A 56,704-nucleotide genomic window follows, 5' to 3' on the forward strand; every position below is an offset into this window, starting at 1 on the left:
CGTACCGTTTTTTCGAAAAGCCGGTGCTGGATTGGGCCACGGCGTTTTGCAATCGCACCTTTGCGGTCAAACGCGCGGCTGGCCAACCCGACTCGGCCAAATGACAGGCGTACCTGGGCTGCGGGTCGACGTCATAGGGCAACGCTCCTAGAATGGCGGCCTATTTTTCAGGTCGTGAATTATGTCCCCCGAATGTGAACTGTTGGGCACCCTTGGCTGCCACCTGTGCGAAGTCGCAGAAGCTGTGCTAATGCCGCTTGTCGAAGAGGGCTTGTTGGTTGCGCTGGTCGATATCGCAGAGTGCGAGGGGCAAGTTCAAACCTATGGCCTGCGCATCCCGGTGTTGCGCCGGGTCGATACAGGCGCAGAGTTGGACTGGCCTTTTGAGACTGAACAGGTGGTGAGCTTCCTCATCTAGGCCACGGGCTGCTCCTGAGACGGTTTCGTGAACAGGCCCGGTGGGCGATAATCCCCGGCTGCTTTTTACTGCCCGAGTTTTTTATGTCGACCCAGCGCTTTAACGCCGCCGAGCACCAAGCCAGCACCCTCTACCTGCCGCCCGGTAAGTGGCTGACAGTGCTTGACTGCTTGTGTGAACACTTTCAGGCGATCAGCCGTGAGCAGTGGCTTGATCGCCTGGCGCGCGGTCGTGTGCTGGATGCGGAAGGCGCGCCGATCAGTGCGCAGTTGGCCTACAAGGAAGGCCTGCGTATTCACTATTTTCGTGAAGTGCCCAACGAAACGCCGATCCCGGTCCAAGAGACCATTCTCTATGCTGATGAACATTTGGTGGTGGCCGACAAACCCCACTTTCTGCCAGTGACCCCGGCCGGTGAATACGTGGAGCAAACCCTGTTGCGCCGTCTGATTCGCACGCTCGACAATCCGAATTTGGTGCCATTGCACCGCATTGATCGGCACACGGCGGGGTTGGTGTTGTTTTCCGCCAACCCGGCCACACGCTCCGCTTACCAGTTGCTGTTTCCGACACGCAAGATCGAAAAACGCTATGAAGCCATCGCGCCTGCCTTGCCTGAACTGGAGCTGCCGCGTGTACATAAAAGCCGTTTGGTAGACGGTGAACCGTTCTTTCGCATGCAGGAAGGGCCGGGCGACAGCAACACTGAAACCCTGGTCGATGTGAGTGAGAAAAACGGTGACCTGTGGCGTTATGCGCTGTACCCCGTCACCGGCAAAAAGCATCAGCTGCGCGTGCACATGGCGGCGTTGGGGGCGGGGATCTGCAACGACCCGTTTTATCCGCAGGTGATCAAGGATGCCGAGGATGACTACGCCAAGCCCTTGAAGCTGCTGGCCAAGGCGTTGCGTTTTATCGACCCGGTTAGCGGTGAAGAACGCTACTTTGAAAGCCGCATCCATCTGGCGTGGTAAGCGTGTGGCCCGCCAAAACAACAAAACCCGCACGGGGCGGGTTTTGTTTTAACGCATAAGCCTTACAGCTCTTTAACGGTGCGAATCTGGTCTTTGTTGATACGGGTTTCTTTGCCGTCCAATTGCTTGAACTGGTAGAAGCCCGAATCTTCATCGTACTTAGGCGTGTCAATTGCCTGGATTTCACGACCGTCGTTAAGAGTGATCACGGTTGGCGACGCACAGCCAGCAAGGGCGGCCAGGCCAGCAGTGAGCATGAGGGCGGCGAGAGTCCGATGAGTCATTGTGTTTCTCCAACAAATGAATGTACGTAATGGGTAGCTGTCCCTGAGACGTATACATCGTCTGCAAGTTCCCTGGCTAGTGGCGCAAGGATAGCTATTGGCTTTGTTCGAGTAAATCCGGGGTGTTGACGTTGAGCAGCCGGGGATCATTCTGCGCGCACGCGCAAGCCTGTGCATTGAGCTCAAGCATGATGTTGCGCGGGCTGCGCTGACCGTTTTGCCACGCGGTGTCAAATGCGCCTTTGAGTGCGACGGGGATCACGCACAGCAGCGGTTCCCAGTGTTCGTCGTGGCGCACCATCACCGGTTGCTCGAGGTTCAGGCGCGCCGTATCGAACAGGGCGCGGATCAGGTCGGTGTCGATGCGGGGCACATCGCACGGCAGCACCAGCAGGTGTGAGTGCCGAGCCACGGCCAGCCCTGCGCGGATACCGGCCAGCGGCCCGTCAAAATCATCGTTGCCATCATTGACCACCTGGTCCGCATAGGCGGCGTAGTGCGCGTGATTGCGGTTGCAAGAAATGATCAAGTCATCCGTCAATGGCCGCGCCACCCGCTGGGCATGGCTGATCAAGGGCTGGCCCTGCCAGCGCAATAACCCTTTGTCCTGCCCGCCCATACGCTGGCCCCGTCCGCCCGCCAGCAGCAAGATTGAACAGTGGAACTGGCTCATGAATTGACTCCGCGCAGTCAGGCAAAAGAAGGGCTGTGATATAACACCGGGCTGTTCTTCCTACAACTGGACCTCGTCTATGAAAGCCAAGGTTGATGCGCCTTTCGTCCCTTTAAACATCGCTGTGCTGACAGTGAGCGATACCCGCACACTTGAAACCGACACCTCGGGCCAAGTATTTGTCGACCGCCTGAGCGAAGCGGGCCATCAGTTGGCGGCACGGGTGTTGCTCAAAGATGACCTCTACAAAATCCGCGCCCAAGTCGCCCACTGGATTGCTGAGGATCAAGTGCAAGTGGTGTTGATCACCGGCGGCACCGGTTTTACCGGCCGCGACAGCACGCCTGAAGCCGTGGGTTGCCTGCTGGACAAACACGTTGATGGCTTTGGCGAATTGTTCCGTCATATCTCGCTCGCCGATATCGGCACCTCAACGGTTCAGTCGCGCGCGCTGGCCGGGTTGGCCAATGGCACCCTGGTGTGCTGCCTGCCGGGTTCGACCAATGCCGTGCGCACGGGTTGGGACGGGATTTTGGCTGAGCAACTGGACTCGCGCCATCGCCCGTGTAACTTTGTGGCCCATTTGAAACAGGCAGCGGCCTGCCCAACCCGTGGGTAAGCCGGGCCGCACGGGCGAGCTGATGCCCGTTGAAGTGGCGCTGGCAAGGTTGCTGGCGCTGGCCGAAGCGGCGCCGATTCGCGACACCGAGGTCCTGGCGTTGGCCTTGTGCGAGGGGCGTGTGCTGGCCCATGACTTGGTGTCGAGCCTTGACCTGCCGCCGTGGCCCAACAGTGCAATGGACGGGTATGCGCTGAACCTGGCCGACTGGAGCGGTGAGCCTTTGAGCGTCAGCCAGCGCATCTTTGCCGGCCAGGCGCCTGAGGCTTTGGCTTGCGGCACGTGCGCGCGGATCTTCACCGGGGCACCCGTGCCTGCGGGCGCCAATTGCGTCGAGATGCAAGAGAACGCTCAGGTGCAGGCCGACGGACGGGTGCTGTTCACACAGGCACTGCGCGAAGGGCAAAACATTCGGCCACAAGGCCAGGAGACCACGGTCGGTGAAGTGGTTTTACCGGCGGGCACGCGTTTGGGACCGATTGAGCAAGGCTTGGCTGCGTCATTGGGCTGCGCCACGCTTGAGGTGATTCGCCGGGTCAAGGTGGCCGTGTTGTCCACCGGGGATGAGTTGATCGAGCCGGGTCAGCCATTGGGGCCGGGGCAGATTTACAACAGCAACCGCGTGCTGCTGTGCAGTTGGTTGACCCGTCTGGGGTGCGAAGTGCTGGATGCAGGCATCTTGCCGGACGACTTGCCTGCGACCCGTCAGCGCCTGGCAGAACTGGGCGCGGTGGACCTGATTTTGTCTACCGGTGGGGTTTCGGTGGGTGAAGCCGACTTCCTGGGTATCGCCCTGCGCGAAGCGGGTGAGCTGGCGCTGTGGAAACTGGCAATCAAACCTGGCAAACCGCTGACCTGCGGGCATTTTCGCGGCGTGCCGGTGATTGGGTTACCGGGTAATCCGGCGTCGACGTTGGTCACCTTTGCGCTGCTGGCGCGCCCTTATTTATTGCGCCGTCAGGGTGTGCAGGCGGTGGAGCCACTCAAGTTTCAAGTGCCTGCCGGTTTTGTCTGGCCCAAACCCGGCAATCGCCGCGAATACCTGCGCGGGCGTCTGGAGCAAGGGCGGGCGGTGATCTACAAAAACCAGAGTTCGGGTGTACTGCGCAGTGCAGCATGGGCCGAAGGCCTGGTAGAGGTGCTGGAAGACAGCACGCTGGTGGAAGGCGATGGGGTCGCCTTTATCCCGCTGAGCGAAGTGCTGGGCTGACCTGCGCAGCAAACGCACGTAGGCGCTGGCGAAGGCTGCGGTCTTTTGAGCATTAAGACTCGCAGCCGAGAGCTCACGCAAATGGCCCGTCCCAATAGCGTGGGTTCATGCTGAGTTTTTTCTTCCAGTGATTGGGCAGGCGATGTTCCTGTTGCCCCAGTTTGTAAGCGCCCAGTTTGACGGCGTTGCGCACCAGTGAAGCCGGCCAGCTCAGCAGCCGTTGCGGCCCCAAAAACGTCAGTTCGGATTTCACATAGCGTAATCCCTCACCGCCGGCACCGCCGAATGCTTGCCGTATCCACGGCTCACGCGCCTGAAACACCCCAATGTCGAAGTAGCGCCGAAACTCTTCCTTGAGGGTGTAATTGTGCGAGTGGCGACAGCACGCCTGCCCCTCATACACCACGCTCCAGCCCGCCAGCAGCATTTTGGCGGTGACGTACATGTCTTCCGACAGGATTACGTGCTGCGCAAAGCCACCGACAGCCAGCAGTGCCTCGCGTCGATAGGCCGCAAACGAGTTGGACATGAACGCCGTTTTGAGCCCCAGTTGCGGCGCGTCGGCGAGGGTTTTGACCTGTGACGTGGGCGGGTAGTTGAACTGCCGCGCGTGTTGCGCCAAGGGTACGGCGTCCAGATGCGGCAGTTGCCGCCCGCAGACGGCCCCTACTTGAGGATCAGAAAACGGGCGCACAATCGCGGCCAGTGCATCCGGGTCTTCAAGGTAGGCGTCCTGGGTCATGAAGACGCACACATCGTAGCCGGGGTTGCGCTCAACCATCAGTTGCCGCGTGCCGCCGTGGTTGAAGTCTTTGCTGTCGATGCGCAACACGTTTTTGCAGCGCGACCCGGCCAGCTCGAACGTGCCATCACGCGAACTGGAATCGACGATAAAAGTGTCAAATTCAGCGCTCTGGCGCCCCAGCGAATCCAGCAGGCGCTCCAGTTCATGGCGCCCGTTATAGGTCGGGATGATGCAGGCCACCTTGAGGGGCGATGTCATTGAACCTCCGGTTTATCAGGGCGCCACGGGCGCAACCACATTGCCATCGCCAGCATCAGCAGCGCGCCGAAGGCCGTGCTCAGGCCCAATTGCAGCCAGATATTGTGCAGCGGGTGCAGCAGTAAGGCGGACAACAGCATCATGCCCAGCCCGAGTAACCAATGGCTGCGCCACGGCACGACCGAAAACAATTGTTGGCGACGCATCAGCAGCAAGCCCGTAAGGATCACCCCGCCAATAGCGGCAAGTGCGATGCCGATCAACCCCAAAAAGTACGGCAGCACGGCCAGCAATAGGGCATTGAGCAGGCTGCCGATCAGCTCGCAGTTGAGCGGCATGCGCGTGTCCCCGGCGGCATAGGCATAACGCGCGAGCAGGGCATTCCAGGCGCCAAACATTAACGGGACCGAGAACCACGCCAGCAACGTGGGCAAGGGGCTGTCCGCCGCCTGGTTGGGCAGCAGCAAATGCACCAATGCGCCTGCTGCGCCAATCAGCCCGGCGACGGCGGGCACGGTCAGCAAGGTGGCGCTGGCCAGTCCTTTGCGCAGCAGCCCCAAGCGCTGTTCGCCCGCGCTGCCACTCATCAAACCGAGCAACACTTGGTTGAGACTCATCAGGGCAATCAGCGGCAGGTTGATCAGCTTGCGCGCCAGGTTGATCCAGGTCACAGAACCTTCGCCCAACAGTGACGCGACCATACGCTCCAGCAACGCCAGGCCCTGGCTCGCCAGATTGCTACTTAATAAAGGACCGATGCGTTGCAACAGTTCGCGGCTGGCGCCGGGCGCGGACTGGATGTGCCAAGGCTTCCAGCCGTCGCGGTACAGCGGCAACAACAGCACCGAGGGCATGAGCAGGCTGCCGAGCACGCAGGCGCAGGCCAGACCATGGGCGCTGGCATCATGCTTGAGCAGTGCCAGGTACAGCACCGGTGGCAGGTTGAACAGCAGCGACCCCAACCCGGCCAGCACAAATCGTGACCGGGCCTGTAAAGGCACACAGAACAGCCCGTGCAGCACGAACCCCGGCGCGCACCACGCCAGAATCCGCAAGCTGTCACTCGCCAGCGCATAACCCTGGCTGTCGAGGCCGGGGCCGATCAGGCGTACCCACAGCAGTGAACCCAAACCCAAAATGCCACTGAGCAGCAACCCGCACAGCAATAAACGCGGGGCCAGCGCGCTGAGCCAGGCACTTTGCTCAGTGCGCGAACGTTGTTGATACAGCGGCAGGGCGGCGGCACTCAGCAAGCCTGCGGCCAACGCCATGCGCAGCGCCTCGGGCAAAAACATGGCCACCAGAAACCCGTCGCTGCGCCCACCTGCGCCCCAGGCCGCGACCAGCAGCCACTCGCGTGCGAACCCCGCGCCAAGGCCTGTCAACGTTGCCAGGGTGAGCCACAAGGTGGGGCCGAACATGGCCCGGGCCTAGTGGAACAAGGTGAACAGGCCTTTGCCGCCCACCTTGTAGTTGAGGTTGCGGCAGCGTTCGCCTTTGATCGTGGCGTCCGGGCCGCCGACGATGGCATAAGGTGGCACCGGTTTGGATACCACGCAATTGCCGCCCACCACCGCGCCTTCACCGATGTCGGCGCCGAACGAGAGCAGGGCGCGGCTGGCGATCCACGCGTAATCGCGAATATAAATCGGGCCGCCCACGGCCCAGAACTCGGGCGCCTGCACGTCATGCCCACCGGCAATGATCAGCACATGGGAGGCGATGGTGACGTGATTGCCAATTATCAGGCCGCCGCGTGCGTCCAGTTGGCAGTGCCAGCCCACGGTACTGTCCTCGCCGATGCGCAAGCCATCGACGCCAAGGATTTCGGTGTTGCGCCACACGGTCGAGCCTTTGCCAATTTTTGCCCCGCCTGCCCGCAGCCACAGCAGGCGCAAGGTGTGGCTGGGGATCTTGCAGATCAGGATGTTGTAGGCCAACTCCCACCAGCGCAGCATGCGGTCGCGCAACGTCGCCCAGTTTTTGCCGTAGAGTGGGATCAGCGCCCCTTTGACCTCTCGGCCCAGCAAGGCGTAAAAGCGCCGTGCCAGAGGGTGTTCGATGCGCGGCTCAATGTTCAAGTAGCTGATGAAACATAACGTGTCGCCCTTGAGCGGTTGTTCAAAACACACGTCGTTGGCCAGCATCCAGTCGTAGGCCTCGCTCAGCTCTTGAACGCTGACGCCCATTTTCTCGGCGTACTCGGGCAGGGCCAGGCGCAGGTTTCGCGAGTGAAAAAGACGGTGCTTCATGGGCGAACTCCTGAAAGGGGCGTCGAGGCGTTGTGTTTGAGGCGCTTGGCTTCGTGCAGGCTCAGGCCGAGCATCAACCAGAACAGCGCGATCAATACCTGAGTGAAACTGAAGTAGTGGTCGAACAGGCCGCTGACCAACGCTGCCAAAATACCCACTGTGGTGCCGAACCAGATTGCATTGTCTGCGCTCAGGACGAGGGTCCTTTGTTGAGGGCGCACGGCGCGCCACCAACTCACCACCACGCCAATGAACAGCAGCATGCCGGGCAGCCCGGTTTTGTACATGAAGTTGAGAAACAGGTTGGAGATACCCAGCAGCCCGGTGCCCGCAACGCCCGCTTCAACCTTGAAACCAATGCCCAGAGGAAAGGTGGAGATGGCTCTGGGGAAGGCGCGGTATTCGTCCAGGCGTACGCTGGTACTGCCGCTGTCGGAGGTTGAAAAAATCTCCGCCAGGCGGTCTTGTAGCGGTGGGTACACCAACAGCAGTACGAACATGGCAGCGACACCGGCAAACAGCATGCGCCCGGTGTAAGGCACCCGCTTGGCCGCGCACCAGACCAGCACCACCAGCATGCTGATCAAGGCGCCGCGTGAGCCGGTCATGGCCAGTGCAAGAATGCCCAAGACCCCGACGCTGATGCCCAGCGCTTTGGGCCAGCCACGGCGGGTCACACCGAAACACAGGGCCAGCGGCACCAGCAGCGCCATGGCGCCGCCTGTGACGTTGGGGTGCATCCACGGCGAACTCATGCGCGTGGTGAAGGACTGCAAGCGATCATCGAGCATGCTCACCCCGCCATACCCCAAGTGCCCGAGGATCGACGTAATACCGCTGGCTGAGCGGTCGCGCAGGTACACCGGGATCGACAGCAGCAGCAAGAACAGCGTGCCCAGCAGCAGCGCGATGACCATCTGCTCGCGGGCCTTGGGCGTGTCGAGCAGGCGCGGCACCAAAAACAGAACAGACAGGTTCAGCAACCAGCGCACCCAGTTCACCGGGCCGTTACCTTCGGCGGTCACCATCAACTGGCCGACGATAAACGGCAATGCACTGAACAGCATCAGCGCCAATACCCAGCGTTCGGTGCGCATCAGCTTGGGCGCAGGTCCCAGATTGTTGAGAATTTTTTGCACCAGCACGCTGCCCCACACCAGCAGGATCAGCAGCTCGGACACGGTGGTGCGAAAGCCGATATTGATCGTGGTGTACGGCAAAAACGTCGCCAGCACGCCAAACAGCAATAGCCCCCACAAAGGGTGGCGCAGCACCGTCACCACGCCCGCCACACCGACCATCAACACGATGACGCTGAGCGGCGGCAATACCCAGACCATCAGCCCGAACAGCAGGCTGAACAACACTGCAAGCGGGAGTGCCAAGGGCATTAGCGAAGCTCCTCCAGCAGCTCATTGAAGCGCTGGCGATAGGCATCCTCAGCGTAGCGGGTGGCCCAGGCTTTCATCTGTTCAGGGGCTTGTGGACCTTGGGTTGCCAGTGTCAGCATCAATTCGCTCAGGGCGTAGCTGTCGGTGGGCGAAAAGCGCGGGCTGTCAGGCGGGGTGATTTCATCCAGCGCCGAACCACTGGCCACGGCCACCGAAGTGCCCACGCTCAAGGCTTCGATCACCGGCAAGCCAAAGCCTTCGGCGAAGGAGGGTTGCCACAGGCGTTCGGCCTGCTGGTAAACGGCGTGTAATTGCGCGTCTGTCAGGTCGCTTAAAAAGTGCAGGCCGGGCAATTGTTGCAACGGCTGGGGCAGGTGTTCGCGCGCGCCCACCAGCACTAATTCCGGTACGTGTTCGCTGCGTTGGCGTGCGGCGTGCCAGGCGCTGACCAGCCACGGGATATTTTTGCGCGGCTCGCGGGTGCCCACCGCCAGCCAGTAACGCGGTGGCAGGTTGAGGTCTGTGATGTCGGCCGGCTCACCGACAAAGCCGCTCACCAGGTTGGGCAGCACGCGTACTTTGCCTTTGGCTTCGGGGAACAGCTTGACCACTTCGTCGGCGGTGTATTGCGAAGGGGTCCAGATCCGGTCGGCGACCTTGATCGAGTGGCCTATCGAGAGTTTGTCGCTGGTGCGGTACACCTTGGCCTTGAGGCGTGAGCCGTGGTGGTTGGTGTGCGTCAGTTGGAACAGGTCGTGCAGTTGCAGCACGTAGCGCATGCCGGGTGGCTTGGCCCCCATCGGCAAGCCCATGTTGAAATTGCAGATATGGATGTCGATCCCGGCTTCGCGCAGGGCACCCGGCAGGAAGCCGCCTTCGAAACGCAAACGGCTGGGCAGCCGATGCACCCCTTGCAAGGGTGAACCCCAGCGCGGGCAATGCACGCGACGGCGCAGCGGGTGATCTTCGGGCGCTACGCCAAACAACTGCAATTGCACCTCGGGGTGCGCGCGCAATGCGGCTTCCAGTGCCAGCGCCTGACGACCAATGCCGCTGTTGCCGTAGCCCGCTGCGGGGCGGTAATCCAGACCTATGCGCATACGCTGACTTCTTCTTTTAAGGAGGGAAGACGGGTGTAAACCTGTTCCAGCTGGGCCGCGGCCACCGACCAGTCGTGCTCGGCCCTGACGTAAGCACGCCCAGCCTCGCCGATGCGCTGCAAGAGCGCAGGATCGCTGAGTGCCACGTTCAACAATTGCGCCAGTTCCTGAGGGTTTTCGCTGCCCAGGTAGTGGTCGCCGTTGATGACCTTCAAACCTGACGTGCCCTGCCCGGTGGTGACCACCGGCAAACCGGCAGCCATCGCTTCGAGCACTTTGAGCTTGGAGCCGCCGCCCTGACGCAGCGGGGCAAAAAACACTGCGGCCTGGCGCTGCAGGTCGCGCAAATCGGGCACAAAGCCCTGCCATTCGATGCGTGGGTCAGGCCAGCGCTGGCGCCAATCGTGGGGCAAACCAAAGCCGCAAATAGCGAACCGCACGTTCGGGTTGAGAGCCCACAGCGCCGGCAAAATGGTGTCCAGCGCCCATTCCACGGCATCCACGTTGGGGTGGTATTCGTAATTGCCGACAAACAGCAGGCGCTGGCTGTGCACGTCTGGCTGAACCGCTGCGTAATGTGCGCTGTCGACGCCGTTGACCACCACCGACACCGGCGTGTGTGTGAGTTGACGCAGGGTGTGAGCGTCCTGTTCGGTGACGGCGATTAATTCCTTTGCCAGCCCGAACACGCGTTTTTCCCAGCGCCGGTAACGCCATTGGTCATAGGAGGTAAACGGCTTGAACCAACCGGGGAGCCGGTCGTAGCTGGCCGCGCCCAAGGCGGATTCGACGTTGTGTTCGGTGAGGATAAAATCGCGCCCGGTCGCGCTCAGCGCACGTTCGAACGGTTGAAAACTGTAGCTGTGCTCGATCTGGATCACGTCCCACGGTGCTTGCAGCAGTTCACGCCACTGCTGCTCAAGCGGTGCGCTGACGCCGTTGATCGCGGCCAGCATGGGGTAGGGCGCGAGCGCCACGGCCAGTAATGTTTTCAGGCTGCGTAAGGGGCGTCTGGGCATCACGATCAACCGCTCGACAAACGGCTCAAGCGCGGCACGGGTGTCAGCGTCGAGTACCGTTTTGGATTGCACCAATAAGGTGATGCGATGCCCGCGTGCCGCCAGGCTGCGCAGCAGATGGTATTGGCGGGTTTTGCCGCCGCTGGTGGTGGGCCACGGCAAGTAGGGCAGCGTCCAAAGTATGTTCATGGTGTCCATACCAACAGTTGCAGGCTGGTTTTAAGCGCCACCGTGATTGCCGATGCATCGCTCAACGGGGTTTCACTGCCATCGTGCGGGTTGTACAGCGTGGCCTGGGTGATGCCGGGCAAGTGCACCTGTTCACCGCTGGCGCTCCAGAACATCCACAGGCGTTTGCCGTCGCTGCGGGTCCAGCCAATGCTGTACAGATCGCTCGGCGCACCCTCGACGGTGGGCGCATCCGCCGGTTCGATACGTGGGCCTGTGACGTTGAAAAAGTGTTGCAGGGCCACATACACAGGCTTGGGGTTGCCTTGCAGATCGAGCAATCCGTAGAACTGATCACGCGGGCTGGCGCGTCGGTCCAGATCGCTGAGGTTAAACAGGAAAATGCGCTGGAAATCCATCGCGCTCATCAAGGCCAGACGGCGCAGGGTGTAGTCGGCTTGCCCGTCCACGCCAATCAGCAGCTGCATTTCTTTGGGGCCGTTGTAACTCGACCAGCCCCATTCGGTGGCCCAGACCTGCGCGATGCCTTTGGCGTGCAAGGCATTGTTGAGGAAGTTGGAGCGGGTCAAGAAGTCCTTGTCCGCCGGGTTGTCACCTTCGGGGTACTGAGAATAAGGGTGATAGGCGGTGATCAGGTGTTGCTCGGCCAAGCCTTTTTCCAGCAGTTTTTCCAGCATCAGACCTTCTTGCTTGGGCATCTGGCTGTAGTACGCCATGCCAGCCGTGGCGACCTGTTGCCCCGGCAGTTGCGCACGCAGAGCGTCGGCGGTAGTGGTCAGCAGGCGGTAGTACGCGTCGGGATCGGCCTGTGGCATCCACATGATGTTGGGCTCGTTCCACACCTGCCACACATTCACCTGCGGGTAGCGCTGGGCCAGCATTTGCATGCGCTGGGCAAATACGTTGAAGTCTTTGGGTGGGTACTGATCGTTGGCCTCGGCGCCCTCTGGCACGCTGCTGGCGAAGGGTGCCGAGCCGACCAGGTACGCCAGGGTTTTGAGTTTGTGGGCGTTGATGGCCTGCATCACACCATCGAGCGGGGCCAGTTGCAGCTGGTTTTCTTCAGGCTCGATCATGGCCCAGTGAATCGTCAGGCGTACCCAGTCGAGGCCCAGTTCGTCGAGGCGCTGCATCTGTTTTTCATACACCGGCTGGGGGAAGTATTGAAACTGCGCATTCACCCCCAGGAAGTCTTTCCACTCAATGGGGCGTGGCCCGCGCAAGGTGGTGCCTTCGGCTTCGACGGGCGGGCTCCACGGCAACAGACTGACGCCCACTGCCACGAGCAGCAGCAGGGGCAGCCAAATAACAGGTTTACGCCACATGTGTGCGTCCCCAGCAGGCGGATTTGAACATCTGATGAAAACGTTTGGCGGTTTCGCTCCACACGCGTTCGTCGCCGATTTTTTGCGCGTGTTCGGCCCAGCGCAGCGCCATCTGCGGATCGGCACACAGGTGGCCCAATTCAGCCGCCAGTGCCGCCACGTTGCCTTGGGGGTAGATCACGCCATTGCCGTGGTCGACCTCTTCGGCAAAGGAGCGAGCATCCGAGGTGATGACTCCGCGCCCACAGGCGGCTGCCCAGGACAACGCACCGCTGGTGCCGCGCAGTTGGCCCAGCAGCTTGAGTTTGCTCGACTCGCGGTACGGCAGCACCATGACGTGATGGGCCTGGATGACCTTGGCGATTTCACTGGCCGGTAAATCCAGGTGCCATGCGATGCTCTTCTCCAGCCCCAGTTGTTCGATGCGTTGGCGCAACAAGTGCAGATAACTGCCTCCCGACTCGAAGGCCATTTCCGGCTCGCTGCCCCCAGCCAGCGTCAGCGTCAGGTGCTGTTTGAGTTCGGGTTTTTGCGTGAAGGTCATGGCCAGTGCTTCAAGCAAGTCTTCAATGCCCTTGCCGCGATAAATGAAGCCGAAGTACAGCAGCTTCAGCGGATCAAGGGCTGGCATCGGCGCGGGCGGGATCAACAGGTTGCCGTGGGGGATGACCACCATTTGTTCAGCGTGCAGGCCCATGCGCTGTTTGAGGCAATCGCCGCCTGATTGGGTCAGCGTCACCAGACGCGTCAGGCTGCGGGCCAGTTGCCGCTCTTCATACAGGCACAACGGATCAGCCAGTACCGTGGCCATTTGTGGCAGTGGGGAGGGCAGGCGGCTGGCCAGCGACAACGGCCATGGTAGCTTGGCCCGGCGCCACACCAGACGCTCAGGGTCATGCACGGTGGCGGTCAGGGGTAATTTTGCAAAACGCTGGCGTAACGCGCGCAGGGCATGAAACTCGGCCAAACGCCCACCACCCAACTCGGCATGCACCAGATCGATACCGCGCCAATCGGTGCTCGCCACCCGTTGCACGGCGCGCTCGGGGTCGTTGCCAATGCCGGCCAGCGGCGTGCTGACTTCAATGCCCTGACTCAGCAGGGCGGCCTTGAGGTGCCCTGCGTAGTCGGCAATTCCGTTTTGTTCAGGCGCCAATGGCGCAAGCAGGGCAATGTGCATCAGGCTTTACCCCGAATGCGGGCCAGGAAGTTCAACACCTTTTCGGGGATGTCGAAGCGACGGCGGTTGATGATGATCCCGTCCACACGCTTGAACGCGGTATTAAGCGTATTGAGTGCGGTTTGCAGGATAGGCACGGTGGTTTTTTCGGCTTCCACGATCAGGCAAATCAGGTCGGCCTGACGCAGAATCACGAACGCTTCCTGATTGGAGAAGAAACCTGAGGCATCCAGCAGCAGGATTTCGCCCGGTGCCGCAGGGCCAGCGCCATTGACGCGCACTTGATGGCCGCGTTCCACCAGCAGTTCGCGCAGGTGCTCAATCACAAAGCTCACGCCTTCGCCTTTACGCGCCGAGGTCAACCCGATGCTCAGGCCGCGCTCGGCCACTTGCTCCAGCGGCAGTACGCCATACAAGCGATACATGCTGGCGATAAAGGCGCTGCGCCGTTGCGGCTGCTTGTCGCTGAGGTCTTGCAGGCTGGTCCAGACCTTGACCCCGAAACGCTCTTCGATGTGGTCGCCGTCGTGGATGCGCTGATCCAGCAGGTAGAAGAAGTACAGCGCCAGCAAGCCCACCGCGAGGCTGATCGGGATCGCCAAAAACAGCATCAGCAGGCTTTTGGGGAACACACGGTTAGGGTTGAGCGTGGCTTGTTCGATCACCGCGATGTTGCTGATGCGGCTCTTGTCCAGTTCACGGTCAATCCGGGCTTTTTCGGTGCTGTCGCTGTACAGCGCGAAGCTTTTTTCAGCCGCCTCCAATTCGCGCTGCAAACGCGACAGCTCAGGCTCCAGGGCCAGCGCTTCACGTCGGTCTTGCTCAAGCTTTTGAAGTTGCACCTTTTGCTGGGCCGCTTGGGTTTTCAGGCGGCTGAGGCTGGCTTGCTGGTCGGCAAAGCTGTTTTGCAAACGCGTGAATACCGGGTTGGGGGCCAGGTTTTCGCTGCGTTGCACCACCGCTTTTTCACTGTTGAGCAGGGCTTGCAGGTTGGCGATGGCAGCGTCCAGCGCTTTGACCGGCGGTGCGGTTTCTTTAAAGGTGCGGGTCATCTCCTGACGTTCGATCAGCTTGGCATTGATGCGTTGGGCCAAGTCTTGACGGTCGGGGTTGATGCTGATCTGGCGCCCGATGCTGATCTCTTTTTTCATGCTGTTGAGCTGCGCTTGAATGGTGTCCAGACCGCTTTGGGTCGAGGCCACGGCGCGGGTGGTGTTGAGGTGCTCACCCTTGAGGTTGTTGAGGTTGCGGGCGATGTCGTTCAGGCGTTCAGTGATGCTCACCGCCCCCAGTTGGTTGAGGATGGTTTCGATCTGGCGCTGAAGGTCGAGGATGCGCGCTTGTGTGGATGCCGCCTCTGCTTCATAGAAGCCGTACAAGCTCTTGCGACCCATGGTGGAGGTGCGCTCTTGCTCGTATTGGTCGATCCAGGTTTTGACCACCTGTTGTGCGACCTCGGGATCATTCCAGGTAAAACTCACCTCCATCACCGAAGAGCCGGGGGCGTGGGTCACGCTGAAGTTCTTACTCAGTTGCTCGGCCAGGCGCTCGACCGGGGTTTGCTTCTCGACCAGCCCAAGCATTTGCAAAAAGCCGCGGCCGATATCAACCAGGCCCTGCACGGTGGCCTTCAGCGCATTTTTGACCGTGGCCACCACGCCGGTAGGTTGCGGCTGGCGTGACAGGTCATCGAGGTACTTCTCGGCCACCATCCGCACAATCGGGCGCCCGGTGAGGATGCGTTCTTCATCGATGATCGGGTCGCGCATGGCGCTGGGGATGACCACCGCCTGGCGGTCGGCAATTTCAATCGGCAAGGTGCTGGTATCGCGGCCGGGTTTAACCAGTAACAGCGCGGTGGACTCAAAGCGGTTGGGCAGCAGGAATGCACCCAGCACGATGATGATGAACGTCACCAGCACGGTGATTTTGACTTCGCGCTTGAAGATGAAGAACAGGCGCAATAAATCGCGGAAAGAACGGATATTGATCATGTCGGCAGTCCTTTGGCGATTAGTTATTGTCGTTTTTACGCAGTTCGTAGGACGCCCCGATGCCAATTGATTTGGTAAACGGAATCAATTGGTTGAGGTAGAGATCGACCCACTCGATGCCATTGCCCACTGACGACTTGGGCACAAACACAACGTCGCCGCGTTGCAGCAGAACCGGTGCTTGCATGCCATTGCCACGGGCAATGGAGTTTTTGTAATCAAAAAAGTAGGTGTTGTAGCGCCCGTCATCCTCTTGGCGCAGCAGGGCAACGTTGTTGCTGTCGCCCACCGGCTGCACGCCGCCAGCGCCCACAATGGCCTGCTCCAGCGTGGTGGCTATGTTGACTTGCAAGGTGGCCGGGTTTTGTACCGCCCCGCCTACGTACACCGTGTTACTGGGCGTTTGCGAGAAGTTGATGGTCAGCGACGGGTCTTGATAAACGTGGGTCAGCTTTTTTTCCAGCACCGTGGTGAGCTGGTCCGGGGTCATGCCCGCCGCTTTGACACTGCCAATGTAGGGGTAAGAAAACGTGCCGTCGGTGCGCACGTTAAACAGTGTCAGTTCATAGATCGAGTTGGCGGTAAACGCCGAGATAGAGGGCGCTTCACCGGTATTACGGACAATGCGCAACGTGTCGCCTGCGCGGATACGTTCCAGGGGCAGCGGCTTGCCCGCCAGGGCCAGGCCGGCGCGATGGCCTTCGCGTAATACCTCGTCGTCAGGCAGCGCCACTTTGGACGGCAGGCTGCACGCACTTAGCAACACAACACTCAACATCAGCAGGACTTTTTTCATTGTTTGCGCTTCCTGGCATGCATGGTCACAGCTCCCTTGCGGGTCATTGGCAATCGAACAACCTGATTCAGCTTTTGCTGGCGTCGACGGGCACACGCCCGTAAATGTCAGTGAAACGCACGATGTCGTCTTCGCCCAGGTACTCACCGCTTTGCACCTCGATCATCACCAGATCAACCACCCCGGGGTTGACCAGGCGGTGGGTTTTACCCGGTTTGATAAAGGTGGATTCGTTGGTGTCGAGCAGAAATTCGTCGTCGCCATTGGTGACCCTGGCCATGCCGCTGACCACAATCCAGTGCTCACTGCGGTGGTGGTGCATTTGCAGGGACAAGGTGCCCTGCGGCTTGACCACAATGCGTTTGATTTTGAAGCGCCGGCCTTCTTCGAGCACCGTGTAAGTGCCCCACGGGCGAGTCACGGTGCGATGCAGGCGGTAGGCGTCGTGGCCCTGACGCTTGAGCGTCTGGGCGATGTACTTCACGTCCTGGCTGCGTTTTGAGTCGGCGATCAACAGGGCGTCCGGGGTGTCGATGATGATCAGGTCGTTGAGGCCGACGCCGCCCACCAGGCGTTTGGGCGAATCGATGTAGCAGTTGTGCACATCGTGCAGCACGTTTTCGCCGTTGCACTGATTGCCATTGGCGTCGGCGGGGCTGAGTTCGCGCACCGCTTCCCACGAACCGATGTCGCTCCAGCCCAGGCTGCATGGCACCACGGCGACTTTTTGCGAGCGCTCCATCAACGCGTAATCAATGGAAATATCCGGGGCGAGGGCAAAGGTGGTGCTGTCCAGTTCGAGGTGGATTTCCTGTTTGCCCTGGAATACCTGGCTGTGTTCCAGGCAGTGGCTGACCGCCGCCAGTACGTCGGGCGCGTGTTGCTTGAACTCACGCAACACGCTGTCGACGCGCATGCAAAACATGCCGCCGTTCCACAAGTGATGGCCGCCGTCCAGGTACTGTTGCGCGGTAGCTGCATCGGGCTTTTCAACGAAGCGGGCCACTTGATACGCGTCGCCGTTCAGCGCTTGGCCTTTCTCGATATAGCCGAACCCGGTTTCGGCCTTGGTCGGTAAAATGCCGAACGTCACCAGCCAGCCTTCGTCGGCCAATTGCCGCGCGCTGTCGACCGCTTTGCCGAAGGCTTCGATGTCTTTGATCAGGTGGTCGGCAGGCAACACCAGCAGCTGTGCGTCTGCGCCATAGCGTTGGGCCACATGCAAGGCTGCCGCCGCAATGGCAGGCGCGGTGTTGCGGCCAAAGGGTTCGAGGATGAAGTCCAGCTCGACCGAGCCTTTGTTCATCTGGCGATAGTCATCCAGGGTGCGAAAAAACACCTCGCGGTTGGTGACGGTCAGTAACTGCCCCACATCGCGCAAACCGGTGGCGCGGCGAAAGGTCTTTTGCAGCAGGCTTTCACCGTCAGGCAAGCGCATAAACGGTTTGGGCATGGCTTCACGTGACACCGGCCACAGTCGCGTGCCGGCACCGCCGGCGATAATGCAGGGAATGAGTGTGCTCATTCAGAACGCCTCTTTAGTCATGATTACCGCCGGGACTGTGCGGAACAGGATGTACAAGTCAAACCACACCGACCAGTTTTCGATGTATTCGAGATCGAACTCGACACGTTTTTCGATCTTTTCCAGGGTGTCGGTTTCGCCCCGATAGCCATTGATTTGTGCCCAGCCGGTGATGCCGGGTTTTACCCGATGGCGTGAGGTGTACTCCTGCACCGCCTCTTCAAATAAAATGCCCGCCGCTTTGGTGGCCGTGGCATGCGGGCGCGGGCCGACCATCGACATGCTGCCGGCGAACACGTTGAACAGTTGCGGCAATTCATCAAGGCTGGTTTTGCGGATAAAACGCCCGACCCGTGTGACACGCGGATCGCCGCGCGTGGTTTGTTTGTCGGCGGTGAAGTCTGACTGGTTTTGGTACATCGAACGAAACTTGAACACCTCAATCAGGCGATTGTTATAGCCGTAGCGTTTCTGGCGAAACAGGACGGGGCCGGGGGAGTCGATTTTTATCGCCAGCGCCACCAGCAGCATGAGCGGTGACAGCAGGATCAGCGCGAGGGTCGACAACACCATGTCTTCAATGCGTTTGAATACCGGCGACCAGCCCCGCAGCGGCACCTCGGAGGCGTTGAACATCGGCAGGTTGGCGACTTCGCTGATGCGGTTGTGCGCATGGCGAAAGGCAATCATGTCGGGCACCAACAGCACGTTGACCGGGAATTTGCGCAGGTTGCGAATGATGTAGTCCAGCCGGTTTTCGGCCGACCAGGGCAGCGCGACCAGAATTTGCGTGACCTTTTCTTCGCGGATCATTTTTTCCAGATCCTGGGTGTTACCGAGCAAGGGCAGATGGGCGACGGTGTCTGGCAGGCGGGCCACGCGGTCATCGACAAAGCCGATGACACCGGAACGAATGTCCTGATGCTGGGCCAGGTATTCGGCCAGGCGCACCCCGTTTTCGGTGGCGCCCAAAATCACCGCTTGCTGCAAAAAAATGCCACGGCTCATCAAGCGCTTGAACAGCGTCAGCAAAATCATGCGTTCAACGCCAAATAACACCAGGCTGCCCAAGTACCACACCACTAACTCAGCGTTGGAGATGAAATTGAACAAGTCCAGTGCGCGATGCATGAACAGCAGCAGGCAAAACGCCGCAGACCAGGCGAACAGTGTGAGTTGCAGGCGCCAGCGGTTACTGAAAATGTTTTCGGCATAGACCCCCAGGGCCTGAAAGAACAGCACGCTGACCACACCGAAAAAAATCAGTACGGCGAAATAACTTTTGGTGGCTTCAGGGTGTTGGTCACGCAAATAAAACAGCAGCAACAGGCCTGGCAAGATCGCAGTCACCCCATGGACCAGACGAATGGCTAGCAAGAAGTACTCGACCATGCTCGGGCGGGTAAGGGACAAGCTGTCAACGGGCTGCAAGCGCATAAGTATCCCTTCTTAATCGCCCCCGTGGCGGGGGACGGACTGCAAAGCAATGTCACTCATCCATGCTGCAAAAACGCTCATTCAGAGGCAGTCGGCGGATCGGCTAATTGTGTTTTTTATGGGGCTTTATTTGGCACTTTGTGTGTGGTCTGGAGTGTAGACGCGTTTATTTTTTATGGAGAAAGATTGCTCAACCCCTTGTATTCAGGCTTATACCTGTCGCCTGAGGGGCTTTTGTCGCGTCTGGAGAGTAGTAAAGAACATGAAACACTTTGTCGCGAATCGAAAAACGCGATCCTTTTTTTAAAACCGTGTTTCGGCCCGGCGGGCAGGGCAACGTGACGAATAAAAAAACCGCAGGCCGTTTTCATTTGGTTGTTGTCCAAAAGGTCAGACTCACATTTGAGGGACGATGAATGAGCGCAGGAAAGGCTTTTTTAATCTTGCATGGCAAGCAGGCACTCAACGAAGACGTGCGGGCCGCCGTTGAACAGCAACGTGCCCAAGGCTGGGAGCTGGCGGTGCGGCTGACGTGGGAGGCCGGTGATGCCCAGCGTTTGGTGCGCGAGGCTCTGGAGGCGGGGTATACCCACCTGATCGCGGGCGGGGGCGATGGCACGTTGCGTGATATCGCCGAAGCAATGGCGCAGGCCCGGACTGAGGCCAGCCTGGTGTTGCTGCCCCTGGGGACGGCCAATGACTTCGCGCGGGCAGCGGGCGTTTCGTTGGAACCCGCGAAAGCGCTGGCCTTGCTCGACACACCGGCGCGCCCTATTGATTTGGGTGATGCCGGGGGCGAGCTGTTTTTGAACATGGCCACCGGTGGCTTTGGCAGCCAGGTCACGGCCAACACATCCGAGGACTTGAAAAAAGTCTTGGGTGGCGCGGCGTATCTGTTTACCGGGCTGTCGCGTTTTAGCGAGTTGCATGCTGCGTATGCCGAGCTGCAAGGTCCCGACTTCTACTGGAAGGGCGAACTGCTGGCGCTGGGCATTGGTAACGGACGCCAGGCAGGCGGAGGGCACGAACTGTGCCCTGACGCTGTAGCCGATGATGGCCTGCTGGACATCAGCATTTTGCCGGCCCCGCAGGAAGTCGTTGGCACGCTCAAAGGGCTGATGGAGGGCGGTTGGGGGATCGACAACCTGTTCGTGCGTGCGCGCATGCCCTGGGTTGAGATCACCTCGGCCGAGGGGCTGTCGATCAACCTGGACGGTGAGCCGATGACGGGGCCCGCCCGGCGCTTTGAGGTAAAGAAGGGCGCGTTAAAGGTGCATTTGCCGCAAGGCTCGCCGCTGCTCAGTCATCCAGACTGATGATTTGTTCGCGCACGGCAAACAGCACCAGCCCTGCCACGTCGTGGATGTGCAGGCGCTTCATGACGTGCGCGCGGTGGGTCTCCACGGTTTTGATGCTCAGGCCCAGGCCACAGGCAATTTCGCGGGTGGATTTACCGCGCACGATGAGCCGCAGGATTTCCAGTTGGCGTTCGGTCAGGTTGTGGTTTTTGGCCTGAAGGGCGGCGTGCCCCGGCCCCCGGTTGAGCGCTTGATTGATCACGGTATGTGCAATGGCCGGGCTCAAATAACGCTCGTTATGGCGCAGCGCACCCAGTGCTTGCTCCAGCTCCACGGCACTGGTGTCTTTGAGCAAGTAGCCGTGGGCACCACTTTCAAGGGTTTGCATGATCAATTGCGGGTCGGTGTGCATGGACAGGATCAGTACTTTGCTCAGGGGCAGGGCCGCCTTGAGTCGGCGCAGCGCTTCGAGGCCACCGGTATGACGCATCGACAGGTCGAGCAGAATGATGTCCGGGTGCAGCCGTTCTGCCACTTCCAGCAGTTGCCCGCCGTCATCCAGCTCGCCAATGACCGCGTAGCCCGGCAAGTCGTTGATCAGTGCTTTGACCCCGGCCCGAATCAACAGATGGTCATCCACCAACAGCAGGTTACAGGTCATGGGGTTTTGCTCAGGCTGGCGCGTTCGCGCGCGCGACGTGGCCACGGCAGCAGCACGTCGATTTGAGTGCCCGTACCCGGCTCACTGATGACACTGATGCTGCCGCCCAGTTGTTCAACCCGTTCAAGCATTCCGGCCATGCCGCGTTGGCCTGCCTGGCTGGGGTTTCTGGCTGGCATAAAGCCTGCGCCATCATCGTGTACCGTCAGCTTCATGCCATCGGCCTGGCGACGCAGTTGCACCACCAGATTGGTTGCCTTGGCATGGCGCAGCACGTTGGTGACGGACTCTTGGGTGACGCGAAACAAGGCGAAGGCCATGTCTTCGTGCAGGTCGGTCAGGCGTTGGTGGCATTCAAAGGTCCAGTGCAGCGACGTGTTTTCCAGCGTTTTGATCAAGTGCGCACGCAAGCTGACTTCAATCCCCAGGCTTGCGATTTGCCGAGGGTTAAACGCGGCAGACACGTCGCGCACTTTGGCCAGGGTTTCTTCGAGCACATTGCACAGGCCCAGGCAGTGGCCTTGCAAGTCTTCGGGCACGCGCCGTTGCAGCCAGCGGATTTGCAAGGTGGCGGCGGTCAGGAGCTGCCCGATGTCATCATGCAGTTCGCGGCTCAGGTGTTGACGTTCACTTTCCTGAACCTGAATCAGCCGCGCCGCCAGCTCTTTGGGTTGCAGTTTGATGGCGCTGCGTGAGTCGCGGTGCAACCACCAGACGCTGCCCAGGGCCGCCAGATCGAGCAGCATCAACGCGCTGGGCAACGTCGCCGAGGTCAGGTAGACGATGATGCTCGACGTGGCCGAGCACAGACAGAGCAGCGCTGTCAGCCGGCGAGCAGTTTTACCCGTGGGCAACCAGGGCTTGAATGACTTGAGGCTGGCGTGCATAGCGTGTGGAGCCAATGGTGTTCGCTGAAGGACCTGGCAGGGGAGTGCCAGGTTAAGAGTTACACGGTCGTAAATGGATAATTGAGGCGACACCTGAACCTGTTACTTCGCAGGTCTGCGGCTCAATGGGCGGCGCGCATGGTATCACTTCATTTAAAGCAGGTCGCCTTTGCCGCCCGTTAAGTTCCCCGGTGTTTGTTCGCCTTAGTTAGCGACCTACAGGTTTTTCTTACAGCGTTAATGCGTGGAAGAACAGGTGTTTAGTTGGTAGGTATTACGCGATACGCAAGTGCAGAACGGCGCTGATGTCACTCTAAAAGTCGCCGCAGGCCGAGGGTGGGCCGGGACACCCAAGGTTTGGCGTGTCGCCGCACAGGTTGCGCATCAGCGGCGTGCATTTACTCGTTTGCCACCGGCGGACCGGAGGAGGCACCGATCTGCGCCGCAAACGTGGCAATCAGCATCACTTGTTCGGTATCGTCCAGCACCAATTGGCCTGTTTTGAGGTCAATCAGTTCGACTTGCCAGGCCAGCAGACTGAAGCAGTCCCTGAGGGTCGCGACCGTCTTGTCGCGCAACGTGCCCAGGCTATTGGCTTGTTTGAGGAGCGCCCGCAGGGCGCGGCAAAATCCGGCTACCGGGGTGATGGCCAGTGCCTTGGCGCGCCTTTCAAGTTTTGACAGCGTCCCCAGCATGCAATTGATCGCATCTTCATCGTCGTGGATCAGTTTTAAGTGACTCAGGCATTCTTCTGCCGTGGTCAACAACACTTGAGCTTCAATTAAAAAGTCTGCTAGCGCTAACGGCCGTGTTTTGCCATTGAACATGCATCGTCTCACTCTGCTAGAACGCCATTTAAGTGAATGTCCGTACTCATTGCGCCAACGCCACGAACAGGCGGGGTACAGAGGGGCAGCGTCAGGGTGACTTTAAGTTGAACTGATCACTTTGAGGGTTTGAAAAAAAGACGCATTAAATGTTTAAAAATTCGCAATGCCTTAGTGCAAGTTGCCGCTCAGACAGCGCTGTTTCAAGAATGAAAAGTTCCCGCCGTGATTCATATAATGCGAAGGGGGTCACAATAATGGCAATTGGATAGCACGAATATCAGGTCAGGCCTGATTGCCCCTAGGGGAATCCCTTAGGGCATAACGACATGGGGAGGGGGTAAGCGGCATTTGATCGAGAAGGCATGCCGATAATTACATGCTGTGATATTAAAGTGCCATCATTTTCGGTGGGCAGATTTGTTTTCGGGGTTAAGCTCCCTGTGATTCTGCCGATAACGCTAGACATTCAGCACCCACGCCCAGGAGTTATTCATGGCCGGCATCCTCGACTCGGTAGACCAGCGCACACAGTTGGTTGGCGAAAACCGACTGGAAATTCTCATGTTCCGCCTGGCGGGTCGCCAGCTGTTCGCGATCAACGTGTTCAAGGTGCAAGAAGTCCTGCAACTGCCAAAACTGACCCTGATGCCGCAGCGTCATCCGTTTGTCTGTGGTGTTGTCAATTTGCGCGGTCAAACCTTGCCCGTCATCGACTTGTCGCAAGCCATCGGCATGCGCCCGCTGGTGCCGGGACCTGACAGCACCATCATCGTGACCGAGTACAACCGTTCGGTGCAGGCGTTTCTGGTCGGCGGTGTAGACCGCATCGTCAACATGAACTGGGAAGCCATTTTGCCCCCGCCGACCAGTGCCGGGCGCCAGCATTACCTGACCGCTATCAGCAAGGTCGACGAGCAGTTGGTCGAGATCATTGACGTCGAAAAAGTACTGGCCGAAATCGTGCCTTACAGCGCCAAAGTCTCCCGTGAAACGTTGGAAGACCCGATTCTTGAGCATGCGCGAGGCCGCGAAGTGCTGTTGGTCGATGACTCCAAAGTAGCGCTGTCGCAGTTGCGCGAAACGCTCTCGCAGTTGGGCGTCAAAATGCACGTCGCCAGCGATGGCCTCAAAGCGTTGAACATGCTCAAAGGCTGGGCGGATTCAGGGGAGGTCATGACTGACAAGCTGCTGATGATTTTCACCGATGCCGAAATGCCTGAAATGGACGGTTACCGCCTGACCACTGAAATCCGCAACGACCCGCGTTTGCGCAGCCTGTATGTGGTGCTGCACACCTCGCTGTCAGGCAGCTTCAACGAGTCGATGGTGAAAAAGGTCGGTTGCGATAACTTCCTGTCCAAATTCCAGCCGGACAAGTTAGTAGACGTGGTGCGTCAACGCTTGGTGCTGGATCAAGTGCCTGCCTGATTCTTTGCACGAGGGGTCGGCTCGTATACTGTGGCGTTTTTACTCCGCAGGGGCTGATCCATGCTGCATCTACGTTCGATTTATCGTTTCCCGCTCAAGTCCGGCCAGGGTGAAAGCCTGACGCAAGTGGGGTTGGACGCGTTGGGTGTGGTGGGTGATCGACGCTGGATGCTGGTGGACGAAGCCACCGGGCGTTTTTTGACCCAGCGCGCCGATCCAAAAATGAGCCAGCTCTCTGCGCTCTGGAACGCTAGCGGCGGGCTGACGCTCAGCACTGCGGGGACTGCGGCGCTGGAGGTCGAGGTGCCCGATGCCAACACGGATCTGCGCGGCGTGACCATTTGGCGCGACACCCTGCGTGTGCCGGACGCTGGCGATGCCGCGGCCCACTGGCTGAGCGCTTTTATCGGGCGCCCGGTGCGCCTGGTGCATGTGCCGCTTGAGCGTGCGCGCACCACTGAAGCCGGTTATGGGCGCGACGATGACAAGGTAGCCTTTGCGGACGGCTATCCATTGCTGCTGATCGGTCAGGGCTCGCTGGACGATATTTCGACCCGGCTCGGCCGACCTCTGGACATGCTGCGTTTTCGTCCCAATCTGGTGGTCGAAGGCAGCGAAGCCTTTGCCGAAGACGGCTGGAAGCGCATTCGTATTGGCGATGTCGAATTTCGTCTGGTCAAGTCGTGTTCGCGTTGCATCCTCACCACCATTGATCCGCAAACCGGCGAGCGTGACGAGCAGCGCGAACCGTTGATGACCTTGATGAGCTACCGCAAACAGGAAGGCGGCACGATGTTCGGCCAGAACCTGGTGAACGACAGCCATGGGGTGCTGGAAGTGGGCATGCCGGTCACGGTGCTTGAGTAACGCAGAGCAAAGCCGTGCAGCCGCTGACGCGTAGCGGCCATGAAGTCATTCAACCGCATTCAACGGGTTTACGATCGCTGCGCACTCAGACGTCGCCTTCGCCAATAGCTATACCAACTAGCCGTGTAGTCGCTGACGAGTAATGCGAGGCTGCGTCCGGGCGCGAAGCGGTCGTAAAGCCATTCAACCGCATTCAACGGGTTTATGATCGCTGCGCACTCAGACGTAGCCTTCGCCAATGGCTACCCCAACTTGCGTGTAGTCGCTGACGAGTAATGCGAGGCTGCGTCCGGGCGCGAAGCGGTCGTAAAGTCATTCAACCGCATTCAACGGGTTTAGGATCGCTGCGCACTCAGACGTCGCCTTCGCCAATGGCTACACCAACTTGCTGTGTAGTCGCTGACGAGTAATGCGAGGCTGCGTCCGGGCGCGAAGCGGTCGCAAAGCCATTCAACCGCATTCAACGGGTTTACGATCGCTGCGCACTCAGACGTCGCCTTCGCCAATGGCTACACCAACTTGCCGTGTAGTCGCTGACGAGTAATGCGAGGCTGCGTCCGGGCGCGAAGCGCTCGTAAAGTCATTCAACCGCACTCATAGGGTTTACGATCACTGATCGTCAAAATAGCGCTCGTGCCAGTCCACCAGTGGCTGTGGCACGTTGAGCTTCTGGCCGTAGATCACCGAGTAAGACAGCACGTTTTGCACGTATTGGCGGGTTTCATCGAATGGAATGCTTTCAATCCACACGTCAAAGCCCAGGTGGTTTGCGCCGCGCAGCCATTGGCGAACGCGCCCCGGCCCTGCGTTGTATGCCGCTGAAGCCAATACGCGGTTACCGTTGAACTGGCCGTGTACCTGGCTCAGGTAAGCCGCGCCCAACTGGATGTTTTTGTCCGGGTTTAGCACTTGTTGCGGTGAGGCCAGCGGGATGCTGAATTTTTTGGCGGTCTCTTTGGCAGTGGCGGGCATTAATTGCATCAGGCCACTGGCGCCCACGCCTGAGCGGGCATCATCCATGAAGGCGCTTTCCTGGCGAGTGATGGCAAACACCCAACTGGAGTGCAAACCACGCACCTTGGCCTCGCGCACCAGCGTGTCGCGGTGAGCCATCGGGAAACGGATGTCCAGATCGTCCCAATACTTGGCCTGGCTGATGGTGCGAATCGCCGGGAAGTACCACTTCAGGTCATAGGCCAACTTGGCCTGGGCCACCATTTCGTCACGGTTGAAGTGGCGGCTGACGTGATACCACTCACGTCGGCCATCCACGATTTGGCCGCGGTCATGGAACTCCAGCGCGCGCTGTACGCCCGGGGTATTGCGCACTTTGTTGATCAGTTGCGGGCTGAGTACCAGCGGTTTGTTGTTGAGCTGGTAGGGGGTTTGTGCCCGATCTGCAGCCAGAAAACCGTAGAAATCACGCTCGCGGGCCACGCTCTTGAACAGTACCTGCGCTTGCGGGTTTTTTGGTTCGGCCAGTTCCAGGCTGCGGGCCTGCCAGTAGCGCCAGCGATTGCTGGTGGCCAGGTCTTCGGGGAGTTTGCGGGTCAACTGGTAGGCATCTTCCCAGCGTGCCAACCGCAACAGCAGACGCAGGCGCCATTCGGTGACGGTGTTGTCACGCAGCTCGGGGTCGTATTGGGTCATGATGTCCAGGCCACGGCTGTCGTAGCGGCGGGCGAACGTCAGGCCAATTTCGCGCGCGATGGCGACTTTTTCGTCCCGCGAGAAATGCATGTTGGTGGCGTAGGTGTCGAGCAGTGCCGCGGCCTTTTCCGGGTCTTGGCGTGCCAGGCGGCGCAGTCCCAGGCCGACAGCGTCAGACATGGCTTCACTGGCTGGCGTAAAGCGCGAAGGCTGGCTCAGGAGGTCAGGCTTTTGCGCCACTTCAATCATCAGCCGGGCTTGCGGGCCCAGGGTGTTGAGGCCATTGGCCAATGTGTTGGCCAGCCCGTAATTGCGCGCTTCGGCCGCCAGTTTCACGCGCTGCCAGCGTTTTTGCTCGGTTAATTGGCCTTCGGCCGCCCATTGGCTGAACAACGCGTCGCATGCCGCCGGTTGGGCTTTGCCCACCAGCCACAGTTTTTCGGCGCTGGCATAGCCTTCTGCTTTTTGGTTATGGGCGAGCTGGTACTGGCCGTTGAGGCAGTCGAGTTCGGTGAAGTTGAGCTTGGAGTCGTAATACTTGGCAAACGTCGCCCAGTCACCGCGTTCGGCCAGCCAGCGCAGCCAACGCAGTTTCATCCAGTTGGCTTGAGGCAGATCGCCGTGTTGGGCCAGGAACTGTTCGATTTCGACATTGCTGGCGCCTTTAAGGCGGGCCGTCAGCTCGTCATAGGCCAGATAAGGCGTCAGCGGGTAGCTGCGCAGGGCGTCGGCATTGCGAAAGTAGGGGCCGGAGTCGCCTTTGGCCAAGGCGCGCTTGGCCTCGTCGTACAGTTGGCGTTGTTGAGTCAAGTCTGCGGCCTGTGCGGCTTGCACGGCGCAGCTGGTGAGAAGCAGGCAGGATAAAAAGTTGAAGAGACGACTGCGCATGTGGCTTCCGTACAGATAAAAAACGTGGCAAGTGCAGGGGGCGCCCGGCACTGATAGCGTCGTAGCTTAGCCTTTTGCCAGGCGCGCGTGAAAGCCTTGCCGGTCAATCGGCGAAACTTGCTACTAAATGGAGGCAAGCGGGGCCTGAACAATAAATAGCCGGCCGCCTTGGGGCGCAAATCAGGTAGAATGCGCGCCCAGTTTTTGGAGAAACTCATGACCCTGCTCAAATTCAGCGATGTGTCCCTTGCTTTCGGCTCTACGCCGTTGTTGGACAAGGTGTCCTGGCAGATCGCCCGTGGAGAGCGGGTGTGCATCATCGGCCGCAACGGCACCGGCAAGTCCAGCATGATGAAGCTGGTAAAAGGTGATCAAAAGCCCGACGACGGCTCTGTTTGGCGCGCACCCGGCCTCAAGATTGGCGAATTGCCGCAAGAGTTGCCGGTAGCCGACGGGCGGACTGTGTTCGACGTGGTCGCCGAAGGTCTGGACGGTGTGGGTGAGCTGCTTGCTCAGTACCATCACCTGAGCCAGAACATCGTGACCGATGCCGACCTGGACAAACTGATGCACGTCCAGCAAGACCTCGAAGCCCGTGACGGCTGGCGCTTGCAGCAATTGGTAGACAGCACCCTGAGCCGTCTGCAACTGCCTGCTGACAAGACCCTCGCTGAGTTGTCCGGCGGCTGGCGTCGTCGTGTTCTGTTGGCGCAAGCACTGGTTTCCGAACCGGATCTGCTGCTGCTCGACGAACCGACCAACCACTTGGACATCGGCGCAATCGCCTGGCTGGAAGAGGCCCTCAAGGACTTCCAGGGCGCGGTTCTGTTTATTACCCACGACCGTTCATTCCTGCAAAATCTGGCCACCCGGATTCTGGAGCTGGACCGTGGCGGCCTGATCGACTGGAACGGCGACTACGCCAGCTTCCTGGTCCACAAAGAAGCCACTCTGGCGGCTGAAGAAACGGCCAACGCGCTGTTCGACAAGCGTCTGGCGCAAGAAGAAGTGTGGATTCGCCAAGGCATCAAGGCGCGCCGTACCCGTAACGAAGGCCGTGTTCGCGCCCTCAAGGCGCTGCGTGTTGAACGCAGCGAGCGTCGTGAACGCACCGGTAAGGCCAACATTCTGCTGGATACGGCTGACAAGTCCGGCAAGCAAGTGATGGTCCTCGAAAACGTCAGCTTTGCGCACCCCGACGGTCCGTTCCTGATCAAGGACTTCTCGATGGTGTTGCAGCGCGGCGACCGCATCGGTCTGCTGGGCGCCAACGGTACGGGCAAAACCACACTGCTGAAGCTGATGCTCAGCGGTTTGCAGCCTACCAGCGGCAAGATTGAGGAAGGCACGCGCATTGACGTGGCTTACTTCGACCAGTTGCGTCACCAGTTGGACCTGGAAAAAACCGTCATCGACAACGTGGCCGAAGGCCGCGATTTTATCGACATTGACGGTCAGAGCCGCCACGTCCTCAGCTACCTGGGTGACTTCCTGTTCAGCCCGCAGCGTGCCCGCACGCCGGTCAAGGCGCTGTCGGGTGGTGAGCGTGCACGTCTGTTGCTGGCCAAACTGTTCAGCAAACCGGCGAACTTGCTGGTACTCGATGAGCCAACCAACGACCTTGACGTCGAAACGCTTGAGCTGCTGGAAGAGGTATTGCTGACCTTCCAGGGCACTGTGTTGATGGTCAGTCACGACCGGGCATTCCTCGACAACGTGGTGACCAGCACCTTGGTCTTTGAAGGTGAAGGCAAGGTTCGCGAATACGTGGGCGGTTATCAGGACTGGCTGCGTCAAGGCGGCTCGCCGCGTCTGTTGGGCGTGACCGAGAGCAAGTCGGGCAAGGCGGACTTGAACTCGGCGGTGGTCACTCCGGCAGCGGCGCCAGCAGCAGCGGCACCTGCACCGGCGAAAAAGAAGCTGAGCTACAAGTTGCAGCGCGAGCTGGAAGCGTTGCCAGGCCAAATCGATGCTAAAGAGCAGGCGATTGCTGGCGTGGAGGCAGAAATGGCTGACACGGCGTTCTATCAGCGTCCAGTGGCTGAAACGGCGCAAGTGATTGCCAAGCTTGAAGCCTTGCAGGCTGAGCTTGAGCACTTGGTTGAGCGTTGGGCTGAGCTGGATGCCTGATTGAGCGGTTGCTGAACTGAAAAAGCCCGGCCTTTCTCTTCGAGGGGCCGGGCTTTTTTGTGGTTGGGCGCTGCCTTAATTCGTTTGTTTCAGGGTCACGGCCAAGACATCGCAGGGCGCATCATGCAACACGTCGTTAGCGGTGGAACCCAGTAGCAGCGCCAAACCGTGGCGGCCGTGGCTACCGACCACGATCAAGTCGCAGCCGTTTTCTTTGGCAAAGCCGTGGATTTCATGGCGCGGCTGGCCATATTGGAGCTTGCAGTTGTCTTTGGACAGTTGCGGGTACATGCCGATCAGGCGTTCCAGAAGCTGATTGGCTTGCTCAAACTGCTGTTGCTGCAACTGGGACAGGTCCATTGGCACATCGCCGCCGAAGGCCATGGCCATGGGTTCAACGATATGAATCAGTGACAGCTTGGCGCCATTGGCTGCCGCACTGGCGCTGGCCCGATAGATCACCGGGTCGCATTCGTCAGTCAGGTCGACAGCAACCAAAATATGCGAGTAGGGCTTGGGTGGTGTGGGCATGTGGTGCGCTCCTGTAAAGGGTCATTGAGAGTGAGTATGGCTCTTTTGCACAGCCTGGGTTCACGTCAGGGTTAACGCGTTAATTAAAGCTAATGAGAGTACACATATGACGGTATGGATAGTGGTGTCAATTCTGGCACTGGTTTTGAGCCCGCTGGCGTGGCTGCGACCTTCGCGCCGCCAGAGTGGGCGCATGGCCTTGCGCATGGAGGCCCGACGCATGGGGCTTGCCATGCAACTGACCCCTCAAGAATGGCCGCACTGGCTTGAGCCTGAACCGCCGGGTTCATGCGCACAATTTCATCGTCCGCGTCGCAGCACTAAGCCTGATGTGTGGTGCTATTGGCAATCTGCGCCGCGAATGTGGGTCAATCAATGGCGTGAAGAATGCGTCGATGAGCGCCTGCTGGCGCAATTTCGAAAGCTGCCTGCGAACGTCTACAAGGTCGAGGCCAGCACCCAAATGATCGCGTTGTATTGGGGTGAGAAGGGTGAGCCTGAGGTGTTGGTCGCCATAGACGAAACACTTAAAGCATTGGCGTAGCCGTTGCTGCGGGCGCCGTACGATTACTCAGCGCCCGTGAACCGAATGACGGTGGGGCAGCCTCAAACATGAGCTTGAAGGGGTTTGCGACGGCCTCGGCGCCGGACACCGGCGTGCATGATGCGTTAAAGGCTACAGTTGCAGACGATCCGGCATTTAGACGCAAGGTCGTTTTGTCATCGTTGTTTTGGACAATTGACAATCGATCGCTTTTCCGTGAAGGTGTCGACACCCAAATCAAACGGGCGTATGAATCGAGCGTTTGCCATGCAGGCAGCGTTTGCATAACCCCGAATATCGCGTCGGCGGGTGTGCCAGGTGGATTGGCGTGAGCATTGACGGTGTCGTCATTGCCAGCCAGACGCTAGCGTGCGACGTGTACTGTTCAGCTTCCATATCCTGGAGATCAGTTGATGATTTACGAAGGTAAAGCCATCACGGTTACGGCTCTTGAAAGTGGCATCGTCGAACTGAAGTTCGACCTCAAGGGTGAGTCCGTCAACAAGTTCAACCGTCTAACCCTGAACGAATTGCGTCAGGCGGTAGATGCGATCAAGGCAGATGCTTCGGTCAAGGGCGTTATTGTTTCCAGCGGCAAAGACGTGTTCATCGTCGGCGCGGACATCACCGAATTCGTCGAAAACTTCAAGCTGCCGGATGCCGAGCTGATCGCGGGCAACCTGCAAGCCAACAAAATCTTCAGTGACTTCGAAGACCTCAACGTTCCAACTGTAGCGGCTATTAACGGCATTGCACTGGGCGGTGGTCTGGAAATGTGCCTGGCAGCGGACTTCCGCGTCATGGCCGACAGCGCCAAAATCGGCCTGCCAGAAGTCAAGCTGGGCATCTACCCAGGCTTTGGCGGCACCGTGCGTCTGCCGCGCCTGATTGGCGTTGATAACGCTGTTGAGTGGATTGCCTCGGGCAAAGAAAATCGTGCTGAAGATGCGCTGAAAGTCAGTGCCGTTGATGCGGTGGTTGCACCGGCACAATTGGCAGCAGCTGCGCTGGACCTGATCAAGCGTGCTATCAGTGGCGAGCTGGACTACAAGGCCAAGCGTCAGCCGAAACTTGAAAAGCTCAAGCTGAACGCAATCGAACAAATGATGGCATTTGAAACCGCCAAAGGTTTCGTGGCTGGTCAAGCCGGCCCGAACTACCCGGCCCCGGTTGAAGCCATCAAAACCATCCAGAAAGCGGCGAACTTCGGTCGCGACAAGGCGCTGGAAGTGGAAGCTGCCGGTTTTGCCAAATTGGCCAAAACCTCCGCTTCGCAATGCCTGATCGGGCTGTTCCTCAACGATCAGGAACTGAAGAAAAAAGCCAAGATCTACGACAAGATCGCCAAAGACGTGAAGCAGGCTGCCGTGCTCGGCGCAGGCATCATGGGCGGCGGTATTGCCTATCAGTCGGCCTCCAAAGGTACGCCGATCCTGATGAAAGACATCAACGAGCACGGTATCGAGCAGGGCCTGGCGGAAGCCGCCAAGCTGCTGGTTGGCCGCGTTGATAAAGGTCGTATGACCCCGGCGAAAATGGCTGAAGTGCTCAACGGGATTCGTCCTACGTTGTCGTACGGTGATTTCGGTCACGTCGACCTGGTGGTTGAAGCCGTTGTCGAGAACCCGAAGGTCAAGCAAGCGGTATTGGCTGAAGTGGAAAACCACGTCAAGGACGATGCAATCCTGGCGTCCAACACCTCGACCATTTCCATCAGCCTGTTGGCCAAAGCCCTCAAGCGCCCGGAAAACTTCGTAGGGATGCACTTCTTCAATCCGGTGCACATGATGCCGCTGGTGGAAGTGATTCGTGGCGAGAAGTCCAGCGATCTGGCGGTTGCAACCACGGTTGCTTATGCCAAGAAAATGGGCAAAAACCCGATTGTGGTTAACGATTGCCCAGGTTTTCTGGTCAACCGCGTACTGTTCCCGTACTTCGGCGGTTTCGCCAAGCTGGTGAGTGCAGGCGTTGATTTTGTGCGCATCGACAAAGTCATGGAAAAATTCGGCTGGCCAATGGGCCCGGCGTACCTGATGGACGTGGTCGGCATCGACACCGGTCACCACGGGCGTGATGTGATGGCTGAAGGCTTCCCGGACCGTATGAAAGATGATCGTCGCTCAGCGATCGACGCGCTGTACGAAGCCAAGCGTCTGGGCCAGAAAAACGGTAAGGGTTTCTATGCTTACGAGGCTGACAAGCGCGGCAAGCAGAAGAAAGTGGTGGATTCGAGCGTACTTGAAGTGCTCAAGCCGATCGTTTACGAACAGCGCGAAGTGACTGACGAAGACATCATCAACTGGATGATGATCCCGCTGTGCCTCGAAACCGTACGCTGCCTTGAAGACGGCATCGTAGAAACCGCAGCCGAGGCCGACATGGGCCTGGTCTACGGCATCGGTTTCCCTCCATTCCGTGGCGGCGCCCTGCGCTACATCGACTCGGTCGGTGTAGCAGAGTTCGTGGCCCTGGCTGATCAGTACGCTGAATTGGGCGCGCTGTACCACCCGACGGCGAAGCTGCGTGAAATGGCTAAAAACGGCCAGAGCTTCTTCGGTTAAGCGCCCCATTAGAGTGAGAGTGAAATTATGAGCTTGAATCCTAGAGACGTGGTGATTGTAGACTTCGGTCGCACCCCGATGGGCCGCTCCAAGGGTGGCATGCACCGCAACACCCGTGCTGAAGATATGTCTGCGCACCTGATCAGCAAAGTGCTGGAGCGCAACAGCAAGGTTGATCCGGGCGAAGTGGAAGACGTGATCTGGGGCTGCGTTAACCAGACCCTGGAGCAGGGCTGGAACATCGCGCGCATGGCGTCGTTGATGACCCAGATCCCGCACACCTCGGCCGCGCAAACCGTGAGCCGCCTGTGCGGCTCCTCGATGAGCGCCTTGCACACGGCAGCGCAAGCGATCATGACCGGTAACGGTGACGTTTTCGTGGTCGGCGGCGTCGAGCATATGGGTCACGTGAGCATGATGCATGGCGTTGACCCAAACCCGCACATGTCGCTGTACGCTGCCAAAGCCTCGGGCATGATGGGTTTGACCGCAGAAATGCTGGGCAAAATGCATGGCATCACTCGCGAGCAGCAAGACGCTTTCGGTGTTCGTTCGCATCAACTCGCCCACAAGGCGACGATTGAAGGCAAGTTCAAAGACGAAATCATCCCGATGCAGGGCTACGATGAGAACGGCTTCCTGAAAACCTTCGATTACGATGAGACCATTCGTCCGGAAACGACGATGGAAAGTCTGGCGGCGTTGAAACCTGCGTTCAACCCTAAAGGCGGCACCGTGACGGCGGGTACGTCGTCGCAGATCACTGATGGTGCTTCGTGCATGATCGTGATGTCCGCTCAGCGTGCAAAAGACCTGGGTCTTGAGCCGCTGGCCGTCATTCGTTCGATGGCTGTTGCAGGTGTGGACCCGGCAATCATGGGCTATGGTCCTGTACCGGCGACACAAAAAGCATTGAAGCGCGCAGGTCTGAGCATGGCCGATATCGACTTCATTGAGCTCAACGAAGCCTTCGCTGCACAGGCCCTGCCAGTGCTGAAAGATTTGAAAGTGCTCGACAAGATGAATGAGAAGGTTAACCTGCACGGCGGTGCCATCGCCTTGGGCCATCCATTTGGATGCTCGGGAGCGCGTATCTCCGGTACGTTGCTCAATGTGATGAAGCAAAATGGCGGTACCTTCGGGTTGTCCACCATGTGCATTGGCCTTGGCCAGGGCATTGCAACTGTCTTCGAACGCGTCTAAGCGTTACGTTGATAGAAGCCGGGGCCAAGTGCCCCGGTTTTTGTTTTTTAGGTGTTTTTATTTTTTTTATTTGCAAGGTGCCGCAACATGCCGCTACAACCTGGGCTCTATCAGCATTACAAAGGGCCGCAGTATCGGGTATTCAATGTGGCTCGCCATTCTGAAACCGAAGAGGACGTGGTCTTCTATCAGGCCCTGTATGGTGAATGCGGTTTTTGGGTACGCCCGCTGAGCATGTTTTTGCAGACGGTCACGGTAGACGGCACACAAGTGCCGCGCTTTGCCTTGATTCAGGCTGAAACGAGCCTTTTTTCCCGGCCATAAGGCGACGTCGCGCAGCACCCTGCGCTTGACCTCATCTTGTTGCCACTATATATAGCGGTGCCGCGTCAGGCGCGAACCGCCTTTCACTTCTAGAATTCAGGAACTTTCTGATCCATGGGCAAATCGCTGGTCATTGTGGAATCCCCGGCTAAGGCCAAGACCATCAACAAGTACTTGGGTAACGAGTACGTGGTGAAGTCGAGTATCGGCCATATCCGAGACCTGCCCACCAGCGGTTCGGCTAGCGCCAGCAAAGAACCTGCTGCCAAGCGCGGTAAGGCTGCGGCGGGCGAAGCGCCGGCCCTGTCGCCGAAAGAGAAGGCTCAAAAGCAGCTGATCTCGCGCATGGGCGTCGATCCCGAGCATGGCTGGAAAGCCAAGTACGAGATCCTTCCTGGCAAGGAAAAGGTCATCGAAGAGCTGCGCCGGCTCGCCAAGGATGCTGACACCATCTATCTCGCAACCGACTTGGATCGCGAGGGGGAAGCCATTGCATGGCACCTGCGCGAAGCCATCGGTGGGGACGACAGCCGCTACAAGCGCGTGGTGTTCAACGAAATCACCAAAAAAGCGATTCAGGAAGCCTTCTCCAAGCCGGGTGAACTGGACATCAATCGGGTAAATGCCCAGCAGGCACGTCGTTTCCTCGACCGCGTGGTGGGTTACATGGTGTCGCCGCTGTTGTGGGCAAAAATTGCCCGTGGCTTGTCGGCGGGTCGTGTGCAGTCGGTGGCCGTGAAGCTGGTCGTGGAGCGAGAGCGCGAGATTCGTGCGTTCAACCCAGAAGAGTACTGGGAAGTTCACGCAGACCTCGGCACCGCCAAGGGTGCAAAAGTACGCTTTGACGTCGCGCGTGAAAAAGGCGAAGCGTTCAAGCCGCTGAACGAAACCCAGGCCATGGCCGCGCTGGAGAAGCTCAAGGCTTCCAGCTACACCATCGTCAAGCGCGAAGACAAGCCGACCAGCAGCAAGCCGTCGGCACCTTTCATTACCTCCACCCTGCAACAGGCCGCGAGCAACCGCTTGGGCTTCGGGGTGAAGAAAACCATGATGATGGCTCAGCGTCTGTATGAAGCGGGCTACATCACGTACATGCGTACCGACTCCACCAACTTGTCGGCTGATGCGGTCGAGATGGCACGCACCTACATTGAAGGTGAATTTGGCGCGTCCTACCTGCCGCCTGCACCGAACGTGTACAGCAGCAAGGAGGGCGCACAAGAGGCTCACGAAGCCATTCGTCCCTCTGACGTAAACATGCACCCGAGCAAGCTGTCGGGCATGGAGCGCGACGCTGAGCGCCTTTACGAGCTGATCTGGCGCCAATTCGTGGCCTGCCAGATGCTGCCGGCCAAGTACCTGTCGACCACGGTCAGCGTTGCAGCCGGTGATTTCGAGCTGCGTGCCAAAGGCCGCATCCTCAAGTTCGACGGTTATACCCGCGTGATGCCGCAAATCACCAAGCCGGGTGACGACGTATTGCCTGACATGGCGCAGGGCGATGTGCTCAAGTTGATCAATATTGATCCGACTCAACACTTCACCAAGCCACCGGCGCGTTACTCCGAAGCCAGTTTGGTCAAAGAGATGGAAAAACGCGGTATCGGTCGTCCTTCGACCTACGCCGCGATTATCTCGACCATTCAGGACCGTGGTTATGTGGCCTTGCACAACCGCCGTTTTTACTCCGAAAAAATGGGCGATATCGTTACCGAGCGGTTGTCTGAAAGTTTTTCTGACCTGATGGACTACGGTTTCACCGCCGGCATGGAAGAAAACCTCGACGACGTGGCGCACGGTGAGCGTGACTGGAAAAACGTGCTGGACGAGTTCTACGGCAGCTTCAAGAAGAAACTTGAAATCGCCGCAGACCCGGACAGTGGCATGCGTGCCAATCAGCCGGTCATGACCGATATTCCGTGTAAAGAATGCGGACGTCCGATGCAGATTCGTACCGCATCGACGGGCGTGTTCCTGGGGTGTTCGGGCTACAGCCTGCCGCCTAAAGAGCGTTGCAAGGCGACGGTCAACCTGGTGCCGGGTGATGAAATCGCCGCTGATGACGAGGGTGAGTCCGAGTCGTTGGTGTTGCTGGGCAAGCACCGCTGCCCGATTTGCAGCACCGCGATGGACGCTTACTTGCTGGATGAGAAGCACAAGCTGCACATCTGCGGTAACAACCCGGATTGCGCGGGTTATGAAATCGAAGAGGGCAGCTATCGCATCAAAGGCTACGAAGGTCCGAGCCTTGAATGTGACAAATGCGGCAGCGAGATGCAGCTCAAGACGGGTCGTTTCGGCAAGTTCTTCGGTTGCACCAATGCGGAGTGCAAAAACACCCGCAAATTGCTCAAAAGCGGTGAAGCGGCGCCGCCCAAGATGGACCCGGTGAAAATGCCGGAACTCAAGTGCGAGAAGGTGAATGACACCTACATCTTGCGTGACGGTGCTTCTGGTCTGTTCTTGGCGGCCAGCCAGTTCCCTAAAAATCGTGAGACCCGTGCCCCGTTGGTGATCGAAATTGTGCCGCACAAGGACGAAATCGATCCTAAGTACCACTTCCTGTGTGATGCGCCGAAGAAAGACCCCGACGGTCGCCCGGCAGTGATCCGCTACAGTCGCAAAACCAAAGAGCAGTACGTGCAGACTGAAGTGGATGGCAAGCCGACAGGGTGGCGTGCGTTCTACGATGGCAAGAGCTGGAAGGTTGAAGACAAGCGTAAAGAAAAAGACGCTTGATCTGAGCTGAACGCAGAGTAAAAAACCGCGCAAGGTCTGCAAGACTTGCGCGGTTTTTTTATGCAGCGCTTCAGCGGTTGGCGTAGAGACTTTATTGCCAGCGAAGCATCGCGGGTGAAAAACATGTAGCCGCTGACGAGTAGCACGAGGCAGCGTGCGGGCGCGCAGCGGTCTTAAAACCATCCAACCCTGTGCGTCAGTTACACCGCAGTCATTACGTCACGGCCATTTTGTGCCCGATCGCTGCTCATGCCTCGACAGCACCTGCACCACAAGCGTGGCGCTGCTAAACCCTTGCGTCTGCCCACCTCTCTCCCTGAGACTGCTCGATCTGCCTTAACCCTTCGTTGTGGAATGCCCCAATGGCTTACGAACTCTATACCCGTACCAATCAAAAAATATATTTCACGGGCTTGGCGCTGGAAGCCATGCACAAGGCGGCTGATGGTCGGGCCATGAATGCACAAGCTTTGGTGCAGGCTGAGCGAGAGTCGGCGGTGTTTCATTTGTATGGCGCACTGCTTGGCTTATGCCACGAGATTGCCGGTTTCTATCGTTTGCCCCAGGGCAGCGCACCTAGAGTGGAGCTTTTGCTGACGCAGGAAGTGCTGGATGCCAAAGCAATCCCTGAGCTAGCTGAAATGGTTGAATTGGCGCGCGCTCCCAACACTTGGCTTGCACAGCTGGTAGCGGCCCATGCCGCGCTGTATCAGCCGTTGCAGGCACCTAAAAAGGTCAAGGCAGATGTGTTTCAGCCGTTGATCGAGGTGGTCAGTCTGGAGGAAGACGCGCCGCAAGCGTTGAGTCGCGAAACGCTTGAGGAGTGGCGTCAAAACCTGAAAAAAATGGCAATCCGCTTTCGCGATGGTCTCAATGAGTGCTAAAAGTCGCATCTGGAACTGCACAGTCATTCATCACTCCGTCATGAAAGCGCCATAGATCCTGGCAAATTCTGTTGGGATGACTGATATAATCCCGCGCTTTCGTGGAGAACAAACTTTTATGCCAACGTCCTTTCTAGAAATTGTCGAGTTGCCTGACGGCCGCATCGAGTTGCGTCGGGCTGAGGACGAAGGGTCTTTGGTGACGCTGAACTTCTCTGAAGATGCCAAGGCTTTTCTTCAGGGGCAGCACGTAGAGGTGGCCAAAGCCATGCTCAGCGTGGGTGTGCAAATGGCGGGTCGGCTGGCCGAAGGCGAGCTGGAAAAAGACGAAGGGCCGCGCATTCTTCATTGAGTGGCCACTGATGCAAGCCTGCCACAGGTGAGTGAATGCGTTCGGTGGCGGCCCTGTGGCAGCAGCGTCTGGTTAGCCCAGTCGAATATTCAGACTTTGCCCGTGACCGATCAATGCTGCGCCGATCAATTGTTGACGGGCGGCCGAGTTGAGCGGGTTTATCCAGCTCACGACAGTGTGACTACGGCCCAGGCGCAGTGCTTCGCACGTTAATTGCAACGCACTTTTATTGCCATTGGGTTGCAGCAGCAGAATGCGTTCGCGATTAAGTCCCGCATCGCGCAACCAGCTTTGAGTCAGGCTGGCGGGTGGCGCAATCAGCGTCAACCAGCGCGCATCTTGTTGCTCGCTGAGTTCGCGAAGCATGGGAGCTAAAAGGTTCAGGCAGTTCTCGGCAGCACCGCGTAACGACAGCTCACTGAAAACCTCTGGTTCTGCGCGCCAAGGTGAATCAAGTACTGCTTTGATCGCTTGTGGCATGGGCTGGGCCATGAATGCCTCGAACAAAGGCAGTTGTGCTGGTAGCGATGGGTGCGGGAACTGCATGGCGCCTCCTTCTTTAGCGGCGTATGACGCCGACGCTCAGGCCTTCGATAACGAGTTCCTGCTCTTTGAGATTGACTTCAATGGGCGCGAAATCCGGGTTTTCAGCGATTAGCCAGACTGTGCTGCCTTCGCGCTTGAAGCGCTTGACGGTCACTTCGTCGTCAATACGTGCCACCACGATCTGCCCGTTGCGTGCTTCACGGCAGGTATGAACCGCAAGCAAGTCGCCATCAAAGATGCCGACATCCTTCATGCTCATGCCCTGGACGCGCAACAGGTAATCGGCGCGCGGATGGAAGAAGGTCGGGTTGATATTGCACGACTCTTCGACATGTTCCTGCGCCAGAATGGGAGCGCCAGCGGCGACGCGGCCAATAATGGGCAGCGTGGATTCGTCAGCATTGGCTTCAAAGCCAGGTATGCGAATACCGCGCGAGGCACCCGGTGTCATTTCGATGGCACCTTTGCGGGCCAATGCTTTCAGGTGTTCTTCGGCGGCATTGGGGGACTTGAAACCTAGCTCTTGTGCAATTTCGGCACGGGTAGGCGGGTAACCGTTGTCATCCAGGCAGCGTTTGATAAAGGCCAGGATCTCAGCTTGGCGTGGCGTCAGTTTTAGCATGTTGATCGCTCTGTCTTTTTATACAGTGACTGGGATTATATACAGTGAAGGCGCATTGGCAATGATCCATTTCAGGCCGTCCGCTGGACGGTCATGCCTGAGCCTGATGGGCGCTACTTTATCAGCACAGGCCACGCGGGCCGAGGCTGTGGTTAAATGCGGAACTGGCCAGTCGCAAAACGAATGCCCTATCTTGACTTTTAACAAACTGAAACGTATGTTTCAAACAACTGTTTAAGTGTTTGTCAGCCGGAGTAGACATGGCCCAGTCGGAAACCGTTGAACGTATCCTTGATGCTGCTGAGCAGCTGTTCGCGGAAAAAGGTTTTGCCGAGACTTCACTGCGGCTGATCACCAGCAAGGCCGGAGTCAATCTGGCTGCGGTCAATTACCACTTCGGTTCTAAAAAAGCGCTGATTCAGGCGGTTTTTTCGCGTTTCCTGGGTCCGTTTTGCGCCAACCTCGACCGCGAGCTGGAGCGACGCCAGGCCAAGCCGGACAATCGCCCCAGCCTGGAAGAACTGCTGGAAATGCTCGTGGAGCAGGCGTTGGTGATCCAGCCGCGCAGTGGTAACGATCTTTCCATTTTCATGCGTTTGCTGGGTCTGGCCTTCAGCCAGAGCCAAGGCCATTTGCGGCGCTACCTTGAAGACATGTACGGCAAAGTGTTCCGCCGCTATATGTTGCTGGTTAACGAAGCCGCGCCGCAGATTCCTCCTATCGAGTTGTTTTGGCGCGTGCATTTCATGCTCGGTGCCGCGGCATTCAGCATGTCCGGGATCAAGGCGTTGCGCGCCATTGCCGAGACAGACTTCGGTGTTAACACCTCAATCGAGCAAGTCATGCGTTTGATGGTGCCTTTCCTGGCCGCTGGCATGCGTGCCGAAAGCGGGGTTGTTGACCCTGTGATGGCCAGCGCACAAATGCGCGCGCGTAACAAAACCTCGCAGATTGCCGCCAAGGTTTGATCGGCTGCGGGTGGGCGTGGCAGTCGAGTTCCGCTAAGCTTGGCGCCATGCTCACTCCTGACTTATTCCCCTTTGTACGTGCATTACGGTTGCCTGAACGGGCGGCACGTAAGGTTGCGCCCGTGCATGTCCGGTGGGCAATAAGTGCACTCTTTCTCTAAAGGATTTTCCATGAGTTCTGCCTTGCAAGGCTCCTTGATGGTGGACGTCGCCGGTACTTGGCTGACGGCTGAAGACCGGCAATTGCTGCGCCAGCCTGAAGTGGGCGGTTTGATCATTTTTGCGCGCAACATTGAGCATCCGCGCCAGGTTCGCGAACTGAGCGCTTCGATTCGTGCGATTCGCCCCGACCTGCTGCTGGCCGTTGATCAGGAAGGCGGTCGGGTGCAGCGTCTGCGCCAAGGGTTTGTACGCTTGCCGGCGATGCGCGCGATTGCAGATAACCCGAACGCCGAGTATTTGGCCGAACAATGCGGCTGGATCATGGCCACCGAAGTTTTGGCCGTGGGCCTGGACTTGAGTTTTGCCCCGGTACTGGATCTGGATTACCAGCGCAGCGCCGTGGTTGGCAGCCGCGCGTTCGAGGGCGATCCTGAACGCGCCGCGACATTGGCCGCAGCCTTTATCCGCGGCATGAATGACGCTGGCATGGCGGCCACCGGTAAGCATTTTCCGGGACATGGCTGGGCAGAGGCTGATTCGCATGTAGCCATTCCAACAGATGAGCGCACGCTGGAGCAGATTCGTGCCCATGATCTGGTGCCTTTCGCACGGCTGAGCCAGCAATTGGCGGCGGTGATGCCCGCCCATGTGATTTACCCGCAAGTCGACAGCCAGCCCGCAGGTTTCTCTCGTCGCTGGTTGCAAGACATCTTGCGAGGTGAGTTGGGGTTCGATGGCGTGATCTTCAGCGATGACCTCTCGATGGCAGGCGCCCATGTGGTGGGCGACGCGGCCAGTCGTATCGAGGCGGCTTTGTCGGCGGGTTGCGACATGGGGCTGGTGTGCAACGACCGTGCGGCCGCCGAGTTGGCGCTCAGCGCTGCCCAGCGCATGAAGGTGACACCATCGCCGCGTATCGCGCGCATGCGCAGCCAGGCGTTTGCCAGCACTGACTACCGGCAGGACCCGCGTTGGCTGGTGGCGGTGGGTGCGCTCAAAGATGCTCAATTGATTGATTAAAGGATCGGCTCAATGACGGTTTACGCAATTATCGGCGGCACGGGCCTGACCCAGCTTGAGGGGTTGACCATCAAGCGCTCGTTGGCATTGGACACGCCTTATGGCCCGACGTCGGCTGATATCCAGATAGGTGAATTCGCCGGTCGCGACGTCTTGTTTCTGGCGCGTCACGGCCATCCGCATCGCCTGCCACCCCATCAGGTGAACTATCGCGCGAACCTGTGGGCATTGAAGCAGGCGGGCGCCGAAGCGATTTTGGCAGTGAATGCGGTGGGCGGTATCCACATGGCGATGGGCACGGGGCATTTTTGTGTGCCGCATCAACTGATCGACTACACCAGCGGTCGCGAACATACCTATTTCGCAGACGATCTGGAGCACGTGACTCATATCGACTTCAGTTATCCCTACACCGAATCGTTGCGTGAGCAATTGATTGACGCGCTGGCTGGCGAGGGTTGTTCCTACAGCAGCCACGGCGTTTATGCGGCGACCCAAGGCCCGCGTCTTGAAACGGTGGCTGAAATCGCTCGTCTTGAGCGCGATGGTTGCGACATTGTCGGCATGACCGGTATGCCGGAAGCGGCATTGGCCCGTGAGCTGGAACTGGATTACGCCTGTTTGGCACTGGTGGTTAACCCGGCGGCGGGCAAGTCGACGGCGATCATCACCATGGCCGAAATCGAGCAGGCGCTGCACGACGGCATGGGTAAGGTCAAAGCCACTTTGGCGCGGGTGTTAGCGGGATAAGGGTTTTGTAGTCGCTGGCGCAGGCTGCGATAGGCTGCGTAGCAGCCCCCAGGCGAAGGGCCTGCGCCAGCGACTTCAGAGGCGATTGACAGGCTTCAACGCTTTTCGACTTTGGGTGGCAGTGGCGCAAACAGGGCGTCGATGTCGTCGTCTTGCAGTTTCCAGTCCCCCGCAATACGGCCATCCAGCACGCCGGCCGCCAAATCTGATTTTTCCTGCTGTAAGTGCTGGATTTTTTCTTCGACGGTGCCGCGGGCAATCATCTTGTACACAAACACCGGTTTTTCCTGCCCTATCCGGTAAGCGCGGTCGGTGGCCTGGTTTTCTGCTGCCGGGTTCCACCAGGGGTCGTAGTGAATCACGGTGTCGGCTTCGGTCAGGTTCAGGCCTACACCACCCGCCTTAAGACTGATCAGAAATATCTGCAATTTGCCGCTCTGAAAGTCTTTGACCGGTGTACGTCTATCCCTCGTTTGACCGGTGAGCAGGGCGTAATCAATGTTGCGCTTTTTCAGCTCGGCCTCGATCAGGCCCAGCATGGAGGTGAACTGGGAAAACAGCAGAATGCGTCGCCCCTCCGCAAACAGTTCTTCGAGCATCACCATCAAGCTGTCGAGTTTGCCCGAGGTGCTGCCTTTTTTTGGCGGGTTATCGCTGACCAGGCGCAGGTCGCAGCACACCTGGCGCAGTTTGAGCAGGGCTTCCAGGATGATGATCTGGCTGCGGCCTACACCTTTGCGCGTAATTTCATCGCGCACTTTTTTGTCCATCGCCAAGCGCATGGTTTCGTACACGTCCCGTTGCGCTTCGTTGAGATCAACCCAGTGGATGATCTCGGTTTTTGGGGGTAATTCGGTGGCCACTTGCTCTTTGGTTCGACGCAGCAGGAACGGTTTGATCCGCGCGTTCAGGTGCTGCAAACGCTCATCGCTGCCGTGACGTTCAATCGGCACACGGTAGTCGCGGTTGAAGGCTTTGACGTCGCCCAGCCAGCCGGGTAACAAAAAGTGAAACAGTGCCCACAGCTCGCCCAAGTGGTTCTCCAGCGGTGTACCGCTCAAGCACAGGCGTTGGCGCGCCACCAGCTCGCGCGCAGCTTGCGAGGCTTTGCTGTTGGGGTTCTTGATGTACTGCGCTTCGTCGAGGATCAGGATGTGCAACGGCACTTTAGCCAGCAGCTCAATGTCTTTGGGCAGCAGGGCATAGGTGGTCAGGATCACGTCGTAATCGTTGAGGTGCTCGACGTGTTTTTTACGACTGGCGCCGTACAGCGCCAGCACCTTGAGTTGTGGCGTGAAGTGCGCCGCTTCGTCCACCCAGTTCGGAATCAGGCTGGTGGGCATCACCACCATTGCCGGGCGATCCAGCCGACCTGCGTTCTTTTCGCACAGAATGTGCGCCAGAGTTTGCAGGGTTTTGCCTAAACCCATGTCGTCCGCCAGAATGCCGCCGACTTCAAGTTGGCGCAGTGACTGCATCCAGCTCAATCCTTCGAGTTGATACGGTCTGAGCGTGGCATTCAGCCCTTGTGGCGCCTCGACACTGAAGTCTTTGATGTCGCGCAGGCGCTGGGCAAAGCCACGAATCTGCTCGCCGCCTTCCCAGCGCAACGGCAGTGCATCCAGGGCATTGAGCCGTGGTGCGTCGGCGCTTTTAATCCGCAAGGTGGTGGCGCCCGGCTCGCCCAGATAAAACTCGCCCAGAGTTGCCAGCACCGGTTTCAAGCGCCCATAGGGCAACGCCACTTGAAGCGGCATTTGCGTGCTGTTTGGGATGGCCGGGATATTCACCAGAATCAGCTCGTCATCGCGGCGCTTGGCGAGCTTTTCAGGGCTGAGTATTTCAGTGTGCGAGCGCATCAGGTTAAGCAGAATCGGCAGCAGGCTCAGGCGCTGTCCATTGACGATAATCCCCAACTCCAGGTCGAACCAGTCCCGCTCCGGCGCTTCATCGACGTTGGCGTACCAGTCTTCGACCGGACTCAGATCAAAGCCGAAGTGTTCATCGATCTGCACTTCCCAGCCTTGCTCGCGCAAGGTGTCCAGCTGGTTGAGCGTGAAGTTCAGCCAGGCACTGTCATTGACCAGCTCAAACAGCTCGCCTGCGCTTTCGGGCAAGGCTTTGCTCTGACGCGTGGCGATCTTGAAGCCCAGGGCCCGCAACTGTTCGCGGTAGAGGTTTTCGGTTTCGGGGTGGCGTTTGATCCGCAGAATGTGGTCTTCGTGGCGAATCAAGACGTCCGCGTTTTTCTGCCCCGACACGTAAGTCTCGCGGTAATTGAACGACAACGCGGCGCGGTGCTGGATGTAGCGCTGCATTTTGCCGTTGCGCGGCTCAAAGGCGCTGAACTCGGCGCTGGCCAGCCATAACCGCGGGACCGGTTGTACATCGTCGATCTGTTGCTCGGGCAGGTTGGCAGGGCGGCGCGAGTCGAGTACGGCCTGAAGTTTTTCCAGGAGTTCGGCATCCTGGGCGGCGGCGGGGTAGTTCAAGGTGTCTTCAATCTTCAGTAATACGGCAGCAGTGTGCTTGCAGTTGGTGCGCACGGGGCAGGTGCATTCAGCGCTCACCAGCAGCAGCGAGCCTTTGGCTGACTCGCGTAAGCGAATGGTCTGGCGGTAGGGGTGTTCGCTCGAACCCTGACAGCTGGAGGTGATCAGGCTGTCACCGATTTGAGCGATTCGGACGCGGTTTTCCCTCGCGTAGCGGCGGCCACGCTCAAGGCTTTGTTCTTTAAACCGGCTGACCCATGTCGGCGCCAGCGGTTTGGTCAGTCGTGGTGTCTGGCTTAAGGGCATGGGTGTTTCATTGTGCGCATCCCATCAGGAAGACTTCGGTGTCAGGCGTTCAAACAACGCCTCGATCGTATTGAAGCGTTCATCGGGGCGCTCCATTGGCACCATGAATTTGAACAGCGTCGCGCCTTCGAACTTGTAACGGTTCGGTTGGCCTTGAATCAGCTTGATCAAGACCAGCGGGTCGACCGGGGTGTCAGACGCGAACTCAATACGTCCGCCTTGCGGGCCGGCATCGACTTTTTTGATGCCCAGTTGCTCGGCCTGCAATTTGAGCTGGGTAATACGCACCAGATTTTTGGTCGGCTCGGGGAGCAGGCCAAAGCGGTCGATCATTTCGACTTGCAAGTCCTTGAGGCCTTCTTCGTCCGTCGCTGAAGCGATGCGCTTGTAGAGGATCAGCCGCGCATGCACATCGGGCAAATAGGACTCGGGAATCAACGCTGGCACGCGCAGGTTGATTTCCGGGCCGCCACCCAGCGGTTGGTCAAGGTTCGGCTGCTCGCCTTTGCGGATCGACTTGACGGCGCGTTCGAGCATTTCCATGTACAGGGTAAAGCCCACGGCCTGGATCTGCCCGCTTTGGCCGTCGCCCAGCAGTTCGCCTGCGCCACGGATTTCGAGGTCGTTGGTGGCCAGTACAAAACCTGCCCCCAGATCCTGGGTGTTGGCGATGGCTTCCAGACGCTTTTGGGCGTCGCCGGTAATTTGCTGGCGCGGTGGCGTCAGCAGGTACGCATAAGCCTGGTGGTGACTGCGCCCGACGCGACCGCGCAGTTGATGCAGTTGCGCCAGGCCGAATTTGTCTGCGCGCTCAATGATAATGGTGTTGGCGCTCGGCACGTCGATGCCGGTTTCGATGATGGTCGAGGCAATCAGCACGTTGAAACGCTTGTGATAAAAGTCGCTCATCACCTGTTCGAGTTCACGCTCGCGCATCTGGCCGTGGCCGATACCGATGCGGGCCTCAGGGACCAGTTCAGCAAGCTCGGCCGCGCATTTTTCGATGGTTTTGACGTCGTTGTGCAGGTAATACACCTGACCGCCCCGCAACAACTCACGCAACAACGCCTCTTTGACGGTGCTGTTGTTGTGCTCCATGACGAAGGTGCGCACCGACAAACGGCGCGCGGGCGGCGTGGCGATGATCGACAAATCGCGCATGCCCGACACCGCCATGTTCAGCGTGCGTGGGATAGGCGTCGCAGTGAGGGTCAGAATATCGACCTCGCTGCGCAGGGCCTTGAGCTGTTCTTTTTGCCGAACCCCAAAGCGGTGTTCTTCGTCGATGATCACTAAACCGAGATTTTTGATTTTGACGTCGTCTTGCAGCAGTTTGTGCGTGCCGATCACGATGTCGATTTTGCCTTCGGCCAAATCAGCCACTGCGGCATTGATTTCTTTCGCAGACTTGAAGCGGCTCATCACCTCGACCCGTACTGGCCAGTCGGCAAAGCGGTCGCGAAAGCTGTTGTAGTGTTGCTGGGCCAGAAGCGTGGTCGGGACCAAAATCGCGACCTGACGGCCACCGTGTACAGCAATAAAAGCGGCGCGCATGGCCACTTCGGTTTTACCGAAGCCCACATCGCCACACACCAGGCGGTCCATCGGCTTGGGCGCGAGCATGTCGGCGCGCACTGCTTCGATGGCGGTCTGCTGGTCGGGCGTCTCTTCAAACGGGAACCCGGCACTGAAGGTTGCGTAATCGGCTTTCGGGTCATCAAAGGCATGGCCCTCGCGGGCGGCGCGGCGAGCATAGATGTCGAGCAGCTCGGCGGCAACATCGCGCACTTGTTCGGCGGCTTTGCGTTTGGCTTTTTGCCAGGTTTCGGACCCTAGCCTGTGCAGCGGCGCCAGTTCGTCATCGCTGCCGGTGTAGCGGGCGATCAGGTGCAGGTTCGCCACCGGTACGTAAAGCTTGGCGCCTTCGGCGTATTGCAATGTCAGGAATTCGGCTTCCTGATTGTCGATTTCGAGCGTGGCCAGCCCTTGGTAGCGACCCACGCCGTGGTCGATGTGTACCACGGGTGCGCCTTCGCGCAGCTCGGTAAGGTTTTTAATCACCGCGTCGTTGTTGGCATCAGCGCGTTTTTCGCGACGACGACGTTGCATCACGCGTTGGCCAAACAGCGGGCTTTCGGCGATCAGCGCCAGTGCCGGATCGTCCAGCAACAAGCCTTCGTCCAGCGGCGCAATGGTGATGGCCAAGCGATGTTTGCTGGCGACGAAGTCGGGCCAGCTGTCGACGGTTTTGGGGCGCAACTTAAGGCGTTCAAGCAATTCGAGCAGCACTTCGCGGCGCCCGGCGGACTCGGCGGTAAAGAGCACGCGGCCTTCAAACTGCTCCAGAAAACCCGAGAGTGCGGCCAGCGGTTGGTTGGCCTTGGCTTCAATCGCAAGGTTAGGCAGCGATTGAGCCGGGAAACGCTCGCGGCTGCTGCCGGTGTCCAGATCGTCCTGGCTGGCGACTACGCGCGGCCAGTTCTTCAGGCGGGCGAAGCAGTCTTCGACGGGCAAAAACAGTTCGGCGGGCGGCAATAAAGGACGAGAAGGGTCGACACGGCGCTCTTCGTAGCGGTTGCGCACATCCGACCAGAAATTCTCGGCCGCCTGTTCGATGCCGGGCAGCGAGAACACTTGGGTGTCGCCAGGCAAGTAGTCGAACAGGGTCGAGGTTTCATCAAAGAACAACGGCAGGTAGTACTCGATACCGGCAGGCGTAATACCGCTGCTTAAATCCTGAAAAATCGGACAACGACGGAAGTCGACATCAAAGCGTTCGCGAAAGCGTGCCTTGAAGCGCGTAACTGCATCTTTTTGCAGCGGGAATTCGCGCGCAGGTAACAGGCGTATCGAGTCGACTTTGTCGATCGAACGCTGGTTTTCAGGATCGAAAGTGCGCAGGGTTTCGATTTCGTCGTCGAACAGATCGATCCGGTAAGGCAGCTTGCTGCCCATGGGGAACAGGTCGATCAAGGCGCCGCGTACCGCAAACTCGCCGTGCTCGTACACCGTGTCGACGCAACGGTAGCCGCTGGCCTCCAGTCGGGTGCGCATCTGCTCCACGTCCAGCTTTTGCCCGACATCGAGTACCAGGCTGCTGCCGAGCAAAAACTTGGTCGGCGCCAGGCGGTGTAGGGCCGTGGTGATCGGCACTACCAAAACGCCATGATCCAGTTCAGGCAGCCGGTACAGGCTGGCAATACGCTGGGAAATGATGTCCTGGTGCGGCGAAAACAGGTCGTAAGGCAGGGTTTCCCAGTCAGGGAAATGCAGCACGGGCAGTTCGGGGGCGAAAAACCTCAGCTCCTGCTCAAGGCGCTCGGCGCTTTGGCTGTCGGCGGTCAGCAGCAGGGTGAAGCGCTTCGCGGCGCTGGCAGCCTCGGCAATGGCGAGGCTCAGGGCGGCACCGGGCAGGTTGCCCCAGTGCTGTTTACCTGCCGTAGCAGGCAGTTTGGGTAGTCGCAGGACGGGCACGGAAGGTTGAGCTCCAAGCGTTGCGGCAAAGAGGCCGATTGTAGCGGGCCAAGGGGCTGGCTGTCAGTTGCCGTCTGTTGCTGGGGCTTAATTCCAGCGTTTGAAGGGCAAAAGTCAGTGCCAGAACCTTCATTAAGTCGCTCAAAAGTGGGCGAATTCTCTGTGCGAAGATTTTTTTCGCCTATAAATATGGGTGCTTAATCGTTTCAGTCAGGGCTGTGTGACAGGCGCACATTGCCCCTGATCTGGCGCAGCGGCATAATGTAGCCCCTTTTTTCAGCCCCTACATGTGGAAGGTTCCCGTGACTCAGAAGCCCGACCAGTGTCTTGGTGAATGGATCGACCGTGAAGCACTCGCAGAAGCGATGATTCCGCTGATTGGTCAGCTCTACCGCAATAACAACGTGGTGAGTTCGATCTATGGCCGCAGCCTGATCAACCGTTCAGTCATTGCGATTCTCAAAGCTCACCGCTTTGCGCGTCATCGCCAGAGCGATGACATCGAATTGTCCGTGCACGAAACTTTCCCGCTGCTCAAAGCGATGAGCGAACTCAAGCTCGGTGCTGCTTCGGTAGACCTGGGCAAATTGGCCGTCAAGTTCAAAGCCCACGGCAATGGCCGTACGGCCGAGCAGTTTGTGCGCGAAGAACTGGCCGAGGTGGTGGGTCAGCAAAACGCTGGCGCCCGTAAAGGTACAGACGTTGTGCTGTATGGCTTCGGTCGTATTGGCCGCCTGCTGGCGCGCATCCTGATCGAAAAAACCGGTGGCGGCGACGGTCTGCGTCTGCGTGCCATCGTGGTGCGTAAAGGCGCCGACAACGACCTGGTCAAACGCGCAAGCTTGCTGCGTCGTGACTCGGTGCACGGTCCGTTCGACGGCACCATTGTGGTTGATGAAGAAAACAACACCATCACCGCCAACGGCAACCTGATCCAGGTGATCTACGCGAAGAACCCGACTGAGGTGGATTACACCCAGTACGGCATTCAAAACGCATTGCTGGTGGACAACACCGGGGTGTGGCGTGACGCTGAAGGCCTGGGCCAGCACTTGCAGTGCCCTGGCATTGACCGCGTGGTATTGACCGCGCCGGGCAAAGGCAAGCTGAAGAACATCGTTCACGGCATCAACCACGGCGAAATCACCGCAGACGACAAGATCGTTTCGGCGGCATCCTGCACCACCAACGCCATCGTGCCGGTGCTCAAGGCGGTCAACGACAAGTTCGGCATCGTCAACGGTCACGTAGAAACGGTTCACTCGTACACCAACGACCAGAACCTGATCGACAACTTCCACAAGGGCGATCGTCGTGGCCGTTCGGCTGCGCTGAACATGGTAATCACCGAGACCGGTGCTGCGACCGCTGCGGCCAAGGCACTGCCTGAGCTGGCGGGCAAGCTGACCGGTAACGCGATCCGTGTACCTACGCCGAACGTGTCGATGGCCATCCTCAACCTGAACCTTGAGAAGCCGGCGACTCGTGAAGAAATGAACGAGTACCTGCGCCACATGGCGTTGCACTCCGATCTGCACAAGCAAATCGACTTCGTGAGCTCGCAGGAAGTGGTGTCCACTGACTTCGTCGGTTCGCGTCACGCCGGTGTGGTCGATGCTGAAGCCACCATCTGCAATGACAACCGCGTTGTGCTGTACGTGTGGTACGACAACGAGTTCGGTTACAGCTGCCAGGTTGTGCGCGTCATGGAAGACATGGCCGGGGTCAACCCGCCAGCGTTCCCGCGCTAAGCAAGCGCCGCAACTGAAAACGCCCCGACTGGTTCGGGGCGTTTTTGTGTGTGCTGCAAAAACCATGTAGTCGCTGCCGCAGGCTGCGAAGGGTTGCGGAGCAACCCGTTTTCTTCAACGCACCGCAGCCCCAAACGCAGCCTGCGGCAGCGACTACAGGTCAGGCATTGGTCGGTACCGCTGTGCGCAACTGGTGCTTGTCGCCGCGGAACAACACCACGGTCGCGATCAGCCCCAGCACTGCTGCACCGGTCAGCCACAGGCCGGGAGCGGCCTTGTTGTCCAGTACGTGGATCAGGTAGGTGCAGGCCGCCGGGGTAAAGCCGCCGAACGTCGCTGTGGCCAGGCTGTAAGCCAGCGAAAAGCCGGTGGTGCGGACTTCAATCGGCATGATTTCGGTCAGGGCAACCACCATTGCACCGTTGTACGAGCCATACAGGAAGGACAACCACAGCTCGACAATCAGCAGGTGGCTGAAGCTCGGGTTGGCCACCAGCCATGACAGCGCCGGATAGGCCGTCAGGATCGCAAGAAGGGTTGCGCCCAGCAGCAGCGGCCTGCGCCCAATCTTGTCTGACAGCGCGCCCATGACCGGTAGCCAGAAGAAGTTGGACAGGCCAATGCACACCGTCACCAGCAAGGCTTCAAGGTCAGTGAGGTGCAGCTCTGCCTTGCCGAATGTCGGGGTGTAGGCGGTGATCAGATAGAACGACACGGTCGTCATGACCACCAGTGCCATGCCACCCAGTACCAGGCCAAAATTCAGCCTGATAGAGCGCATGATTTCCCCCAGGGTAGGGTGATGTTTGCGGGCTTCGAACTCGGGGGTTTCTTCCATTGAGCGTCGAATGACAAAGATCACCGGGACGATCATGCACCCCAGCAGGAACGGGATGCGCCAGCCCCATTCACCCATTTCTTCGGGGCTCAGCCAGTGGTTGAGGCCAACCCCGAGCAAGCCGGCAAATACCACCGCAGCCTGCTGGCTTGCAGATTGCCAGCTGACAAAGAAGCCTTTGCGCCCTGGAGTGGCGATTTCAGCCAGGTACACCGACACCCCGCCCAGTTCCACGCCCGCCGAAAAGCCTTGCAGCAAGCGACCGAGCAATACCAGCAGAGGAGCCGCCACACCCAGGGTGGCGTAGCCCGGCACGCAGGCAATCAGCACCGTGCCCATCGCCATCAGGGCCAGGGTAATGATCAGCCCTTTGCGGCGGCCATGGCGGTCGATGTAGGCGCCGAGGAAAATCGCACCCAGTGGGCGCATGAGGAAGCCCGCACCGAAGGTCGCCAGGGCGAGCATCAGAGAGGCAAAGGCGCTATCGCTTGGAAAGAAGGTTTTGGCAATGGCCGTGGCGTAAAAGCCAAAGACCATGAAGTCGAACATCTCTAGGAAGTTACCGCTGACAACGCGAAAAATCGCCTTGCCGTTACCTGCACTCGAGGCCATCAGAAATCACCCGCTGTTATCTATTCTTATGCGTAATCCATGTTTTTACTCGTCCGCACTGCCAGCTAGAGACCTTCGGGCCTACCGCAAACAGTTTTGTAACCATATGTGTAACTGAAAATGTAGGCAACAATTGTTGTAACTACCCAATGCTCAGGGCGTTTGTGCCATCAGCGTCTGGCGCAGCTTTTCAGGTAAGCCGTGGGGCGCGAGCCAAATACCGAGATAGGCCTTTGCCAGTTCGGGGTCGGGGCTGTTGAAGATGACCTTGCCGTTGCGTTCCAGATTCAGACCGCGCGCCGGGTCGTAGTCCAGTGCATACCGATCACCGCGCTTGATGTCTGAAAAGCTCGCTTGCAGCTTTTTCAGCGGGCCGTCGATGGCGCTCAGGGTGGCCGCTGATTGTTGGCGTTTGAGGATGGCGGCTGAGGCCTGGGTGATGTCGCTGTGAGCCAGGTCGCGCAAATAAAACAGCTCAAGACGCAGGTCGCGCTGCTGATCAAAAGCCTGCTGCGCGCTGATATCGGGTGGCGTGAACAGGGCGGCGGCGTAAATGTCGGCCCATAGGTAGGTCAGTACGATCTGGCCTTTACGTACCATTGGTGTTGTGTCGGCTTGTGCCAGGGCGGGGAAGTTGGCTTCCTTAAATCGTGCAGCCTCGTCTGCCGGGCTGGCGGCGCTATGGAGCAGCAACAATACGATCAATAACTTGCGCATGATGGGTGTGCTCTGATCGATGGGTTTGTTCGCCGGGCTGTAGTCGCCGCCGAAGGCTGCGAGGGGTTCAGTGGCGTTTCCAGGAATACGGGTTGCTGCGCAACCCTTCGCAGCCTACGGCAGCGACTACATCGAAGAGTGAAGCTCAGTCGCCGATGTAGTGAATACAAAAATAGCCAACGACCAGACCAAGGGTTAATGTTCGCAGCGTTCAGGCTTCTATAGACTGTGCCCCACGTTTTGATCCTTCATGGCGCTGGCCGCGTCATGATTTAGCCGCAGGCGCCTAAAAATGCGCCGCGGCCCGTTCTGAGGAGTACGCATGGCTGTCTACAACTACGACGTAGTGGTACTGGGTTCTGGCCCGGCAGGAGAAGGTGCGGCAATGAACGCCGCAAAAGCAGGGCGCAAGGTGGCAATGGTTGACAGCCGGCGCCAGGTTGGCGGCAACTGCACGCACTTGGGCACTATCCCGTCCAAAGCCTTGCGTCACTCGGTTCGGCAGATCATGCAGTTCAACACCAACCCGATGTTTCGGGCCATTGGTGAACCGCGCTGGTTTTCGTTCCCGGACGTGCTGAAAAGCGCTGAAAAAGTAATCTCCAAACAGGTGACGTCGCGCACGGGCTACTATGCCCGCAACCGCGTTGACCTGTTCTTTGGCACCGGCAGCTTCACCGATGAGCAAACCATTGAAGTGGTGTGCGCCAACGGTGTGGTCGAAACGCTGATGGCCAAGCAGGTCATCATCGCCACCGGCTCGCGCCCTTATCGCCCGGCCGATATCGATTTCACCCACTCGCGTATCTACGATAGCGACACCATCCTCAGCCTGGGTCACACCCCGCGCAAGCTGATCGTTTATGGTGCTGGCGTGATTGGTTGTGAGTACGCCTCGATCTTCAGCGGTCTGGGGGTGCTGGTTGAGCTGGTGGATAACCGTGAACAACTGCTCAGCTTCCTCGACTCCGAGATCTCGCAGGCGCTGAGCTATCACTTCAGCAACAACAACATCACCGTGCGTCACAACGAAGAGTACGAGCGGGTCGAAGGGGTTGAAAACGGTGTGATCCTGCACCTTAAGTCGGGCAAGAAGATCAAGGCCGATGCCTTGCTCTGGTGCAACGGCCGTACCGGCAACACCGATCAGTTGGGCCTGGAAAACATCGGCATCAAGGCCAATGGCCGTGGCCAGATCAGCGTCGATGAAAACTACCGCACCACGGTGCCCAACATCTTCGCCGCCGGTGACGTAATCGGCTGGCCAAGCCTGGCCAGTGCCGCGCACGACCAGGGTCGCTCGGCAGCGGGCAGCATCGTCGACAACGGCAGCTGGCGCTTTGTGAATGATGTGCCAACCGGCATTTACACCATTCCGGAGATCAGCTCGATCGGCAAGAACGAGCAAGAGCTGACCCAGGCCAAAGTGCCGTACGAAGTGGGCAAGGCGTTTTTCAAAGGCATGGCACGTGCGCAGATTGCCGGTGAGCCGCAAGGCATGCTGAAAATCCTGTTCCACCGCGAAACCCTGCAAGTGCTGGGCGTGCATTGCTTCGGCTATCAGGCATCGGAGATCGTGCACATCGGTCAGGCGATCATGAATCAGCCGGGCGAGCTCAATACCCTCAAGTATTTCGTCAACACCACGTTCAACTACCCGACCATGGCTGAAGCCTATCGGGTAGCCGCTTACGACGGCCTTAACCGGCTTTTTTGAGCGGCTCCGGCCGGTGGCCTGAGCCGGCCGGGGAGACCGATTTCAGCCATTCCCAAGGGTGGCAGTGGCCAAACCGGGAAAGTCTGTAATCAGGCTGTCTACGCCGAAATCAGCGAGTCTGCGCATCAGCGCAGGCTCGTTGACTGTCCATACCGACACATGCAAGCCCTGGCGCTGGGCTTTTTCCAGACGCTCGGGGGTGCACAGCGTCCAGTTCAACGCGAGCATGTCGCAGCCATAGCTTTGCGCGACCTTCAGCGGGTCGAGCCAGGCGTATTCGGCAACCAGCCCACGGGATAAATCCGGCGTCAACTCGATGGCCGCCTTGAGCACTTCGCGCGAGCTTGAGGTCACGGTGACTTTGTCCATCAGGCCATGGCGCTGGGCCATTTCGCGAATCGCCAGCACCGTAGTGGCTGCGCGGGTACGTGAGGCGCTTTTAACTTCAAGCTGCCAATGCTCGAAGTTGCATTTTTCGAACAGCTCTTCAAGCCGTGGAATCGGGCATGGATGCACCCAGCCCGGGCCGCCTTTGCGTGCGTCGTAGGTCGCGAGGTCAGCGGCCGTATGTTCGATCACCTTGCCGCGTCGGTCGGTGGTGCGCTTGAGGGTCGGGTCGTGGATGACCATCAACTCGCCATCTTTGGACAAGTGCAGGTCGAGTTCGCAGCGACGAACGCCGTGCTTGAGGCATTGCTCAAAGCTGGCAAGGGTGTTTTCGGGTGCTTCGCCTTTGGCGCCGCGATGGCCATAAATCAGGGTCACAATTGCTCCTTCCTACAAGTCGCAGCGTTGAGAGGTGTTTACTCTTCTTCGCCGGTTTCGTTTTGTTCGAGGGCCAGGCGGCGTGCCTGCGCTTGTTTTTGCAAAATGTAGCGCGCCAATAGCTGGCGTTGCGCATCGGTGATGGCTTCGAATTCCGTGCCGATTTCGTAATGGCCGTCGCGCGCATCGCAGTGAGTGACTTTAGCCCGTAGCAGCAACCCTAGCGCTTGAGGCATGAGCACCATCTTGATCGAAAGATGGCTGCCCGCCGGGCAGGCTTTGGCGTGGCGAAATTCGATGCCGCCTTCGGACAGCTTGACCGGTTGCAGTTCGCCGATTTTACCCAGCACGGTTTGCGCAACGACCTGGCTGAGCAGGTCGATGCGTTTGTTCAGGGTTTTGAGGTAGCTGGAGATCGTACGGTCGCGCTCGCTGATCTGGCGCAGCAGGTGCTGGGCCTCGAATTCACTCAGGTGCAACTCGCTGAGTAAATTGAATAAAGGCGAAGCATCCTGCAACACTTCATCGCTCGCGGCTTCGGGGGCCGACAGCGGGGTTATTTCCAGTGCGATCACATCATCGATACGGTAGTATTCGCGGCGATCTGCTTCATCTAATGTCGACATGGCGAACCCATGGTGGCGGCTGTGGTCTGAGTGTAAAGCTGCTTACCAGGCCCCGCCACAAGGACGTCTTCTTTTCCCTCGAACAAGCCCCGACATGTTCAGACCTCTCTTCGTATTTATCGGCACGCGTTATACCCGTGCAAAGCGTCGCAATCATTTTGTGTCGTTCATT

Annotated in this window: 49 protein-coding genes (2 of these 49 running past the window's edge); 22 read left to right on the plus strand and 27 right to left on the minus strand. The window is 58.8% G+C overall.

Going from position 1 to position 56,704, the window contains the following annotated elements; all coding sequences use genetic code 11:
• The 3 genes from ACP7A4_RS04345 to ACP7A4_RS04355 form a co-directional block, all read left to right on the plus strand.
• Nucleotides 1-104 carry the 3' end of an acyltransferase family protein gene (locus ACP7A4_RS04345; RefSeq protein ID WP_426245678.1) on the plus strand. 994 nt of this gene lie to the left of the window's left edge, so 104 of the gene's 1,098 nt are visible here — the last part of the coding sequence; its start codon lies off the left edge, out of view; the stop codon is at nt 102-104.
• A 77-nt stretch (nt 105-181) separates the two neighbouring features.
• On the plus strand, nt 182-418 hold the full coding sequence (locus ACP7A4_RS04350) for a glutaredoxin family protein (RefSeq protein ID WP_426245680.1): 237 nt from the start codon (nt 182-184) through the stop codon (nt 416-418).
• Between the two features lie 83 nt (nt 419-501).
• Nucleotides 502-1,392 (plus strand): pseudouridine synthase, encoded by an 891-nt coding sequence (locus tag ACP7A4_RS04355; RefSeq protein ID WP_203302937.1) that lies wholly within the window; start codon nt 502-504, stop codon nt 1,390-1,392.
• Between the two features lie 62 nt (nt 1,393-1,454).
• On the opposite strand, the gene ACP7A4_RS04360 is transcribed toward ACP7A4_RS04355, so the two are convergent.
• Together ACP7A4_RS04360 and mobA are read right to left on the minus strand one after the other, a co-directional pair.
• Entirely contained in the window at nt 1,455-1,676 is a 222-nt protein-coding gene (locus ACP7A4_RS04360; protein WP_048365131.1) for a YgdI/YgdR family lipoprotein, read from the minus strand.
• Nucleotides 1,677-1,770: 94 nt separating this feature from the next.
• On the minus strand, nt 1,771-2,349 hold the full coding sequence (gene mobA / locus ACP7A4_RS04365; protein ID WP_426245683.1) for a molybdenum cofactor guanylyltransferase MobA: 579 nt from the start codon (nt 2,347-2,349) through the stop codon (nt 1,771-1,773).
• A gap of 79 nt (nt 2,350-2,428) precedes the next feature.
• On the opposite strand from mobA, the gene moaB reads away from it, so the two are divergent.
• Both moaB and glp read left to right on the plus strand, forming a co-directional pair.
• Entirely contained in the window at nt 2,429-2,968 is a 540-nt protein-coding gene (moaB, locus tag ACP7A4_RS04370) for a molybdenum cofactor biosynthesis protein B (RefSeq protein ID WP_048365133.1), read from the plus strand.
• 22 nt (nt 2,969-2,990) lie between these two features.
• Entirely contained in the window at nt 2,991-4,178 is a 1,188-nt protein-coding gene (glp, locus tag ACP7A4_RS04375) for a molybdopterin molybdotransferase MoeA (protein ID WP_059762800.1), read from the plus strand.
• A 73-nt stretch (nt 4,179-4,251) separates the two neighbouring features.
• Here the strand turns inward: glp and ACP7A4_RS04380 are convergent, their stop codons facing one another.
• The 12 genes from ACP7A4_RS04380 to ACP7A4_RS04435 all read right to left on the minus strand — a co-directional run bounded on the left by ACP7A4_RS04380 (nt 4,252) and on the right by ACP7A4_RS04435 (nt 19,389).
• Nucleotides 4,252-5,181, minus strand: coding sequence for a glycosyltransferase family 2 protein (locus tag ACP7A4_RS04380; RefSeq protein ID WP_203302940.1), 930 nt, complete (start codon nt 5,179-5,181; stop codon nt 4,252-4,254).
• Nucleotides 5,178-6,602, minus strand: a complete 1,425-nt coding sequence (locus ACP7A4_RS04385) for a lipid II flippase MurJ (RefSeq protein WP_426245686.1) — start codon at nt 6,600-6,602, stop codon at nt 5,178-5,180. The genes ACP7A4_RS04380 and ACP7A4_RS04385 overlap by 4 nt, the downstream gene beginning before the upstream one ends.
• Nucleotides 6,603-6,611: 9 nt before the next feature.
• On the minus strand, nt 6,612-7,433 hold the full coding sequence (locus ACP7A4_RS04390; RefSeq protein WP_059762708.1) for an acyltransferase: 822 nt from the start codon (nt 7,431-7,433) through the stop codon (nt 6,612-6,614).
• Nucleotides 7,430-8,824: an O-antigen ligase family protein gene (locus ACP7A4_RS04395; RefSeq protein WP_426245688.1), complete on the minus strand. Its 1,395-nt coding sequence runs from the start codon at nt 8,822-8,824 to the stop codon at nt 7,430-7,432. The genes ACP7A4_RS04390 and ACP7A4_RS04395 overlap by 4 nt, the downstream gene beginning before the upstream one ends.
• Entirely contained in the window at nt 8,824-9,924 is a 1,101-nt protein-coding gene (locus tag ACP7A4_RS04400) for a glycosyltransferase family 4 protein (RefSeq protein ID WP_426245690.1), read from the minus strand. Before ACP7A4_RS04400 ends, ACP7A4_RS04395 begins: the two co-directional genes overlap by 1 nt.
• Complete coding sequence (locus tag ACP7A4_RS04405) at nt 9,915-11,132, minus strand: glycosyltransferase family 4 protein (protein WP_059762700.1); 1,218 nt, start codon at nt 11,130-11,132, stop codon at nt 9,915-9,917. Before ACP7A4_RS04405 ends, ACP7A4_RS04400 begins: the two co-directional genes overlap by 10 nt.
• Entirely contained in the window at nt 11,129-12,457 is a 1,329-nt protein-coding gene (locus tag ACP7A4_RS04410; RefSeq protein ID WP_426245693.1) for a beta-galactosidase, read from the minus strand. The genes ACP7A4_RS04405 and ACP7A4_RS04410 overlap by 4 nt, the downstream gene beginning before the upstream one ends.
• On the minus strand, nt 12,447-13,637 hold the full coding sequence (locus tag ACP7A4_RS04415; protein WP_426245695.1) for a glycosyltransferase: 1,191 nt from the start codon (nt 13,635-13,637) through the stop codon (nt 12,447-12,449). The genes ACP7A4_RS04410 and ACP7A4_RS04415 overlap by 11 nt, the downstream gene beginning before the upstream one ends.
• Complete coding sequence (locus tag ACP7A4_RS04420) at nt 13,637-15,631, minus strand: exopolysaccharide transport family protein (protein ID WP_059762694.1); 1,995 nt, start codon at nt 15,629-15,631, stop codon at nt 13,637-13,639. The genes ACP7A4_RS04415 and ACP7A4_RS04420 overlap by 1 nt, the downstream gene beginning before the upstream one ends.
• Before the next feature lie 19 nt (nt 15,632-15,650).
• A complete protein-coding gene (locus ACP7A4_RS04425) occupies nt 15,651-16,427 on the minus strand; it encodes a polysaccharide biosynthesis/export family protein (RefSeq protein ID WP_059762692.1) in 777 nt (258 codons plus the stop codon).
• 67 nt (nt 16,428-16,494) lie between these two features.
• Complete coding sequence (locus tag ACP7A4_RS04430) at nt 16,495-17,952, minus strand: mannose-1-phosphate guanylyltransferase/mannose-6-phosphate isomerase (protein ID WP_426245697.1); 1,458 nt, start codon at nt 17,950-17,952, stop codon at nt 16,495-16,497.
• On the minus strand, nt 17,953-19,389 hold the full coding sequence (locus ACP7A4_RS04435) for an undecaprenyl-phosphate glucose phosphotransferase (protein WP_059762689.1): 1,437 nt from the start codon (nt 19,387-19,389) through the stop codon (nt 17,953-17,955). It lies immediately after the preceding gene.
• 416 nt (nt 19,390-19,805) lie between these two features.
• Here ACP7A4_RS04435 and yegS point away from each other — a divergent pair, with 416 nt between their 5' ends.
• Nucleotides 19,806-20,705 (plus strand): lipid kinase YegS, encoded by a 900-nt coding sequence (gene yegS, locus ACP7A4_RS04440; protein ID WP_426245700.1) that lies wholly within the window; start codon nt 19,806-19,808, stop codon nt 20,703-20,705.
• Here yegS and ACP7A4_RS04445 read toward each other — a convergent pair.
• The 3 genes from ACP7A4_RS04445 to ACP7A4_RS04455 all read right to left on the minus strand — a co-directional run bounded on the left by ACP7A4_RS04445 (nt 20,689) and on the right by ACP7A4_RS04455 (nt 23,062).
• Nucleotides 20,689-21,348 (minus strand): response regulator, encoded by a 660-nt coding sequence (locus tag ACP7A4_RS04445; protein WP_059762684.1) that lies wholly within the window; start codon nt 21,346-21,348, stop codon nt 20,689-20,691. The two genes, yegS and ACP7A4_RS04445, sit on opposite strands and share 17 nt — an antisense overlap.
• The gene (locus ACP7A4_RS04450; RefSeq protein WP_426245896.1) at nt 21,345-22,235 is read right to left on the minus strand and encodes a sensor histidine kinase; all 891 of its coding nucleotides are present in this window, start codon (nt 22,233-22,235) and stop codon (nt 21,345-21,347) included. Before ACP7A4_RS04450 ends, ACP7A4_RS04445 begins: the two co-directional genes overlap by 4 nt.
• A 398-nt stretch (nt 22,236-22,633) precedes the next feature.
• The gene (locus tag ACP7A4_RS04455) at nt 22,634-23,062 is read right to left on the minus strand and encodes a hypothetical protein (protein WP_426245702.1); all 429 of its coding nucleotides are present in this window, start codon (nt 23,060-23,062) and stop codon (nt 22,634-22,636) included.
• 495 nt (nt 23,063-23,557) lie between these two features.
• On the opposite strand from ACP7A4_RS04455, the gene ACP7A4_RS04460 reads away from it, so the two are divergent.
• Nucleotides 23,558-24,493, plus strand: a complete 936-nt coding sequence (locus ACP7A4_RS04460) for a chemotaxis protein CheV (RefSeq protein WP_203302949.1) — start codon at nt 23,558-23,560, stop codon at nt 24,491-24,493.
• 60 nt (nt 24,494-24,553) lie between these two features.
• Nucleotides 24,554-25,360 (plus strand): MOSC domain-containing protein, encoded by an 807-nt coding sequence (locus tag ACP7A4_RS04465; protein ID WP_426245704.1) that lies wholly within the window; start codon nt 24,554-24,556, stop codon nt 25,358-25,360.
• A gap of 609 nt (nt 25,361-25,969) precedes the next feature.
• Here ACP7A4_RS04465 and ACP7A4_RS04470 read toward each other — a convergent pair.
• Nucleotides 25,970-27,898, minus strand: coding sequence for a transglycosylase SLT domain-containing protein (locus ACP7A4_RS04470; RefSeq protein ID WP_048398755.1), 1,929 nt, complete (start codon nt 27,896-27,898; stop codon nt 25,970-25,972).
• 216 nt (nt 27,899-28,114) lie between these two features.
• On the opposite strand from ACP7A4_RS04470, the gene ACP7A4_RS04475 reads away from it, so the two are divergent.
• On the plus strand, nt 28,115-30,028 hold the full coding sequence (locus tag ACP7A4_RS04475; RefSeq protein WP_426245706.1) for an ATP-binding cassette domain-containing protein: 1,914 nt from the start codon (nt 28,115-28,117) through the stop codon (nt 30,026-30,028).
• A gap of 75 nt (nt 30,029-30,103) precedes the next feature.
• On the opposite strand, the gene ACP7A4_RS04480 is transcribed toward ACP7A4_RS04475, so the two are convergent.
• Nucleotides 30,104-30,559, minus strand: coding sequence for a universal stress protein (locus tag ACP7A4_RS04480; protein ID WP_426245708.1), 456 nt, complete (start codon nt 30,557-30,559; stop codon nt 30,104-30,106).
• A gap of 106 nt (nt 30,560-30,665) precedes the next feature.
• Here ACP7A4_RS04480 and ACP7A4_RS04485 point away from each other — a divergent pair, with 106 nt between their 5' ends.
• The 7 genes from ACP7A4_RS04485 (at nt 30,666) to ACP7A4_RS04515 (ending at nt 39,166) form a co-directional block, all read left to right on the plus strand.
• Nucleotides 30,666-31,103 (plus strand): hypothetical protein, encoded by a 438-nt coding sequence (locus ACP7A4_RS04485; protein ID WP_048365155.1) that lies wholly within the window; start codon nt 30,666-30,668, stop codon nt 31,101-31,103.
• Between the two features lie 413 nt (nt 31,104-31,516).
• Entirely contained in the window at nt 31,517-33,664 is a 2,148-nt protein-coding gene (fadB, locus tag ACP7A4_RS04490; RefSeq protein ID WP_059761644.1) for a fatty acid oxidation complex subunit alpha FadB, read from the plus strand.
• Between the two features lie 27 nt (nt 33,665-33,691).
• Nucleotides 33,692-34,867, plus strand: coding sequence for an acetyl-CoA C-acyltransferase FadA (gene fadA, locus ACP7A4_RS04495; RefSeq protein WP_048365157.1), 1,176 nt, complete (start codon nt 33,692-33,694; stop codon nt 34,865-34,867).
• A gap of 87 nt (nt 34,868-34,954) precedes the next feature.
• Nucleotides 34,955-35,191 (plus strand): DUF1653 domain-containing protein, encoded by a 237-nt coding sequence (locus ACP7A4_RS04500; RefSeq protein ID WP_059761645.1) that lies wholly within the window; start codon nt 34,955-34,957, stop codon nt 35,189-35,191.
• A 114-nt stretch (nt 35,192-35,305) separates the two neighbouring features.
• Nucleotides 35,306-37,930, plus strand: coding sequence for a type I DNA topoisomerase (topA, locus tag ACP7A4_RS04505; RefSeq protein ID WP_426245711.1), 2,625 nt, complete (start codon nt 35,306-35,308; stop codon nt 37,928-37,930).
• Nucleotides 37,931-38,292: 362 nt separating this feature from the next.
• On the plus strand, nt 38,293-38,814 hold the full coding sequence (locus ACP7A4_RS04510; RefSeq protein WP_426245713.1) for a DUF6586 family protein: 522 nt from the start codon (nt 38,293-38,295) through the stop codon (nt 38,812-38,814).
• A 118-nt stretch (nt 38,815-38,932) separates the two neighbouring features.
• Complete coding sequence (locus ACP7A4_RS04515) at nt 38,933-39,166, plus strand: hypothetical protein (RefSeq protein ID WP_019408701.1); 234 nt, start codon at nt 38,933-38,935, stop codon at nt 39,164-39,166.
• A 72-nt stretch (nt 39,167-39,238) separates the two neighbouring features.
• Here the strand turns inward: ACP7A4_RS04515 and sulA are convergent, their stop codons facing one another.
• Together sulA and lexA are read right to left on the minus strand one after the other, a co-directional pair.
• Nucleotides 39,239-39,712 carry an SOS-induced cell division inhibitor SulA gene (sulA, locus tag ACP7A4_RS04520; RefSeq protein ID WP_059761648.1) on the minus strand — a complete coding sequence of 158 codons (474 nt, stop codon included), beginning with the start codon at nt 39,710-39,712 and terminating at the stop codon, nt 39,239-39,241.
• A gap of 13 nt (nt 39,713-39,725) precedes the next feature.
• Nucleotides 39,726-40,334, minus strand: coding sequence for a transcriptional repressor LexA (gene lexA / locus ACP7A4_RS04525; protein ID WP_048365162.1), 609 nt, complete (start codon nt 40,332-40,334; stop codon nt 39,726-39,728).
• A 260-nt stretch (nt 40,335-40,594) separates the two neighbouring features.
• On the opposite strand from lexA, the gene ACP7A4_RS04530 reads away from it, so the two are divergent.
• The 3 genes from ACP7A4_RS04530 (at nt 40,595) to ACP7A4_RS04540 (ending at nt 43,234) form a co-directional block, all read left to right on the plus strand.
• On the plus strand, nt 40,595-41,302 hold the full coding sequence (locus tag ACP7A4_RS04530) for a TetR/AcrR family transcriptional regulator (RefSeq protein WP_059761650.1): 708 nt from the start codon (nt 40,595-40,597) through the stop codon (nt 41,300-41,302).
• A gap of 183 nt (nt 41,303-41,485) precedes the next feature.
• Nucleotides 41,486-42,484, plus strand: a complete 999-nt coding sequence (nagZ, locus tag ACP7A4_RS04535) for a beta-N-acetylhexosaminidase (RefSeq protein ID WP_173426965.1) — start codon at nt 41,486-41,488, stop codon at nt 42,482-42,484.
• Nucleotides 42,485-42,496: 12 nt separating this feature from the next.
• A complete protein-coding gene (locus ACP7A4_RS04540; RefSeq protein WP_059761651.1) occupies nt 42,497-43,234 on the plus strand; it encodes an S-methyl-5'-thioinosine phosphorylase in 738 nt (245 codons plus the stop codon).
• A gap of 95 nt (nt 43,235-43,329) precedes the next feature.
• Here ACP7A4_RS04540 and ACP7A4_RS04545 read toward each other — a convergent pair whose 3' ends face one another.
• Together ACP7A4_RS04545 and mfd are read right to left on the minus strand one after the other, a co-directional pair.
• Nucleotides 43,330-46,032: a DEAD/DEAH box helicase gene (locus ACP7A4_RS04545; RefSeq protein WP_203302956.1), complete on the minus strand. Its 2,703-nt coding sequence runs from the start codon at nt 46,030-46,032 to the stop codon at nt 43,330-43,332.
• A 24-nt stretch (nt 46,033-46,056) separates the two neighbouring features.
• Nucleotides 46,057-49,506 carry a transcription-repair coupling factor gene (mfd, locus tag ACP7A4_RS04550; protein WP_059761653.1) on the minus strand — a complete coding sequence of 1,150 codons (3,450 nt, stop codon included), beginning with the start codon at nt 49,504-49,506 and terminating at the stop codon, nt 46,057-46,059.
• A gap of 287 nt (nt 49,507-49,793) precedes the next feature.
• Here mfd and ACP7A4_RS04555 point away from each other — a divergent pair, with 287 nt between their 5' ends.
• Entirely contained in the window at nt 49,794-51,257 is a 1,464-nt protein-coding gene (locus ACP7A4_RS04555; protein ID WP_048365169.1) for a glyceraldehyde-3-phosphate dehydrogenase, read from the plus strand.
• Between the two features lie 160 nt (nt 51,258-51,417).
• On the opposite strand, the gene ACP7A4_RS04560 is transcribed toward ACP7A4_RS04555, so the two are convergent.
• Together ACP7A4_RS04560 and ACP7A4_RS04565 are read right to left on the minus strand one after the other, a co-directional pair.
• The gene (locus ACP7A4_RS04560; RefSeq protein ID WP_426245718.1) at nt 51,418-52,707 is read right to left on the minus strand and encodes an MFS transporter; all 1,290 of its coding nucleotides are present in this window, start codon (nt 52,705-52,707) and stop codon (nt 51,418-51,420) included.
• A 153-nt stretch (nt 52,708-52,860) separates the two neighbouring features.
• Nucleotides 52,861-53,424, minus strand: a complete 564-nt coding sequence (locus ACP7A4_RS04565; protein WP_426245720.1) for a chalcone isomerase family protein — start codon at nt 53,422-53,424, stop codon at nt 52,861-52,863.
• 322 nt (nt 53,425-53,746) lie between these two features.
• Here ACP7A4_RS04565 and sthA point away from each other — a divergent pair, with 322 nt between their 5' ends.
• Nucleotides 53,747-55,141 (plus strand): Si-specific NAD(P)(+) transhydrogenase, encoded by a 1,395-nt coding sequence (gene sthA / locus ACP7A4_RS04570; protein ID WP_048365172.1) that lies wholly within the window; start codon nt 53,747-53,749, stop codon nt 55,139-55,141.
• A gap of 42 nt (nt 55,142-55,183) precedes the next feature.
• Here the strand turns inward: sthA and ACP7A4_RS04575 are convergent, their stop codons facing one another.
• Both ACP7A4_RS04575 and ACP7A4_RS04580 read right to left on the minus strand, forming a co-directional pair.
• Entirely contained in the window at nt 55,184-55,906 is a 723-nt protein-coding gene (locus tag ACP7A4_RS04575; RefSeq protein ID WP_048365173.1) for a glycerophosphodiester phosphodiesterase, read from the minus strand.
• 38 nt (nt 55,907-55,944) lie between these two features.
• Nucleotides 55,945-56,532, minus strand: a complete 588-nt coding sequence (locus ACP7A4_RS04580; protein ID WP_059761656.1) for a PilZ domain-containing protein — start codon at nt 56,530-56,532, stop codon at nt 55,945-55,947.
• A gap of 94 nt (nt 56,533-56,626) precedes the next feature.
• On the opposite strand from ACP7A4_RS04580, the gene ACP7A4_RS04585 reads away from it, so the two are divergent.
• Nucleotides 56,627-56,704, plus strand: the 5' end (the start) of a protein-coding gene (locus tag ACP7A4_RS04585; protein WP_059761657.1) for a lipoprotein-releasing ABC transporter permease subunit. It continues 1,173 nt past the right edge of the window; only the first 78 of its 1,251 coding nucleotides appear in the window; it begins with the start codon at nt 56,627-56,629; its stop codon lies beyond the right edge, outside the window.

This window comes from Pseudomonas sp. TWR3-1-1, from assembly GCF_049896545.1.
Taxonomy (GTDB): Bacteria; Pseudomonadota; Gammaproteobacteria; order Pseudomonadales; family Pseudomonadaceae; genus Aquipseudomonas; species Aquipseudomonas weihenstephanensis.

Excerpts from the sequence above, each read along its gene's own strand:
- ACP7A4_RS04350 (WP_426245680.1), top strand. The coding sequence starts at position 182 with ATGTCCCCCGAATGTGAACTGTTGGGCACCCTTGGCTGCCACCTGTGC.
- ACP7A4_RS04355 (WP_203302937.1), top strand. The coding sequence starts at position 502 with ATGTCGACCCAGCGCTTTAACGCCGCCGAGCACCAAGCCAGCACCCTC.
- ACP7A4_RS04360 (WP_048365131.1), bottom strand. The coding sequence starts at position 1,676 with ATGACTCATCGGACTCTCGCCGCCCTCATGCTCACTGCTGGCCTGGCC.
- mobA (WP_426245683.1), bottom strand. The coding sequence starts at position 2,349 with ATGAGCCAGTTCCACTGTTCAATCTTGCTGCTGGCGGGCGGACGGGGC.
- moaB (WP_048365133.1), top strand. The coding sequence starts at position 2,429 with ATGAAAGCCAAGGTTGATGCGCCTTTCGTCCCTTTAAACATCGCTGTG.
- glp (WP_059762800.1), top strand. The coding sequence starts at position 2,991 with ATGCCCGTTGAAGTGGCGCTGGCAAGGTTGCTGGCGCTGGCCGAAGCG.
- ACP7A4_RS04380 (WP_203302940.1), bottom strand. The coding sequence starts at position 5,181 with ATGACATCGCCCCTCAAGGTGGCCTGCATCATCCCGACCTATAACGGG.
- ACP7A4_RS04385 (WP_426245686.1), bottom strand. The coding sequence starts at position 6,602 with ATGTTCGGCCCCACCTTGTGGCTCACCCTGGCAACGTTGACAGGCCTT.
- ACP7A4_RS04390 (WP_059762708.1), bottom strand. The coding sequence starts at position 7,433 with ATGAAGCACCGTCTTTTTCACTCGCGAAACCTGCGCCTGGCCCTGCCC.
- ACP7A4_RS04395 (WP_426245688.1), bottom strand. The coding sequence starts at position 8,824 with ATGCCCTTGGCACTCCCGCTTGCAGTGTTGTTCAGCCTGCTGTTCGGG.
- ACP7A4_RS04400 (WP_426245690.1), bottom strand. The coding sequence starts at position 9,924 with ATGCGCATAGGTCTGGATTACCGCCCCGCAGCGGGCTACGGCAACAGC.
- ACP7A4_RS04405 (WP_059762700.1), bottom strand. The coding sequence starts at position 11,132 with ATGAACATACTTTGGACGCTGCCCTACTTGCCGTGGCCCACCACCAGC.
- ACP7A4_RS04410 (WP_426245693.1), bottom strand. The coding sequence starts at position 12,457 with ATGTGGCGTAAACCTGTTATTTGGCTGCCCCTGCTGCTGCTCGTGGCA.
- ACP7A4_RS04415 (WP_426245695.1), bottom strand. The coding sequence starts at position 13,637 with ATGCACATTGCCCTGCTTGCGCCATTGGCGCCTGAACAAAACGGAATT.
- ACP7A4_RS04420 (WP_059762694.1), bottom strand. The coding sequence starts at position 15,631 with ATGATCAATATCCGTTCTTTCCGCGATTTATTGCGCCTGTTCTTCATC.
- ACP7A4_RS04425 (WP_059762692.1), bottom strand. The coding sequence starts at position 16,427 with ATGAAAAAAGTCCTGCTGATGTTGAGTGTTGTGTTGCTAAGTGCGTGC.
- ACP7A4_RS04430 (WP_426245697.1), bottom strand. The coding sequence starts at position 17,952 with ATGAGCACACTCATTCCCTGCATTATCGCCGGCGGTGCCGGCACGCGA.
- ACP7A4_RS04435 (WP_059762689.1), bottom strand. The coding sequence starts at position 19,389 with ATGCGCTTGCAGCCCGTTGACAGCTTGTCCCTTACCCGCCCGAGCATG.
- yegS (WP_426245700.1), top strand. The coding sequence starts at position 19,806 with ATGAGCGCAGGAAAGGCTTTTTTAATCTTGCATGGCAAGCAGGCACTC.
- ACP7A4_RS04445 (WP_059762684.1), bottom strand. The coding sequence starts at position 21,348 with ATGACCTGTAACCTGCTGTTGGTGGATGACCATCTGTTGATTCGGGCC.
- ACP7A4_RS04450 (WP_426245896.1), bottom strand. The coding sequence starts at position 22,235 with ATGCACGCCAGCCTCAAGTCATTCAAGCCCTGGTTGCCCACGGGTAAA.
- ACP7A4_RS04455 (WP_426245702.1), bottom strand. The coding sequence starts at position 23,062 with ATGTTCAATGGCAAAACACGGCCGTTAGCGCTAGCAGACTTTTTAATT.
- ACP7A4_RS04460 (WP_203302949.1), top strand. The coding sequence starts at position 23,558 with ATGGCCGGCATCCTCGACTCGGTAGACCAGCGCACACAGTTGGTTGGC.
- ACP7A4_RS04465 (WP_426245704.1), top strand. The coding sequence starts at position 24,554 with ATGCTGCATCTACGTTCGATTTATCGTTTCCCGCTCAAGTCCGGCCAG.
- ACP7A4_RS04470 (WP_048398755.1), bottom strand. The coding sequence starts at position 27,898 with ATGCGCAGTCGTCTCTTCAACTTTTTATCCTGCCTGCTTCTCACCAGC.
- ACP7A4_RS04475 (WP_426245706.1), top strand. The coding sequence starts at position 28,115 with ATGACCCTGCTCAAATTCAGCGATGTGTCCCTTGCTTTCGGCTCTACG.
- ACP7A4_RS04480 (WP_426245708.1), bottom strand. The coding sequence starts at position 30,559 with ATGCCCACACCACCCAAGCCCTACTCGCATATTTTGGTTGCTGTCGAC.
- ACP7A4_RS04485 (WP_048365155.1), top strand. The coding sequence starts at position 30,666 with ATGACGGTATGGATAGTGGTGTCAATTCTGGCACTGGTTTTGAGCCCG.
- fadB (WP_059761644.1), top strand. The coding sequence starts at position 31,517 with ATGATTTACGAAGGTAAAGCCATCACGGTTACGGCTCTTGAAAGTGGC.
- fadA (WP_048365157.1), top strand. The coding sequence starts at position 33,692 with ATGAGCTTGAATCCTAGAGACGTGGTGATTGTAGACTTCGGTCGCACC.
- ACP7A4_RS04500 (WP_059761645.1), top strand. The coding sequence starts at position 34,955 with ATGCCGCTACAACCTGGGCTCTATCAGCATTACAAAGGGCCGCAGTAT.
- topA (WP_426245711.1), top strand. The coding sequence starts at position 35,306 with ATGGGCAAATCGCTGGTCATTGTGGAATCCCCGGCTAAGGCCAAGACC.
- ACP7A4_RS04510 (WP_426245713.1), top strand. The coding sequence starts at position 38,293 with ATGGCTTACGAACTCTATACCCGTACCAATCAAAAAATATATTTCACG.
- ACP7A4_RS04515 (WP_019408701.1), top strand. The coding sequence starts at position 38,933 with ATGCCAACGTCCTTTCTAGAAATTGTCGAGTTGCCTGACGGCCGCATC.
- sulA (WP_059761648.1), bottom strand. The coding sequence starts at position 39,712 with ATGCAGTTCCCGCACCCATCGCTACCAGCACAACTGCCTTTGTTCGAG.
- lexA (WP_048365162.1), bottom strand. The coding sequence starts at position 40,334 with ATGCTAAAACTGACGCCACGCCAAGCTGAGATCCTGGCCTTTATCAAA.
- ACP7A4_RS04530 (WP_059761650.1), top strand. The coding sequence starts at position 40,595 with ATGGCCCAGTCGGAAACCGTTGAACGTATCCTTGATGCTGCTGAGCAG.
- ACP7A4_RS04540 (WP_059761651.1), top strand. The coding sequence starts at position 42,497 with ATGACGGTTTACGCAATTATCGGCGGCACGGGCCTGACCCAGCTTGAG.
- ACP7A4_RS04545 (WP_203302956.1), bottom strand. The coding sequence starts at position 46,032 with ATGCCCTTAAGCCAGACACCACGACTGACCAAACCGCTGGCGCCGACA.
- ACP7A4_RS04555 (WP_048365169.1), top strand. The coding sequence starts at position 49,794 with ATGTGGAAGGTTCCCGTGACTCAGAAGCCCGACCAGTGTCTTGGTGAA.
- ACP7A4_RS04560 (WP_426245718.1), bottom strand. The coding sequence starts at position 52,707 with ATGGCCTCGAGTGCAGGTAACGGCAAGGCGATTTTTCGCGTTGTCAGC.
- ACP7A4_RS04565 (WP_426245720.1), bottom strand. The coding sequence starts at position 53,424 with ATGCGCAAGTTATTGATCGTATTGTTGCTGCTCCATAGCGCCGCCAGC.
- sthA (WP_048365172.1), top strand. The coding sequence starts at position 53,747 with ATGGCTGTCTACAACTACGACGTAGTGGTACTGGGTTCTGGCCCGGCA.
- ACP7A4_RS04580 (WP_059761656.1), bottom strand. The coding sequence starts at position 56,532 with ATGTCGACATTAGATGAAGCAGATCGCCGCGAATACTACCGTATCGAT.